This is a genomic window from Paenibacillus endophyticus, from assembly GCF_014192395.1.
Lineage (GTDB): Bacteria > Bacillota > Bacilli > Paenibacillales > Paenibacillaceae > Pristimantibacillus > Pristimantibacillus endophyticus.
The window spans coordinates 138816-196486 of the sequence record NZ_JACHXW010000011.1 but is presented as its reverse complement, the minus strand read 5'-3'; the positions used below and the strand labels follow the sequence as shown (position 1 = coordinate 196486).

The following is a 57671-nucleotide window of genomic DNA, read 5'->3' as shown; positions in this document are numbered from 1 at the left end:
GCAGCAGCTCGAGACAGGCGATGCCAGCCGAGATGGAAGCGGGATTGCCTGCCATCGTACCAGCTTGATAAGCAGGACCGAGCGGAGCAACCTGTTCCATAATTTCGCGGCGTCCGCCGTAAGCGCCGATCGGCAAGCCTCCGCCAATGATTTTGCCAAGTGCAGTCAGGTCCGGCTCGATGGCCTGGTGATCCGGGAAAGCGACGTACGTTTGCGCCGCGCCGTAATGGAAACGGAATGCGCTGATGACCTCATCATAGATGACGAGCGCTCCAGCCTCCCTCGCTAGCTTGCAGAGACCTTCTAGGAAGCCATCATGCGGCATGACCATGCCGAAGTTGCCGACAATCGGTTCAACCATGACAGCGGCAGTCTCGTCGCCCCAGCGCTCTAGAGCTTCTTTCAGCGCGGGCAGATCGTTAAACGGTACCGTGATTACTTCGCTAGCAATGCTGGAAGGAACGCCGGCACTGTCAGGAATGCCGAGAGTAGATGGGCCGGAGCCGGCAGCGACGAGCACAAGATCGGAGTGGCCATGGTAACAGCCGGCAAATTTAATGATTTTGGATTTTTTCGTATATGCGCGCGCCACGCGAATGGTTGTCATGACCGCTTCCGTGCCTGAATTGACGAAGCGGACCTTATCGAGTGAAGGAATGGCTTCCTTCAGCATGCGCGCGAGCTTGATTTCGAGCTCGGTAGGGGTGCCGTACAGGATGCCGTTCTGTGCTGCGCGCACGATTGCTTCCGTAATGTGCGGGTGGGCATGTCCGGTAATAATCGGGCCGTAAGCGGCTAAGTAATCAATGTAGCGGTTGTCATCGACATCCCAAAAATAAGCCCCTTCGCCGCGCTTCATAAAGACGGGTGCGCCGCCGCCTACCGCTTTGTACGATCGAGACGGACTATTTACGCCGCCGACGATATGCTGCAGCGCTTCTTCATAGAGCTTCTCGGAATTTGGTCGTTTCGTGGTCATGGCAATCAGCCTCCAATGTAAGTAATAAATAAACGATGCGGAAACAAAATACACGCAACCTGCTGTCGCCGTTGCGTGTACGTATGGTTATTGCGATTGATTCGTTTCTTCCGCTCCATCTGTAGGCGATGAAGAGTCGGTAGGAGTAGGGACGGTATCGTCTTGCTCCAGCGTCATTTGCACGTAAGAGCGAAGCTCGTCTTCGTCACTGATTCCAATGACGGAAGCGCCGCCGACGCGGTCTTCTGCAATAAGCTCCATTGGCGGGATTTGCGTTGTGCTGGCTACATGGCTTTTGACGCCAAGCTGACCGAGCTTCAGCATATCCATGACGCTAATATTCATGCTGACGTACGGCTGGACGCTCTCCAGAATTTTTTTCATGCGAACGATGTTCCAAGTCGATTGTAGCTCCTTCGATACGGCTTGAAGGAAGTTTCTCTGACGTTCGGTGCGTGTAAAGTCGCTCATGGCATCGTGACGGAACCGAACGTATTGCAGCGCCTTGTCGCCGTCAAGCAGCTGGTAGCCTTTTTTGAGATCAATATCGTATCGGTTGCCATCCGCGTTGTCGGTGTAATGCATATCCTTTTCAACGTCGAAGTAGATGCCGCCGATCGTGTCTATCAATTGCTTAAACCCTTCGAAGTCGGTATAAACATAATATTGAATTTCCAGTCCAAGAAGATCGCCGACCGTTTTCATGGCTAGCGGGTACTCGCCAAGTGCAAGCGCAGTGTTAATGCGGCCTTTACCGTGGCCTTCTATATCCACGTACGTATCGCGGAGCACAGAGAAGAGATGCGCTTTCTTGGTAACGGGATCAAAGGAAGCGACTAATATGGAATCTGAACGGGCGACTTGGCCTTCTTCAACTCCGCGTGCGTCACCGCCTAGCAGCAATATATTGACGCGCTCTTTGCCTTCCCATTCCGGAACCGGAACCGGTGTAGCCTCTGCTTCCTCTAACGGCGCTTTCGTTTCCTTCGGATCGCTAAAGTCGTCCAATGCACCGTATACGCCTACGGACCAGTAAATAAGAAATGCTGCGGCGGCGCCTAGTATGACGGAAAGGCTGATATAAAACCATTTCCATTTCTTTTTCTTGCTCTTATTTTTTTCTTTAGGCACTTCGTTTGTCTCGTTAGACATTTCGCTAGACGTGCTCCTTTCAGATGGGGCGGGATCATTGTAAGCCAAAGTGGGTAAATTTCAATGTAAGCATGCGCTAAGACGGCATAGCGAATGGTCCGCTTCCAAGTATTAAGGTTAGCGGAGCTTGTTACGCCGGAAATATTAAGAACGTATAAGCATAAGCTCATCATTGCTTAAATTTTATCAGCGAACGAATGCTAAAGAGCAATGGGCAGCTTCAGCCGTTTACGCTAGGCGTGAACTAATGTATGATTACATATCATAAAATTATAAAGCTGAACGACATGCATAAGCAAGTTTTATCGTTTTAGGTAAATAAAGATCGGTATTTCCTAGGAAATGTCGAAGCGAGAGGGGCAATAAGATCCACATGCTAGCCATTGATGTGAAGGATTTGCGCAAGCAATTCAGCGTTCAGAAAAATCGGGAAGGCTTATCCGGCGCGCTCAAGGACTTGTTCAAACGCGAGTACAATGAGGTTACGGCGGTTAAAGATATTTCCTTTCAAATTCCGCAAGGCGAAATTTGCGGTTATATTGGAGAGAATGGTGCGGGCAAATCGACTACGATCAAAATGCTTACGGGCATTCTGGTACCGACGTCCGGCGAGCTTAAGGTAAACGGGTATGTGCCGTTCAAGGATCGCGAGAAGTTCGTTAACGGCATCGGTGTCGTATTCGGCCAGCGTTCCCAGCTATGGTGGGATATTGGCGTGATTGAGTCCTTCCAGCTGCTGCGCAAGGTGTACCGGGTATCGGAAGCTGATTTCCGCAAGCGGCTGAATGAGCTGGTGGAGAGACTGCAGCTTGGCGAGTTGCTTAACCGACCTGTACGCAAGCTAAGCCTCGGCCAGCGGATGCGCTGCGAGCTTGTCGCATCGCTGCTCCATAACCCATCGATTCTGTTTCTCGATGAACCGACCATTGGCCTGGATATTGTCGTAAAGACGGAAATTCGCGATTTCTTGATGCAAATGAACAGGGAGCAGGGCACGACGATTCTGCTGACGACACATGATCTGCAGGACATTGAAGCGCTGTGCTCACGCGTAATCATGCTGGACGATGGACGCATCATTTATGACGGCGGGTTGGATGATCTGAAAAACCGCTGGAGCAAAGGGCGTGAGATTCAGTTCCAATTCGCAGGCCATACGCAGCTCGCCAAGCTGCGGCAGCTAACGGAATCGCTTGACGTGACATGGTCGATGGAGAACGAGGTTACGGCCAAAATGTGGCTTCCTCACGCTGTGAACGTATCCGATGCCCTTGCTTGTGTCGTTGGCGGGGTCGAAATTCGCGACATTAAAATCATCGAAACGAATACGGACGATATCGTGCGAAGCATCTACTCCTCCGGCTCAGCGTCAACCGCCAAGGAGACGGTGTAATCATGATGAGCGCGTATATTGATTTTATTCGGATTCGGTTCATTATGATGCTGGCTTACCGCGTTAATTATTATAGCGGCATCATTATTTATGCCATTAACATCGGCGCCTATTACTTTCTATGGCAGGCGATCTATGGGGACAAGGAGTCGCTTGCCGGATTTACGGTTACGCAGATGACGACCTATGTGGCTGTGTCTTGGATGGCGCGGGCCTTTTACTTCAATAATTTGGATCGCGAGATTGCCAATGAGATCAGGGATGGCAGCGTAGCGGTACAGCTTATTAGACCTTATTCCTATTTGTTCGTAAAAATGATGCAGGGCTTCGGCGAAGGTTTATTCCGCATGCTGCTGTTCATGATTCCGGGAATGATTATCGTATGTCTAATATTCCCAGTAACATTGCCGACCGATCCCATGACATGGCTCATCTATTTGGTCATGCTGTTCTTCAGCTTTCTAATTAACTCGCAGATCAATATTTTAACGGGGTTGTTTGCCTTTTTTGTGGAAAACAATGAAGGCATGATGCGCATGAAGCGGGTTATGGTGGATCTGTTCTCCGGCGTTGTCGTGCCGATTGCCTTCTTCCCTGGCTGGCTGTCAGCCGTTATGCAGTGGCTGCCGTTCCAAGCGATCACTTATTTGCCCAGCTCCGTCTTCACGGGAAGAACGCCCAGCGGCGAGGTGCTGCATGTGTTCGGCATTCAAGTGCTCTGGTTCGTAGGCTTGCTGATTCCAATTTGGCTGACATGGCGGGCTGCGCGTAGACGGCTGTTCGTGCAAGGGGGGTAACAGAGATGAGATATGCTTCGTTGTTTTGGGAATATATTAAAAATTACGCAAAAACGCGGCTGACCTATCGGGCCGATTTCTGGATTGAAGTATTATCCGATTTATTGTTTCAAGGGATGAATCTCATCTTTATTCTGATTGTGTTCCAGCATACGCCGTCGCTCGGAGGCTGGTCGGAGGCGGAGGTCGTATTCGTATACGGATTCTTTATGATCCCGTACGGCGTGTTCAGCACGTTCTTCAGCATTTGGAATTTCAGCGAGCGGTATATCGTCAAAGGCGAGATGGACCGCGTGCTTACAAGGCCGGCGCATAGCCTGTATCAAGTGCTGCTCGAAAACGTTGATCCGCCGTCCTTGATCGGCTCCTTCGTCGGCGCGATCATTATGGTGCTCTGCTGGTTTCAGCTCGATCTTCCGTTCCAGCTGCTTGACGTGCTTGTCATGCTGCTGCTCATCTTGGGAGCGGTGCTTATTTATGCAGGTCTATATACGGCGCTTAGTGCGATTTCGTTCTATTCGGATGCGCCGACGGGAATCGTTCCGCTCATGTACAACATTCAGAACTATGGGCGTTACCCGGTAAATATCTATAACAAAATGATCCGATTCGTATTAACATGGCTGCTGCCGTTCGCCTTCGTTGGCGTTATTCCAGCCTCTTATTTCCTTGAGAAAAAAGCAGATGACTTGTCCCAGCTTGCTTTGTTGACGCCGGTTATGGGCATTATCGTTTTCTCTCTTGGCCTATTTCTATGGAATCACGGCGTGAAGCGCTACCGCGGCGCAGGGTCCTAATAGCAAACATGCTTGCTGGTTTTGTTGGAAGGAAATGAAATGAACGCTTATGGAGGTTTAGCAATGACAGAATTTCAAATAGGAGAGATGGCGCCGAATTTTGAATTGCCTGCGTCGAATGGGGAGAATGTTTCATTAAGCGATTACCGCGGCAAGAATGTCGTTCTTTATTTCTACCCGAAGGACATGACTACCGCGTGCATTCAAGAATCCTGCGACTTCCGCGATGCAAACGCAGAGATGCTGCAGCGCAATACGGTCATTTTGGGAATCAGCATCGATACGGTCAAATCGCATCAAAACTTTATTGCGAAGAAGGAGCTGCCATTCCTGCTGCTGGCTGACACTGAGCACGCTGTGTGCGAGCTTTATGGCGTATGGCATTTGAAAAAGCTGTACGGCAGGGAGTATATGGGGCTTGTGCGATCGACCTTCCTCATTGATGCGAACGGCAAGCTGGTCCGCGAATGGCGTAAAATAAGAGTAAAAGGTCATGCCCTGCAAGTGCTTGAAGCGGTTGAGGAGCTTTATGAAGCAGCCAACGGTTAAGCGTCGAATGAGCATAGCATGTTAATGAAAAGCGTATTCAGCTGATGGCTGGGTACGCTTTTTGCTTTCTGCTTATTCAGCAATCGAGTATAAAATTGGGCTTTGGTAACAATAAAGAGATCCTTTGCATGGCAAATGCCGCGTGTTGGCCGGGAATAGGGCGACTGGAAGATTTTATTCGTTGACGGGATGCTGTCACATTTATACAATATGGTTTTGCTTGATGGATAGGGGGTTATGAGACTGATACAGCTTAACGGCATAATAAAATCGTACCGTGCAGGCGGTACCCAGGTTGAGGCTGTCAAGGACGTAAGTCTGACGGTGCAGAAAGGTGAAATATTCGGGATCATCGGTCATTCCGGTGCCGGCAAAAGCACGCTGCTGCGCTGCGTCAACCTACTGGAGAAGCCGACGGCAGGTTCGGTTCACGTAGGAAATGTAGAGCTTACGCGTTTAACGGAGAGGCAGCTGCAGCAGGAGCGCAGGCGCATCGGGATGATTTTTCAGCATTTTAACCTGTTGTCCATGTCGACCGTGAGAGAAAATATCGCCTTCCCGCTAGCCCTTGCAAAACAATCGAAGGCACAGCTGAATAAGCGGGTTGATGAGCTGCTTAAGCTCGTGCAATTGGAGGGACATGCAGACAAATACCCTTCGCAGCTGTCAGGTGGACAGAAGCAGCGCGTGGGCATCGCGAGAGCCCTTGCGAACAACCCGGATGTGCTGCTATGCGACGAGGCGACTTCGGCGCTTGATCCCCAAACGACGAACTCTATTTTATCGCTGCTGCTCGATATCAATGCCAAGCTTGGCATTACGATCCTGTTGATTACGCATGAAATGAATGTCATTCGTGCAATATGCGACCGCGTAGCCGTCATTGACCAAGGTGAAATCGTAGAGATCGGTGACGTGCTGCAGGTTTTCTTGAAGCCCGAGCATCCGGTCACTCGTGAATTTGTCGATCAGATAGCGGAGAACAGCGCTGCCAGGCAGCTGCTGCAGCACCGAAAGGGCCGTTTGCTGCGAATGACCTACATCGGCAGCTTGACGTATGAACCGATTCTATACAATGCAGTGAAGACGACGTCCGTGCAATTTGCGATTCTGCAAGGAACGGTATCCCGTATGAAGCAGACGCCATACGGCCAACTCATCGTGGAGCTGATTGGCGACGATGCGGATATCGAAAGGGTCATCGCTGTTTTACGCAAGGATGGACTGGAGGTAGACGCCATATGATGAGCTTCGAGAATGTCCGCTTGCCGGAAATTTGGGACGCGACGAAGGATACGCTCTATATGCTGTTCGCCTCGCTCGTTTTTACGATTATTTGCGGACTGATTTTGGGCATCATCTTGTTTTTAACGTCACGAAGGCAGCTTCTTGCCCAGCCAGTCGTTTATGGCGCGCTTTCTTTCATCATAAACGTACTGCGCTCTGTTCCATTTGTGATACTTATGATTATGATTATGCCGCTGACCAAGCTGATTACGGGCACTACGCTGGGCGTTGAGGGCTCTATTCCACCGCTTGTCGTAGCAGCAACGCCCTTTTTCGCCAGGCTGGTGGAGACATCCCTGCGCGAGGTGGACCGCGGAGTAATCGAGGCTGCCCAAGCGATGGGTGCTTCCAAATGGGATATTGTACGCCGAGTGCTGCTGCGCGAGTCGAGTCCGAGCTTGCTCGCGGCAGTTACGATTACAGCGGTTACGCTCGTTTCCTATACGGCGATGTCAGGCGTCATTGGAGGCGGCGGGCTAGGAGATTTAGCGCTCCGTTACGGCTACCAGCGATTTCAAACCGATGTGATGCTCGTGACGGTCGTGCTGCTCATCGTGCTCGTGCAGGTACTGCAGACGATTGGAGACGCACTCGTTAGACGCTACAGCAGGAAATAAAGAGGATAACATTCTCGCAGCCTAGATGAACCAACAACATGGGAGGAATCAACATGAAGAAGACAAGCTATATGATATTGACGCTAATGCTGATGTTTGCGCTAACGGCTTGCGGAGCAGACAAAACAGAGGAGAACAATGCAAGTGGTACGGGAACAGGAGTACCCGAGACGGTTAAGCTGAAGGTTGGGGCATCCCCTGTACCGCATGCGGAGCTGTTGGAGCTGGTGAAACCGCTACTCAAGGAGCAGGGCATTGAGCTTGAAATCATTGAGTTCAATGATTACGTTCAACCGAACACGCAGCTGTATGAAAAACAGATCGATGCTAACTTTTTTCAGCATACGCCTTACTTGGAACAATTTAACAAAGACAAAGGCTATGACCTAGTCAACGTTGCGGGCGTGCATATCGAGCCTTTTGGCGCTTATTCCAAAAAAATTCAAAAGATCGAAGAGCTGAAGGACGGCGCTCAGGTTGTTATCCCGAATGACCCCTCCAATGGCGGACGTGCGCTTGCCTTAATGGCTGATAACGGCTTGCTCAAGCTGAAGGATGGCGTTGGCGTTAATGGTACGGTTGCTGATATTACAGATAATCCGAAGAAGCTCGAAATAAGAGAAGTGGAAGCCGCAACCTTGCCGCGCGTGCTTGATGAGGTTGATCTAGCGCTAATCAACACGAACTATGCGCTTGAAGCTGATCTTGTCCCGACAGAGGATGCTTTGTTTATCGAAGGCAAGGATTCCCCATACGTTAACATTCTCGTCTCCCGGCCAGACAATAAGGATTCGGATGCGATCCAGAAGCTGGCAGCTGCGCTTCGTTCGCCGGAAGTGAAGAAATATATCGAGGACAAGTATAAAGGCGCAATTGTTGCCGCATTTTAATCGAATCAAAAAAATCGTCTTTGCCCTGAGGGTAGAGGCGATTTTTTTTTGATTCGGCATTCTCGTTATTCTTGACATAGACCTGCGCAACCTTTCGAGTCCGTCCGGCGAAAAGTCCAATAATTGCGAGCATCAGCCGTTACTGGATTTTTTGCAATCTGCTGATTCCCAATGAAGGTGGGAAGGAGCAGGCATTTACGGAGGCAAAGGCTCATATACTCTATCAAATGGAATGAGAGATTCCAGTCATAGGTAGAGAAGGGTGGCAGAGGGCATGCGACGTATGTTGCGAATTTCAATTTGTGCTTGGATGGTTTGGCTTGGCTTGCTGGGCTTTGAAGGGGGAGCCGCATTCAAGGACAATGCGGCAAGCGAGTTGGAACCATTGCATGCAAGCGTGGCGGGCAACGTCTCCTATTATGAGCCAAAGCCGCTCCTGGCAGCCCATGCGGCATATGCCGCGAAGAAGCAGCTTATCCAAGAAAAGCTTGCGGCCCCAGCCGCCGCTGCCAAGGCTGAAGCGAATCAGAAAACCGTATATTTGACTTTCGACGACGGTCCTAGCAAAAATACAGGGCTTGTGCTGGATATTTTGAAACGCGAAGGCATCACGGCTACTTTTTTTGTGCTTGGCGAGCATGTGCTGAAGCAGCCCTTGCTGGCTAAAAGAATCATAGAAGAAGGCCATTCAATCGGCAATCATACGTTTAATCATAAATATGAGCAGCTATACGGCAGCTTCTCCGCGTTTGCCGGGCAGGTGATGAAAACCGATGATGCGATCTATCAAACCACCGGTGTCAGAACAACGCTGCTTCGCGCGCCGGGCGGTACGTTTACGAACTTTGACCAGGGCTACTTTGATGGGCTGGCAGCAGCAGGCTACGTGGTTCATGATTGGAACGTGGACAGCGGGGATTCGAAGAAGCAGGACGTCCCGTCTTCGGAAATTTTGACAGCTATTAAAGGCTCGAAGCTGGCAAGCAAGCTGAATGTGCTGCTTCATGACAGCGCCGGGCATGCAGAGTCGGTTAAGGCTTTGCCAGCCATTATTCACTATTACAAGAGCAAGGGCTATGCTTTTGCCCCCATTACGGACAAGGTGGAGCCTATTCAATTCAAGGTGGCAAGCAAGCTGAAATGGAATAGGAAGCCGGTAACGACTGGTGAGATAGCAAAGCTCATAACATACGCGGAGCAGCTTGACAGAAATGGAAGTTCGGAGCAAGTAAAGCCTGAGGAGCAGAAGCTTACTTTGCACCGCGGGGAGGATCGTCTCGTGCTTGAAGCGGGCGAATACCGCCTGATCGGAGGTACGATAGAGGTGTCGCTGCGCAAGCTGGCGGAATGGATTGGAGCCAGCTTGGAGCTGGATTCGGAGCAAGGGCAGATGGTTGTGACATACGAAGGCAATCCGGTGCTCACGCTAATAAGCAAGGAAATCAAAGCCTCTGACATGAGTGCGGATCTGATTGTCCCTGTTAGGGCGACGCTGCAAACGTTCGGGATCGGAATAGCGAAGTATGTATACAACGACAATCAGCGTGAAATATGGGTGACAGATTAACAGAATCGCCCTCTAGCAGGTCTAAAGATAGAGAAAGCTGGGGAAACTGAAAAATAGATAGATTTATTTTTCAGGAGGCGAATTATACGATGATTTCCCCCCAATTTTCTGATGATGCGAAAGAGGACCGATACGGTCATTGGCCGGAAGCGCCGCAGGTGCTGCTGCATCGATTGCTAGTTAAGGTAGAGAGCGTGCTGCTCGGCAAGCAGCAGGTCATCCGGAACACGTTAACGGCGCTGCTGGCAGGCGGACATGTTCTGCTTGAGGATGTGCCAGGCGTAGGCAAAACGCTGCTCGCGCAAGCTTTTGCCAGAGCGGTAGGCGGCGATTTCAAAAGAATACAATTCACTTCGGACATGCTGCCGGCAGATATCGTAGGCGGCGTGGTGCTGGACGCCCGCTCGAGCGAGCTTGTCTACCGTCCTGGTCCCATAATGGGCAATGTAGTGCTTGCCGATGAGATCAACCGCACATCACCGCGCACGCAGTCTGCTCTGCTTGAGGCCATGGAGGAGCGGCGCGTGACGGTTGAAGGCAAAACCCGTAAGCTTCCGGTGCCCTTTATGCTGATTGCGACCCAGAATCCGCTCAGCTTCGAAGGCACGAATACGCTGCCGGAGGCGCAGCTGGACCGTTTCATGATGCGGTTGACGATCGGCTATCCCGGTTCATCGGAGGAGAAGCGGATGCTGGAGCAGTATGCGGACGGCAACCGGATTGAGCCGGATCGTCTGCGGCCGGTCATTGCGACAGAGGAATGGCTCCAAATGCAAGCGGAAGCAAGGCAGACGCATATGCATCCAGCGCTGCTTGAATATATGGTGCAGGTTGCAGATGCGACAAGACGGGCGCCCGAGGTGGTGCTGGGATTAAGCCCGCGTGCGCTTCGTGATTGGCTGCGGGCCTCCCAGGCCAATGCCTATATGGAAGGCCGGGGTTATGCGGTGCCTGATGATCTGCTTGCCACGGCCGAAGCCGTACTCCCGCACCGGCTGTCGCTTCGCTTCAGCGCGGCTTCCATGGGAGAGGACGCGGCGACGGTTATTAAACGCATGATTCGCGATTGCCCGATGCCGGCAGCGGCGGGAAGCGGGAAGCGCCGATGAATGCACCGCATCAGGATGACGTATTGCAGATCGTGGATCGACAGATAGACGATGTCGATGGCATTAAGCCGCAAGCGGAAATACAGAAGGAGAAGCTTAAAGGCGATAGGCAGATGCCAAAAGCGCAACAGTCCGCAGCATACCGTACCAGATGGTTTGCCTGGAGCCTCATCGCAGCGGCGTGGGCGGGGAGCATGGCAGCGGTCGTCCTGAGGGGCGGCGCTGTAGAATGGTTTATGACAGCGGTGCTAAGCATGATCATCGTCGTGAGCGGCTTGGCTCCGCTTCTAGCTGCTGCACGCTTGAGCGCCATTCGGGATTTGTCGCAGCAAACGATTCGCGAAGGCGGGCAGCTGGCTATCCGCTTCACGTTAAAGCGAGCGATTCCTGTTCCGTTTGTATGGATAGCCATCCATGAAGAAACCTTGAACGAGAGCTCGGCTTTGAATCGGAAAATCAGCATACATGCGGTGTTCACTCCCGTGTGGAGCAAGGAAACAACCTATCTTTATACGCTTCATCAGCTGAGGCGCGGACGGCATCCCTATCAGCATGCCGTAGTTACGATAGGCGATTGGCTCGGCTTAACGGCAATCAGCAGGCAGCTCGATTGCAGATCGGAATTCATCGTTCTGCCAGGACTTGCACATGCAGCTAGCCCGAATAGGCCGGAGCGCTTGGAGGGCGGGGGGGTGTATGCCGTACCTTCCTCGCTGAGGGGAGAGTCGCAGGATTTACGCGGTGAAGCGGGTAGAGAAGAAATCGAGGCCGCAGTTCGCGCAGCCGGTCTAGGGCCGGACTTCCGCCCATTCCGGCAGGGCGACTCGCTGCGGCATTTGGACTGGCGGAGCGCCGCCAAAGGACGCGGCTTGCAGACTAAGGTGCATTCGCTTGAGCAGCCCGTTCAAACCTGCATTGCGATAGATACGATGGCAGCGGCTTACGATGCAGATGATCGGCTGTTTGACGCATGCGTAGGCTGGGCAGCACTAGCTCTCGCGAATGCAGCTGAACTTGGCAATGGCGTAACGCTCTTGCTCGGAGAAGGTAGCCAGACCATGCGATTGCCGCATCAGAGCGGTACGCAGCAGGGAGTATCCGGCATGCTGCACGCGATGGCCCTTCTCCGAGCGGAAGGAAAGGGCTCGCTAGCGCGAAGCTTGAATCGAAGCTCTCATTTGCTTGCTCGCGGCAGTACAATTCTTGTCTTTACTGCGGATTGGCGCGGCGGACGCAGCTGGGGCGAGCTTGCGGGCTATGCGGCAGAGAAAGGCTGCAGGCTTGAGCTGTTCATCGTGACGAGGAGTAACATCCCAACCTTTGCGATGCGCGAGCAGCATAAATGGCTGGAGAGCGGCGGCGTCAAATTGACGTGGCTGCCTGTCCCTGCGAGTATGTCCGCGCAGCCGTATGCAGCGGAAGGGGGCGATGCGCATGAGTATGCATAAAAGCGGAGTTGCCGAAAGAACGGCTAAGCCGATAAGCGAGGATCGCAAACGAATGCGGCGCGACATGCCGGAGGAATCTTTCGGATTCCGGCTCGTTACAAGCCTGCTGCTGTACGGCTTGTTTGCGGAGTGGCTGCTGCCTTGGGTTAACGCCGGAGAATGGTCAGCTATTTACAATCCGGGTCCGCTGCTGCTCGTAATCGGATTCGCGATGCTGTCCGGTTTGTTCCGTTTGCCGGCTGCGATTACGCTCTCGATGAATGCGATGCTGTGCGTATTGAGTCTAATGTGGCTCTATAAAAGTGCGGATCAAAGCGAGCTGCAATGGCTGCTTGGCTTTCCTGCCATGCTGAAGGAGCATCTGCTGCTGATTGGACAAAGCGGATTATGGGCTATGTCGAGCGAGCTGAGGACATTGCTGCTGTTTATTGGCTGGGCGATGCTGGCCCCCGCGCTGCAGGCGCTGTTATGGATGCGCCAGACAGCGCTGGGTCTTGCCGCTGTTACATTAATCTATTTAATTACGCTCCATGTCTGGCTGGGCTTTGAGGTCATGGGGGGATTGATGCGAGCGGTAGCCGAGGGACTGTTGCTTGGAGCAGTCGTCGCTGTGCCGCGCGTGCAGCGGATAATTGACACAGGCACAAGCAAGCTGAAGGAGCTGGATATGCGCTGGCTGTCCGGGTCGGCTTTTGTCGTATTGATGGTCGTAGGCTTCGGCTTGCTGTTTGCCGGAGGACGCGAGTCGGACATGCCTGCTCCAAGCTGGACGGCTTCACTGAATGAACGCTTGGAAGAAACCGTCCGATCTTTGGGAACCCAGCAAGGCGCGGTAACAACGCTTAGTCAATCGGGCTTAGGCCAATTAGGCGGAGCCTTTACCGGCTACGGCTTCGATGACAGTCAGCTTGGCGCGCCGGTCACGAAGGACGAGCGGGTTGTTTTTATAGGCAGCTCGCCAGCCAAAGCGTATTGGCGCGGGGAGTCCAAGCGCGTATATGACGGCCGGGGCTGGGTGGATAGCGCCGGAAGCCCCGTGCTGCAACCCATAAAGGGAACGGATACGACCGCATCTTCCGAGGCCGCGGCACGAGAGGGCAATAGGCTGCATGGTCCCGTCATTAGGCAATCGGTCGTTTGGATGGAGCCGGCGGCAGGCATGCCGCTGTTCACCTCGGGATTGCAAGGACATGTAACGGAGCTCATCGCAGCCGATCCGCGCCGCAAGCTGGGCAGCTACGTCTACAATGCCGACAACAGCTCCTTGTTTGCGCAATCGGACAAGACAAAGGTAGAGCGCTTTGTGGTGGAAAGCACGCTTACCGTTACAGACGGCAAGCAATTACGTTCGATTGCCCTTGAATCAGATTTGGCATCGGATGAAAGCAGGCTGTTTGCGGAGGGAAATACATCCTTAGAAGAAACGGATTTATCGTCGGAGCTGGAGCCGTATTTGCAGCTGCCGTCATCGCTTCCAAGCCGCGTTTCGGCTTTAGCGGCTGAGATAGCGGGAGGCGGCGTAACGAACCGCTACGACCAAGTGAAAGCGATTGAGGATTTTTTGAAAGCAAGCTACACCTATACGCTTGATGGCGGCTCGCAGCCTCCCGAAGGCAGCGATTTCGTAGACAACTTTTTGTTCGATCAGCGTCAAGGCTATTGCGTGCATTTCTCAACCGCGATGGTCGTGCTGCTGCGTTCGCAAGGGATTCCTGCTAGATGGGTAAAAGGCTTTACGCCCGGAACGGCTGTTTTGAATCGGGATGCCGGATTGGATGGCAATAAGGAGCTTGCAGGAGATGATGCGCTGGATACTTTCGGCGGCAATGCGCAAGCTGATGGAAGCGGGAGTGCCATAGGCGCTGAGCTGGTAGAGTATGAAGTGAAAGGCTCGGATGCGCATGCTTGGGTCGAAGTATATTTCCCTGGCGCAGGCTGGGTGCCTTTTGATCCGACTCCCGGATTCAGCGGCGTCTTGAGCGTAGGCACCGCCGCTTCGGTTGGGGGTGCGCTCGCTGCTCCGGCTATGGGTGCAGCGGGAGCGGCTATGGCGAGCGATGCTGCCGGAATCAGCGAGTCGAGTCTGGCAAGCCTCGCAGCATGGGCTGAGGCAGCGGCCGCAATCGGGGCAGATGCCCTCGCGCAGGCAGCGCACAAAGCAGCGGCGGCATCGCCAGCAGCAGCTGCAGCCGCAGGCGCGGGCGCGCTGGCGCTCGCGGCCGCGGCCATTGCTGCGGCACAGCGCCAGCGGCTTCGCCTTTCGCTGGCGCTGCGCCGCTATGGCGCGGCTTACGCCGGCATCGCGAAGCTCGCCGGCGGAGCCGCGCCCTACCCGTCACATGAACCTGTGACGGGCAGCGCTGCCACGGCGGCGGAGCTTGCGCCGCGGAAGGCCAGGGCGGCGCCGCATGATGCCGATGGGCTCGTGCGCGCCAGCTTTATTAGCGTCGCCGATCACTTGGCGCCGCTGCTGTATCGCCGTTTCGGCGAGCGCGCGCCGGGCCTGACGGCACGCGAATACGCGCTGGCGGCTGAGCCCTCGCTCCCTGCTGAGCAGCAGGATGCGCTCCGCCAGCTGACACGCTGGATGGAGGAAGCGCATTTTGCCGCGCCGGGCCCATGGCTTAGCGCACCTACGCCAGCCGCGCTGCGCACGGTGCTTCGCGTGCTGGACAAGCAGCCGATTCGCAAAACGAAACGTCCAGAGAGCATCAAGGCTCCCAACAAAATCATGTGAACCCATGCGTGGGATGATTCGCTTGCGCGTGGAACGCAGCCGAACGCAGCCGAGAATCATATGATTGCTGAAGAACCTTTCATGCTTCGCATTTGAAACATACAATGCTCACAAAAGAAGCGTCCGATAAACGGAATAGGAATTGGCTGCTGCTTTTAACGACAAGGTCCCGAATGGGGCCTATGTCTGTTTGAAAGGGGTGCATCTGGATAAATCGTTTTTGACGTCACAATTCAATTTGATCGCAAGCGGCTTATCCGTTCAATTCAGGTGGAAAGGCCAAAAGGCTCATGCGTTTAAAAATAATGGCTGCATGTCGCTGTTCGTTCATGAGCAGCGGCATGCCGCATATTTCTGTCAGATTCTAGGCTGTAACTGCGAGGAATCGACTTTTTCTACGAATTGTCACGTTGTTTCGCCTTGACTCGCTTAAACCGCCTTATATATAATTACTACATAATTTGAGGGAGGCTCGGTAATGACTAAGCAAAATGAAATCATTGTTGTTCTCGATTTTGGAGGCCAATACAATCAGCTGATTGCACGCCGTATTCGCGATTTAGGCGTATACAGCGAGCTGCTGCCTTACAACACGTCGGTAGAACGGATCCGTGAATTACAGCCGAAGGGCATTGTATTCTCGGGAGGACCGGCTAGCGTTTATGAAGGAAATTCACCCATGGTGGACCCGGCGATTTATGATTTGAACATCCCGATTTTTGGCATATGCTACGGCATGCAGCTTATGTCGCATCAGCTTGAGGGTAAAGTTGAGCGCGCGGGCAAACGCGAGTATGGCAAAGCTGAGGTTGAATTTATTGACGGTTCCGAAATCGGCTTTGGCCTAGATAAGGTTCAAACGGTATGGATGAGCCACGGCGACCATGTAGTTGAACTTCCTGCAGGATTTGAAGTCGATGCAAGCACGGAGCATGCTCCGGTTGCGGCTATGAGCAATAAAGAACGTCAATTTTATGCGGTTCAATTCCACCCTGAGGTTCGCCACTCGGAGTTCGGCAATGAAATGATCCGTAATTTCCTATACAACATCTGTGATTGCGACGGTACGTGGACGATGGAATCCTTCATAGAGGACGCAATCCGCGATATTCGCAACGAGGTTGGCGACAAGAAGGTGCTTTGCGCGCTCTCCGGCGGCGTAGATTCCTCCGTTGTAGCGATCCTTCTTCACAAAGCGATCGGCGATCAGTTGACTTGCATGTTTATTGACCATGGCATGCTGCGCAAAGGCGAAGCGGAAGGCGTTATGGAAACCTTCGTCGGCAAATTCGACATGAAGGTGCTTAAGATCGATGCGCAGGAGCGTTTCCTCGGCAAGCTTAAAGGCGTAGAGGACCCAGAGCAAAAACGTAAAATTATCGGCAACGAATTTATTTATGTATTCCAAGAAGAGTCGGACAAGCTCGACGACTTTGAATTTTTGGCGCAAGGCACGCTTTATACGGATATCGTGGAGAGCGGCACGGCTACGGCGCAAACGATCAAATCACACCATAATGTCGGCGGCTTGCCGGATGACATTAAGTTCAAGCTGATCGAGCCTCTTAAAGCATTGTTCAAAGACGAGGTTCGCAAAGTCGGCGAAGAGTGCGGCTTGCCTGAAGCAATCGTATGGCGCCAGCCATTCCCGGGTCCAGGTCTTGCGATCCGCGTTCTAGGCGAAGTGACAGAGGACAAGCTTCATATCGTACGTGAATCCGATGCTATTCTGCGTGATGAGATCGCCAAAGCAGGTCTTGACCGTGAAATTTGGCAGTACTTCACTGCGCTTCCGAACATGAAGAGCGTAGGCGTAATGGGCGATGCCCGCACGTACTCGTACACAGTCGGTATCCGCGCGGTTACTTCGATCGACGGCATGACGGCAGACTGGGCGCGTATTCCTTGGGATGTGCTCGAAAAAATATCCGTTCGTATCGTTAACGAAGTCGACAACGTTAACCGGATCGTCTATGACGTTACGTCGAAGCCGCCAGCTACGATCGAGTGGGAATAGGCTGGAATTAATTAATTCCACGTACACCTGCATCAATAGAGTGCAAAAAATTACTCTCTTTTATCTGCGTTGTTTCGCAAATAGAAGGGAGTATTTTTTTGAGCTATAATGAAGTTAGGCTATTTGAAACAGGAGAGTGAACCATGCGCAAAGCGGAAATCATGCCTTGGACGGAAAACTGGAATGAACGATTTCAAACCGAATCACATATCCTTGCAGCGGTACTGGAAAAGGAAATGATCGAAATACACCATATTGGAAGTACATCAGTCAAGCAAATCGGCTTCGCCAAACCAATCATTGATCTGTTAGTTGTCGTAAAAAACATCCATAACCTTGATGCGTACAACAATCAGTTGGAATCGTTCGGTTATACGCCAAGAGGCGAAAACGGGATGACTGGAAGACGCTACTTTATAAAGGGCGGCCAGCAAAGAACACATCATGTCCACTGCCATCAGCTTGGAGACGTACGAATAGATATACATTTGAATTTCAAGCAGTATATGATTAAACATCCAGATGATGCGAAGGCATACGGGGAGCTGAAAGTAAAGCTTGCCGAGCAGTTCCACCATGATGTTCATATGTATCAAGCGGGTAAGGAACAGTTTCTTGATGAAATGATTCTTAAAGCGATGAAATGGGCGAAGAAGGAAGGAAAGCCATTCGCATGATTATAATGATAAATGGAGCATTTGGCGTTGGAAAAACAAGTACGGCTGCCAAGCTGCAAGAAAAAATGCCGAACAGCATGTTGTTTGATCCAGAACAAGTCGGATATATGCTAGGGAGGATATTAACAGACGAAATAAAGAGCGAGCAAGAAAGAACGGATAACTTTCAAGATCTAGACTTATGGAGAGTGCTTGTCGTTCAAGCAGCTCAAGCGATAAAATCGAAGTATCAAAGAACGATGATTGTTCCAATGACGATCTATAACAAGGATTACTTTCACTATATTTATGAGGGCTTCAGGAGGCTTGATAGTCAGACCTACCATTTTTGTTTAATGGCAAGTGAAGAAGTGATCTTTGAGCGCTTAAAAAAACGCGGAGAGGTCGAAGGCAATTGGTGCTTTCAACAAACGAATAGATGCTTGGATGCTTTTCAATCTGCATGCTTCGAACCGTACATTTGGACGGAGAAAATGGAGGTTAGCGAAATAGCTGAGGCTATTATGAAAACCATTAAGCATGGCACAGCTTGACGTTCGTCAAGCTGCGAAGCAATAGATGACGAATGCTGCATGTTAATCTCCCTTTCTTTATCATCCAGCCATACGCATCCGCATAAGAAGGAAAAAAACAGCTGCAAACCATAAATGCCATTACTCATTCCGATCCTGAAGCTGTTTATCGAACCCGAGCAGCAGCGCCTCGAAAGCGGCATGGAAGGTCGGAGAGAGACGCGCCATAATCGAATCCGCGCTTTCTTCTGATTGCGTATAGGTCCCCACGATCCCGCGCAGCATATAGAAGTAAATGCGCGAACAGCTGAGCAGCCCGTCACCATCAGGCACATTTAAATAGGTACCCAAAAGTCGCGAGATGATATGGTGCATGTGCTGCCGAATCCGGTTGATCGCGAGCTCAGGTTCGAATTCATCAACGCGAGCGGATTTGGCCTCGAAAAAAATGCTGTACATGCTTCGGTTGTCCAAGCAGAAACGAATAAACTGCTCGTTAAGCCGGCGAAGCTTCTCGTCCGAGGACAGGAAAGCATCGACTGACAGCATATCCATGCTCGTTTTGAGCAGCTCCAAGGGCTGCGTGGACAAAGCATAAAGCAGAGCCTCTTTATCCTGAAAATAAATATAAATCGTCGTATGCGAGCAGCCGGCTTCTTTGGCAATTTGCCTGATAGTGACCGTTTCGTAGCCTTGCTTACTGAAAAGCTTCTCTGCAGCCGCAATAATAGAATGCTTCGTTTCTTCTGAGCGCTGTTCCTTTTTACTAGTCAGATTAATTCCTCCTACAAGCATATAACCGCTGGTTAGCGACCAATGGTTATACGCTAATCCAGTCGGCATGATGTTGTCAAATGAACGATTATGTTAACTTTTTGTTGCCTATTATATCGTTCGTTAAAGGAGATACCGATGAAGCTATTGCCTTCCATAAGCAAAGACGAGATTGCGCTTCCGCAGGCGTTTCCGATTATCATATCGCAGTCCCAAGGCGTTTCGCCGACCTTTCAGCGGCTCCACTGGCATACAGCGCTTGAAATTAACTATATCGAGCAGGGCAGCGGTTATTATTTGATCAACGGCAGCCGTTATGACTTCCAGCAAGGTGATATCGTGCTTATTCACGCGAATGACCTGCATCGCGCATTCGAGGAAGAAGGGCTGGTCATGGGCATCGTGATGTTCGATCCGTCCCTGCTTGCCTTAGAACAGCGCTATGATGCCGAGCTGCTCATTCCGTTTCGCGATATCGGCCAGCGGTTTGACTATGTGCTTGAGAGAACGCATCAGGCGCACGGGCTGCTCGGAACGATACTAATGGAAATGAAGGCTGAGTTTGAACGCAAGGAGCCGCATTTCGAGGTCGTCGTGAGAGCGAAGCTTATTCAGCTGCTGGCGTTCGTTAACCGGTATTTTGCGAGAAACAACAAAAATGAATTGCAGCATGCGAGAGGAACGGAAACGATCCGTGCCGTGCTGCGTGATATCGAGAGTGATATTGCCTTTCCTTGGACATTAGGGAAGCTGGCTGATGCGGCTCATCTCAGCCCCTCCCGGTTCAGTGCACTATTCGTGCAGGTCGTCGGCACTTCGCCGCTAGACTATCTGATTCAGCTTCGGTTGTCGCAAGCGGCGAATTTGCTGGAATCAACCGATAAGAAGATTATAGAAGTAGCTGCGGAATGCGGTTTTCGCAATTTATCCAATTTCAACCGCTTGTTTAAGCAGCATGTTGGCAAGCTGCCATCTGAGTTTAGAAGTTAAATAACAGTAAGATAGTATCAGAACATCGTTCTTTATCATTAGAAGAGCGATGTTTTTTGATTTACAATGAAGCTATGAACAAAAAAGGAGCGTGGCCGTCATTATTTTCTTAGGTATAGACGCAGGCGGAAGCAAAACCCATGCCTTGCTCGTTGACGATAGAGGCCGGGTGCTTGGCAGAGGGCTTGGCGGGAACGGCAATCACCAGACCGCATTCGAGAAGGCAGGAACGAACATTGAAGACGCTTGCCAGCAGGCTTTGCAGGAAGCCGGCATTGCGAAGGAGCAGGTAACCTATGCTTACTTCGGACTCGCAGGAGCTGACCGTGAGCCGGATTATGAGATATTGCGGCCGATGATTGCTTCACTTGGCTATGAGCACTACGCTATTGCGTGCGATACCATGATCGGTATGCGCGCGGGTACAAACAAATCGTATGGCGGCGTTATTATCAGCGGCACCGGCTTCAATGCCGCAGCGCGCAATGCGCAAGGCGAAGAGCTGCAATACGGAGGTTTCGGCTATTTGTTCGGAGACGGGCAAGGCTCGGGCACCGATCTGGCGGTTCACGCGTTCCGCAGCGCCATCCGTGCTTGGGAAGGAAGAGAGCAGGTGACTTTGCTTAGCGAGCTTGTTCCCGAGAGGCTTGGCTACGCGACCATTCAAGACATGTATGATGATGCGTTATATAACCACAAGCGCCCCGGGCATGGCCTGGCTAAGGTCATGTTCGAAGCTGCGGCGCAGGGGGATGCTGTTGCGATCCGGATTTTGCGGGAAGCCGGAAGCGAGCATGCCAACGCCGTTATGGCTTTGATCAAGCGACTTGGCATGGAGCAGGAACGTTTCGATGTCGTGCTTACGGGCAGCGTGCTGTCGCGCGGAGGCTCCCCCCATATGGTCGACGCGATCAATGAGGAGCTGGCAGCAGCCGCGCCGTATGCCAAGACTGTGCGGTTGACGGTGGACCCTGTCATTGGGGCCGTAATGAGCGCTATGGACAGCAAGGGGATTTCGATTGACGAGACCGTGGATGCGGCTTTGCGGAAAATTACTTTTTAAACATGGGAGGCTCATTCAAATGTCGAAAAAACACTTAAAGGTCGCCGTTATTGGAGGCGGTTCTTCATATACGCCGGAAATCGTTGAAGGCTTCATCAAGAAATACGACGAGATGCCGATTCGCGAGCTGTGGCTCGTGGATATCGAGGAAGGTCGCCATAAGCTGGCGATAGTCGGCGAGCTTGCGAAGCGGATGGTGGAAAAAGCAGGCGTGCCGATTGAAGTGAAGCTTACTCTCAATCGCCGCGAAGCGATTGCAGGCGCTGATTTCGTCACGACGCAAATGCGCGTAGGGCTGCTTGAGGCAAGGAGGCGCGATGAGCATATCCCGATTTCCCATGGGGTCATCGGACAAGAAACGACGGGTCCTGGCGGGATGTTCAAGGCGCTGCGTACGGTACCGGTCATCCTTGATATTTGCAAGGATATTGAGGAGCTGGCGCCTGATGCATGGATGCTGAACTTCACGAATCCCGCGGGTATCGTGACGGAAGCCGTTCAGAAGCACAGCAAGGTCAAAACGGTTGGCCTGTGCAACTCGCCGATTAACTTTCAGAAGTTTCTAGCGAAGGAATATGGCGTAAGCGAAAGCGATGTACTGCCTGAGTTTGTCGGCATTAACCATCTGCACTGGGTTACGGCAGCGTACGTGAATGGCGAGGATAAGCTGCAGGAGATGATCGGCGGCGGCAAGGATTATTCCGCTACAAACGTGACGAAGTTTGACTGGGATGCGGATTTCCTGCGATCGCTGGGCGCTTTGCCAACGTATTACCTGCGTTATTTCTATATGACGGATGCCATGCTTGCCGATATGAAGGAATCGTTTGCCAAGAATGGCACGCGGGCGGAAGTCGTGAGCCGCGTAGAAACCGAACTGTTCGAGCTCTATAAAGATGTTAATCTGAATGAGAAACCGAAGCAGCTTGAGCAGCGCGGCGGTGCGTATTACTCGGAGGCAGCTGTAAATCTCATGCACTCGTTGTACACGGACAAGCGTGATATCCAAACGCTGAATGTGAGAAACGGAAACATCATCGGCTTTCTGCCGGAGGATGCAAGCATCGAGGTCAACTGCGTCGTGACGGCACAGGGTCCTATTCCGCTGCCGTTGCAGCGTGTCCCTGAGCAGATCAAAGGGCTGATGCATGCCGTGAAAACGTATGAATCGCTTACGATCGAGGCTGCTGTTAGCGGAGATCGGGGCCTAGCTCTTCAAGCGCTTGTGCATCATCCGCTCGTTCCGAGCGTCGCGGTTGCCAAGCTGCTGCTTGAAGAGATGCTGGAAGCGAACAAAGACTATTTGCCGAATTTTTTCAAAAACGAAACATTGTAAAGCCTTCTGCGTGGTAGTAGGCGAGGAGGACGGGAGCTTAGCTTCCGTCTTTTTTTGGCGTTCATTCCCATACAAAAGCGGCGACGGAATGAATACAAAAACATGCAATTATTTACATTGACATCTACCGCTATCAATTATATGATAACAAAGGTTCATGAACATGATAATCATTATCACTTTATCGAAAACGATTATCAGTCCAAATGCATAGGCAAAGGGTTTACAAAAATAGGGGGTAAAAGAAAATGAACAAACGTTTGATGAGCTTGATTATGGTAATCGTCGTTATGCTGGTGGCGGCAGGCTGCGGCGCGAACAATGCGGCTAACAACAAGGCTGCTAACGAAGCAGGAAACGAAACGAACAGCAACGCAGCTGCAACGAATGCAGCAAATATGGAAGCAACGGGTCCTATCGTTGTTAAGGATGCAAAAGGCGAAGTAACGCTCGAGAAGCCTGCACAAAAGGTTGTTGTGCTTGAGTGGACGTTCACAGAGGATATTATCGCGCTTGGCATGCAGCCAGTCGGCAATGCGGACAACGAAGGCTATAAGACATGGGTAACGGGAGAAGCTCCGCTTGATGCAGGCGTGACTGACGTTGGTTTCCGCCACGAGCCGAACCTAGAGGCAATCGCAGCATTGAAGCCTGACCTGATCATTGCGAACACAGACAGCCATGAAGCGATCTACGAACAGCTGAAAGGCATTGCGCCAACGGTTATTTTCAGCCTATATCCGGTTGAAGGCCAAGGCGATCAATATACAGAAATGATTAGCATGTTCAAATCCATTGCAGCGGCAGTTGGCAAAACGGCAGAAGGCGACAAAGTGCTTGCCGATCTGGAGCAGCATTATGCAGATGCAAAAACGAAGCTGGAAGCGGCTGGAAAAGAAGGCCTGAACTACGTGCTTACACAAGCGTTCAGCTACCAGAATGCGGCAACCATGCGTCTGTTCATGGATAACTCCCTAGCTGTTCAAACGCTAGACCGTATTGGTCTTAAAAACGATTGGAAACCAGAGCAATTCGAGCTTTACGGCTTTACTACTTCGACAGTAGAAGCACTCCCGGCCGTACAAGATACGAACCTTATCTACATTGTTCAAAAAGATGATGATATTTTCTCAGGTGCGCTGAAAGACAACTCGGTTTATAACGGCCTTAACTTTGTGAAGGAAAAACGCACATATGCCCTAGACAGCACTACATGGGTATTCGGCGGTCCGATTTCCTCCAAGGTTATCGTTGACCAAGTCGTAAATACATTAACGAAATGAGCGAGCTCATGACGAACCGTAAAAACGAAGCCCCACAAGGTATGATTGGGCGAATAATCGTAGTATTCGGGGGCGGCCTTGCCGCCCTTTTCGTTCTGTTTATTCTTAGTCTTTGCTTTGGCGAAGCCCAAATACCGGCGTCAACCGTATTTGACGGCCTTCTGCATAGACAGGATATCATGGAGCATAACCTGCTATGGGATATTCGGATGCCGCGCACCGTAATCGGAATTCTTGCCGGAGCTGCGCTTGCGGCAGCTGGGGCATTGCTGCAAACGATCACGAAAAACCCGCTTGCAGCTTCCGACACGCTCGGGATTAATGCCGGAGCCTATTTTATGGTTGTGCTCGGAATGGTCGCTTTTCCTGCCCTGCAGCATGAGGCTCCTTTTCTATTGGCTGCGGTAGGAGGCTTCCTTGCGGCACTGGCTGCCTATTTCCTTGGCGGAGGCAGGGGAGCAACGCCGGTAAGGCTTGCGCTGTCAGGTATGATCGTTTCGATGGTGCTTGGCGCGTTTACGTCGGCTATTCATATTTTTAAGGAGACGGAAACGCAGTCGCTGTTCCTATGGGGTGGGGGTACGCTCATACAGCTGGATTGGAGCGGCGTTGAGTACGCTTGGCCGTTCGTGGCGGTACTGCTTGCGATCTCGATATTCGCTGGGCGCCAATTCGATGCGCTCGAGCTGGATGAATCGACTGCCCGGTCTTTAGGCCAGAAAGTGGGCTTAACCCGCGCTGGAGGTCTGGCTCTTGCCGTATTTATGGCGGCGATCGTGGTCAGCGTTGTAGGCCCGATCGGATTCGTCGGGCTTGTGGCTCCCCATTTGGTCCGACTCTCCGGCATTCGCAAGCATCGCTTGCTCATTCCGGCGAGCGCGCTGTGGGGCGCGCTGCTCATAACGGCTGCAGATATACTGGCCCGCATGGTGCGCAGCAGCCTCGGCGAGATGCCTGTAGGCGCGGTCATGGCGATCATCGGTTCGCCTTGGCTCATTTGGCTCGTGCTGACTAAGATGAAGAACATTTCCGCGGGCTCTGGACAGTCGTCGATGAGTATCGGAGGCGCTCCGCTGCGTTTGCGTTTCGTGCCGACTGTTATCTCGATGACGGTATTGCTTGCCGTGGTTATACTCGTTAGCTTATCGCTTGGCGGAACACGGATTCCGATTATGGAATTGCTTAGAAGCATTGTAGGGGCTGGCGATGATTCGTACTCCGTGCTTATGAACCTGCGGTTGCCGCGGACTTTAGTTGCGGCAGGCGGCGGCATTGCGCTTGCGATTGGCGGCGTGCTCATTCAGAGCGCGGTTCGCAATCCGCTTGCTGACGCTTCTATTATTGGCGTTACCTCAGGTGCAGGGTTTGGCGCTTTGGTCGTGCTGGTTGCATGGCCTACGCTGCCAATCTTCGCGCTGCCGATCGCAGCGATCGCGGGAGGGGTTATCTCGGCGGCGTTTGTGTTTTTCTTGGCTTGGCGCAAATCGCTTAATCCGTCCGTTCTCATTCTGCTCGGCATCGCGGTATCCGCTATCGGCTCTGCAGGTATACAAGCGATGATCGTAAAGGCAAGCCTTTGGAGCAGCACGGCATTCGTATGGATAACCGGGACGACTTATGGCCGCGGTTGGAACCAGTTTAACAGCATTTTTATTTTCCTTCTTATTCTCGTGCCGGCCGCTTATTATTTGGGCAAGAAATTCGATTTGCTCGCCTTTGGCGATGATAGCTCGACAGGCTTCGGATTGCCGGTAAAGGGTACTCGTCTGTGGGCGATGATCATCGGCGTATTGCTAGCCGCGGGTGCTGTAGCGAGCGTAGGGACGATAGGGTTCCTTGGTCTCATGGCGCCTCATGCGGTGCGGATGATGGTAGGCCACCACACAAGGCGCTCGATTATTTTATCGGGGCTGCTTGGCGGCTTGCTGCTTGTGCTGGCAGATACCCTTGGAAGAACAGTAATGGCGCCGAAGGAGATTCCGTCCGGACTCATCATTATGCTCATTGGAGCGCCATATTTTATGTTCCTCATGTATCGTTCGCTCATTAAGAAAAGATAAGCAGCAGGAAAAGGTTGCTAAAAACGAATGATGAAGATATTTATTGGCATTAATGTTCGTAAAAGTTGTTGACAAAGTGGACATATTCTCTTTAAAATTGAAAACGGAAAACAACAACAGCATATTTTTTCGTATAATCTCAAGAATCGGCTTGAGAGTCTCTACTCGGTCACCGTAAATGATCAGGCTACGAAAATGGCGGAAAAGCTCGCGGCGGTCCAGCGGGTATACTTTTCCCCTTTTTGCAGAGCCTAGGAGAATGCGTTTACTTGCATTTTTTTCTAGGCTTCTTTGTTTGTTCCACCACATTTTTGGGAGGTTTGTAATCAAAATGGAACGTTTCTTTCGCTTAAAGGAACACGGAACAAATGTCAGAACAGAGATTATGGCGGGGCTGACGACTTTCATGACGATGGCATACATATTGGCCGTCAATCCAATCATACTTACGCCGGCAGGCCTTGACTGGACAGCTGTATTTCTAGCTACGGCGCTTGCGGCAGGTATTTTCACCATTGCAATGGGCTTGTTCGTGAACTTCCCGGTTGCGCTTGCGCCAGGGATGGGACTCAATGCGTATTTTGCTTCCGTTGTGATCGCCTCGGCATCCACGGATACGCCGATCTCACCGGCAATGGGCCTGACAGCCGTCTTCATTTCCGGTATTATTTTTATCATTCTGACGCTGACACAAATTCGCCAGATGCTTATAACGGCCGTTCCCGACAGCCTTAAGCATGCGATTACGGTCGGTATCGGCTTGTTCATCACCATTATCGGCTTGAAGAACAGCGGTATCATGACGATCGCAGTGTCAAGCTTCACAGACATCAAGGCAGGCGTATTCACGCCCGTTGGCGGCTCCGAAACCGTTATCCAGCTGGGCAGCTTCCATAATGAAACAGTCGTACTGACAGTTATTGCGCTGCTACTGATCGGCGTGCTGATGGTGCTTCGCGTACCGGGAGCCATTCTGTTCGGAATTCTCGGCACAACCTTGATTGCGATTCTGATCGGTCACGTTGATGTGAAAGCAGCATTCAGCGGTCAGACGTGGGTGCCTGATTTCTCCAAAATGAACTTCTGGCATTTCGACTTTGCAGGCGTGTTCGAGGTTGGACTCGTTACCGTTATCCTAACGTTTACGTTCGTCGAGATGTTCGATACGTTCGGAACGCTGGTTGGTACGGCCAACCGCGCAGGCTACATGAAGGATGCGGAAAAAGGCAAGAAGCGCGTCGGTAAAGCGATGTTTGTTGATGCGATCGGCGTCAGCGGCGGCGCGGTGCTTGGCACGAGCACGGTTACAGCATTCGTAGAGAGCTCCGCAGGCATTGCGCAGGGCGGACGTACGGGCCTAACGGCTGTTACGACAGGCATTTGCTTCTTGCTTGCGATCTTCCTGTCTCCGATTGTAGCGCTCGTTCCGGGCGCGGCAACGGCTGCGGCGCTTATTATTGTAGGCGTGCTGATGATGCAATCCGTTAAGGACATTGATTTCTCGGACATGGTGTATGCCATTCCTTCGTTCCTTACCCTTGCGTTCATGCCGCTTACGTACAACATTGCGAACGGCATTTCGTTTGGTATCGTATCGTACGTGCTGCTTGCATCGGTAGCGAATGCGACCGGCAAAGGCAAGTATAAGGTCCACTGGCTTATGTGGGTGCTGGCGGTGCTCATTATCGGCCGTTATGTGTTTATGGGCGGAGAATAGTTTTATTGGCAGAGAAGCAGCGCTGGACCGGCGCTGCTTCTTTTTGCATTTTGGCCGGATTGCTGAGTTGATAAATGGGGATAGATCGAAGCTGGCGTTTAGTTCATTTAAGCAGACAAATGCTGAAGCTGGGGTTTGGTTCATTTAAGTAGACAAATGCTGAAGCTGCTGTTGAGAATTAAATAAGCAGTCATATGCTTATAGTCGGCGTTGTGAAGGAGGAAGCGGCCTAATGCCCGCTGCCGCCGGATATTTGCTATAATTTGCGGTAAAGAACATGCATCAGCCGAAAGGAAGGTAACCTCATGAAGCGAATTGACCTGAATTGCGATATGGGAGAGGACTTTGGCGTGTACCGAAACAGCTTGGACAGCGAGCTGATGAAATATATTACATCTGCCAACATTGCCTGCGGCTTTCATGCGGGGGACGCCGCGACGATTCGCCGCACGGTGAAGCTCGCGCTTGCGAACGGCGTAGCGATCGGCGCGCATCCGGGATTGCCCGATTTGTCCGGGTTCGGCAGGCGTGCGATGGCGATAACGCCGGAGGAAGCTTACGAGATGACGGTGTATCAGCTGGGCGCCGTTCAGGCGTTTGCGCAATCGGAGGGCGGCGGGCTCGCGCATGTGAAGCCGCATGGCGCGCTTTATAATATGGCGGCAAAGGACAGAAGGCTGGCGGATGCGATAGCCGAGGCCGTATACAGGGTCAACCCGGGTCTCCTGCTGTTCGGCTTGGCGGGCAGTGCGCTTATTCACGCAGGCCATGCGATTGGCTTGCGCACGGTGAATGAAGTGTTCGCGGACCGCGCCTATGAGTCGGATGGGACGCTTGCGCCTCGCGGGTCGGACGGTGCAGTCATTGCGGATGCAGCTCTCGCTGCAGAGCAAGCGATCGGTATGGTCAAGTTTGGCGAGGTGCGGACTCGCCAGAGAGGCAGCATCCCCGTGCAGGCGGATACGGTGTGCGTGCATGGGGATACGCCTGGTGCGCTGCAGCAAGTTAGGCAGCTTCGCGAAGCGCTTGCGGCAGAAGGCATCGCAGTGAGGAAGGCGGGAGAATAGAGATGGAGAAGCAGAAGCAGGCAAAGGCGTGGTCCCTTGAGCTGCTGCCGCTTGGAGACGCAGCGCTTCTTATGCGCGTTGGCAGTGCAATAAGCATAGAGACTCGGCGGCGAGTGCAGATGCTTGCTGCAGCAGTTGAGGCGCAGCCATTTACAGGGTATAGAGAATGCGTGCCTTCTTTTGCCGCGGTAGCTGTTCATTATGACCCGCTGCTCGTTAGGAGGAGCCGCTCAGGAGCTGAGCTGGCGCATGAAACGGTTTTTGAAACGGTTAGTGCAAGGATGCGGGCGTATCTCGAGCAGGAATTGCCGAACGAAGCAGCGCAATCGGCAAGAACCATTGAAATTCCGGTCTGCTATGGCGGCGAATACGGGCCAGATCTTGCTTTTGTGGCCAAGCATAATGGCATTACAGAGCAAGAGGTCGTGGCGATTCATTCAGATGCGGCTTACCTGGTGTATATGCTCGGCTTTGCGCCAGGCTTCCCTTATCTGGGCGGCATGTCGGAGCGGATAGCGGCCCCAAGGCGCCAAACGCCAAGAACGAGCATTCCGCAGGGAAGCGTTGGCATCGCGGGCAAGCAGACAGGCGTGTACTCGGTATCTACGCCAGGTGGCTGGCAACTGATTGGCAGAACGCCGCTTGCCCTATTTCGGCCGCAGGAGCCGATTCCAAGCTTGCTCAGGCCGGGCGATTCGGTGCGATTCAAGCCGATAGCCAGCGAAGAATACATGTCTTACCTAGAAGGTGAACGATGAGCTTATCGATTCTTCGTCCAGGGCTCCTTACAACCGTTCAGGATCTTGGTCGGCATGGCTATCAGAAGTACGGTGTTTTGACTGGCGGTGCCATGGATACGGGGGCGGCGCGCGCAGCCAATCTATTAGTGGGCAATGAGGAGCATGAAGCGGTGCTGGAGCTTACGCTCCACGGGGCAGAGCTGCTTGCCGAAAAAGAGATGCTGCTTGCCATTTGCGGCGCGGATATGTCGGTAACGGCTGACGGGGACAGCTTGCCGCTATGGCGTCCCGTCCTCGTTCGCTCCGGTGTCGTCATCAAGTTCGGAGCATGCCTATCGGGCTGCCGATCCTACCTTGCTGTGGCTGGAGGAATCGATGTCCCTAATGTAATGGGCAGCAGAAGCACTTATCTGCGCGGGGGAATCGGCGGTTTCGAGGGCAGGGCGCTTAAGTCAGGCGATGTGCTGAATACGAAACCTGCTGGATTACTGTCCGAGCGAATGAAATCGCAGTTAAGCGGCGATAGAGCTGAATCCATCGCTGCGCCTCTCTGGCATGCGAGTCATTTTGCAATAGCGGCTAGCTTGGCGGACCCAATCATTCGCGCTATGCCGGGCTCTCATTTTGGGCGATTCACGGAAGGCAGCCAGCAGGCCTTGTTTGGCCAGACGTATCAAATCGCATTGCAGTCCGACCGCATGGGATACAGGCTTGAAGGCGCTCAGAAGCTTGCGCTCACTGCGCCGCAGGAGCTCTTGTCGGAGGCAGTCGCAAACGGTACCGTCCAGCTCCCTGAAGGCGGCAATCCCATCGTGCTATTGGCTGATAGGCAGACGACAGGCGGTTACCCGCGCATCGCGCAGGTCGCCTCGGTCGATATTCCGGTATTCGCTCAGCTGAAGCCTGGCGACCGCTTCCGCTTTGAAGCCATCACGCAGCAGGAAGCAGAGCGGCTATATCTGTACAGCGAGCGCGACATGAGAATGCTGAAAGCAGCAATATCGTTAAAAGTCAACGCAGCTAACTAACTCGGCAAAATTTCCGCTTTGCTTCGAGCTTTGGCTTCTGTATGCAAGCTTCAGGCTAACGATGGTATCTATCGGTTAAGCTCTCCTGGTCGATTTATGGTAGACTACTAATCAGTAGCATAGAAGATCGGAAGTTCTGGCATAAGGAGTGTGGGCAATTGTTTGTGCAGCAGCGGCATCAAATTATTATCCAAAAAATAAATGCGGATAAATCCATTCGCGCATCTGAGCTTATGGAAACGTTCGGCGTATCGTTCGAAACGATACGGCGGGATCTGGAGCATTTGGAGAATGCCGGATATTTGCAGAGGGTCCACGGCGGCGCGATTCTGAAGGAGCTGGATTACAGCACCGAAATTCCATTGCCGATTCGCGAGTCCATCTACTTGACGGAGAAGACGGAATTATCGCAGCTGGCTGTGCGATATGTAACGGAAGGGATGTCCATTGCACTTGACGTCAGCACCACGAACACGCAGATTGCGAAGGCACTCAAGGCAAAATTCGATAAACTGACGATCATTACGAATTCGCTTCCGATCGTGAATGAATTAATCGATATGCCGGGTTATACGCTGGTAATGATCGGAGGCGTGATCCGTCAAGAGGAACAGAGCATTATCGGTGATCTGGCTGAGGAATTCGCATCGCGCTTCCACGCAGACCTTTTTTTTATGAGCATGAGCGGAGTTACGTTGGAAGACGGCATAACCGACAACGCGATTGGCGAGGTGCAGGTGAAAAAAATCATGCAAGCGAAAGCGAAGCGCACAATTGCCCTTGCCGACAGCAGCAAATTTGATCAGGTTTCCCTGCTTAAGGTGTGCGGCTGCGGAGAGGTTGAACGGTTCGTGACGGATTCGAAGATCGACCTGGGCATTGTAGCGAAATACAAACAGAGCGGTATTGAGATCGTTTATGAGTAGGATAGAATAAGCAGAAGGGACTTCGATGTCCGCAAGATTCTTGGGCAATAGCCGAGAGTCTTTTTTTATTTGACAGATGTGTATTTTATATTAAGTTATTGTAAATGTGTGTGTTTGTGTGTTATTGTGTTGGAAAAGGAGAATTAGAGGAGTTGTTGCTTTATTGTTCGTTATCTCTCTTAGTCTTGTGTTGTGTTCGGGCCTAGCTCATGCCGTTTGGAACATGCTGGCGAAGCAAAGCACGGATAAAGCGGTTTTCTTATGGGTGATCTACATGCCCGCGACCCTTCTCTTGCTTCCGGTACTAATAAAAGAATTAGCTAGCTTGTCCTTAGCGCTGCCGTTTTGGCTGTTAATCGGCGCGTCGCTTATGATGCAGAGCATCTATTCGCTGCTGCTTGCCTACACGTATAACGCCGGCGACTTATCGCAGGTGTATCCTGTCATGCGTGGTACGCCAACCCTGCTTATTCCGGCGTTTGGGGTTATCCTGTTTGACGAAGCCTTGCCTTTATGGGGCTGGGTCGGTCTCTGCTTTATGCTGGCCGGGTTCGTCATCATGCTCGGCAGATCCGCGGGCAAGGGACGAATTGCCGTCCTTAAGCCGATGCTGCTGGCTGTAAGCGTCGGGCTATGCATCACCGCGTATACGCTTATCGACAAGGCGAATTTGCAGCATCTCTCACCGCTGGCGCTGCTGGAAGTGACGAACATCGGGTTCATGCTTGGGCTGACGCCTGCGGTTGTTCGTTCCGGGCGTCTGAGACAGGTTATCCGTACACATTCGAATCGGATATGGATAGGCGCTATTTTGTCGCCGGGCTCGTATTTGCTGTTTTTGCTTGCTGCGAGAAATGCCAATGTTTCGACTGTCGCGCCTATGAGGGAGGTCGGCATCGTATTCGGCACGCTGCTTGGCCTTTTCGTGTTGAAGGAGTCGCAAGGAATACGAAGAATTACGGCATCGGTCGCCGTTGTGATGGGTATCGTCATGATTGCAGCTTCCGGACATTGAAGCATTATGATTGCAGCTTCCAGACATTGAAGCACTGAAGTATTATGATTGCAACTTCCAGACATTGAAGCACTGAAGTATTATGATTGCAACTTCCAGAATTAAAGCATGGTGTTCAGCTATTTATTGGAGGGGGAGTAGGATAAGGATGGCGAACGATAGAGAGCTTCGTTTTCGCGAAGACGGCACTTTTACCATCGTCCAATTTACGGATATTCATTGGCAGGACGGGGGGGAGCTGGATCTGCAGTCGAAAGCAGCGATGGAGCTTGTGCTTGATGCTGAACAACCGGATTTCGTTATGTTTACGGGGGATGTCATTTATACGGGCAAGCAATCGGACGGCTCATGCTCCTGCGACGATCCGAGACAAGCGTTACGGGATGCGGTCGCCGCTGTAGAGCAGCGCTGCGTGCCATGGGGGATCGTATTCGGCAATCACGATACGGAGAACGACATTACCCGCGAGGAGCTGATGGACGAGGTGCTGAAGCATGCGCATGCTTTCGCCGAGCCTGGACCGCTGGATATCCATGGTACGGGCAACTACGTGCTTCCTGTCCTTGGAGCAGATCATGACCAGGCGGCTGCCTTGCTCTATTGCCTCGACTCCGGCGCATATTCCAGTCTACCCCGCGTTCCCGGCTACGATTGGATTCAGCATGATCAAGTACAGTGGTACTTGGAGATGTCCCGGAAATGGAAAGCTCGGATGCAGGACGGTGTATTGCCGAGCATCGCTTTTTTTCATATTCCGCTTCCGGAATATAAAGAAGCATGGGATAAGGAAATATGCTATGGCAACAAATACGAAGAGGTTTGCGCCGCACAGACGCAGGCAGGTTTCTTTTCGGCCCTGCTGGTGCAAGGCGATGTAACGGCAACCTTCTGCGGACATGACCATACGAACGATTATTGGGGCGAGATTTACGGGATCCGCCTTTATTACGGACGGGCAACCGGGTACAATACCTATGGCAAGGAAGGTTTTCCGCGCGGCGCCCGCGTGATTCGCTTAACCGAGAACGAGAGAAACGTGGATTCGTGGCTGCGCCTATCTGACGGCACGTCTGTCCGCGATCAACCGGAGCACCGTCCATTGAACGGCTGAGATGCAAGGAACAGCCGATCCTGCTGTCCCTGCAAGAAAAAAGGAATGACAGAAAAAGCTGAAGCCCGCGAAGGCTTCAGCTTTTCGTTTAGAACATATGTTTAAGCACCAGCATGAGGTTGGCGGGCTTCTCCGCAAGACGGCGGGTGAAGTAGGGATACCACATGCTGCCGTACGGAACGTAGCAGCGAACCCGATAGCCTTCCTTGGCAAGCTGAGCCTGCTCATTCATTCGGAGACCATAAAGCATTTGGAATTCAAACGCGGTTTTGGGAATCCGGCGCGAGCGTGCATAAGCTTTTGCCCAGCTGATGATTTCATCGTCATGCGAGGCAATGGCGGTGTAGGCGCGTCTGTCCAAATGCTGCTTGATCATGCTTTTGAAGCTATCCATGACTTCGGCTTTGGTCTGAAAAGCAACCTCAGCACTCTCTTTGTAAGCGCCTTTGACAAGGCGAAGGCTAATTCGCGCTTGCAGCAATTCCCTGACATCCTTCTCCGTTCGGAACAAATAAGCCTGCAGCACCGTTCCTGCGTTCGTGAGTCCTTCGGCATGAAGCCGCTTGACGATATCGATGGTGGACTGGGTATACGGCGTGTTCTCCATGTCGATGCGAACAAAGTTGCGGTGGCGCCGCGCATGCTTCACGACTTCCCGGATATTGGCGTAACAGGCCGCTGGATCCAGCGCGAGTCCCATTTGGGTCGGTTTCAACGATACATTGGAGCTTGCTTTCCGTTCAGCAATGCCCTCGATGAGCGTCAAATATTGCGTTTTGTAGGCTTCCGCCTCGCTAATATCGCGTACGCCTTCCCCAAGATGGTCAAGCGTTGCCATAATACCGAGCTTGCCTAGCTTCTCAATCTCATCCAAAGCTTCGCTTAAGGTTTCACCTGCAATAAACCGGCTGGCAAGCTTCTTTCCGAAGCTGGTAGCAGAAAGCTTCTCTACTAGAGGCATGCCTGTGACCGTCAATAATGATTTGCGATACCATGTCGATCCGATACCCATCCGTGCTGCTCCTTTCCGAAAAACGTTAGTAGGAGTCTGAATCGGGAAGCTCGGTATTAGTATATTCAGAAATCATCATCGAAGCGCCAGGCTAGCCTAATTATTTGAAAAATAGAAAATGCGTCGGCAGCTTGCGAAGCTGTCCGTCCGATGGCTTGTTGATGACGCGGCCGTTAAAAATAAGAGAGGAAGAGCCGCCGCCATCCAAGTTATAGCCGTCCACGGCTCCATAGCGCTGCAGCAAGAGCTGCATTTCGCTAAGCGTAGCGCCCGAGCTTCCTGCTTCGTTGTAGCCGTCTGCTACGATAAACAACAGTTGATCATCCTTATAATTGGCCACCACGGTCCGCGGCGCACGCTTCGGGCTTGTTTGCCATTTCGCGGGAATCGTCTGCGGGGCTCCGTTTCGCATCAGGACGGGCACAAAGGATGCCCCGAATCTTGGGTTTTTGGAATCCAGCTGCTCCTTGCTTGCGAACTTCCCGCCGATCAGCTCATTCTGATCATTAAGGCCGACGAAAAACAAATCCGCATGTGGCGGCTCGAAGCCGGTCGCATAGCTTCCATCTACAATGGTTGTGCTCAGCGGATAGCGTTTGCCGCGTCCATCCGCGAAGCCGCCGGCATTCACGCCAGCGATGGCGCCATGCCGGTTGACGGCAGCAAGCGTGGACTCTGCTTGTCCAAGCTCGTCGCCGCCGAGCGTCATGGTCATTGCATCCTTGCTCTTCAGCTTTACCTTCAATGCATAAGCTGTGAAGTTTTCTGCTTTTATGTAGAAGAGCTGAGCCCTCAGCTTCTCAGATTCGATCGTAGCGGCGGCGTTGCCAAGCCGTCTGGTCACGTTGCGGTCGTAAATTACAAGCGGCCTCATGGCCTGAGAAGAAGCGACTGTTGCGATTTGAGCCATGTCGGCATTCGTCTGCTTGTACAGCTTCAGCTGCCTTTGGATGGATTCCCTCGTTTGGGAAGCGGTTTGCTGAGCGAGGTCCAGGCCTGCTGCAGCATGGGTAATATCGGCTGCGGCTAGCCTCGTTTGCTCCGTTAAAGGCTTTGGAAATGCGTCCGTAGACAGCTGAATGACGATATCGGATAAGAGCAGCCAGATCATAATGCCTAGGAATGGAGCGCAAGCAAGCAGGGCGGTGCGATTCAAAGCTTTGACGGTCAGATTCATTTGAGCACGTCCAAGCTTTTCTTCAGCTCGTTCAGCTGCTTTTTAACCTCATTCAGCTGCGTGTACAGCTTGTTGCTGTTATCCGTCTTTGAGGCTGCATTATCCTTCGTGAAGGTAAGCAGCTCATTCAGCGCATCGACCTTCGCTTTCAGCTCGCCGAGGTCTGCCGTATAGTCGGTTTCGAGCTGCAGCATGCGAGCCTCGTAGGTTTGCTGCATGGCAGCGATCTGACTGGCTGTTTGCCGTTCAAGATCGGCAGATAACGTCTGTTGAATGCGCTCGGTATACCATTTCGCCCCTAATATGCCGGAGCATATAATAATGACCCATATGCACACGAAGAGGAAAAACGTACGGTTTCCTCTTTTTCGGCGTGTCTTTTTGTCGGTTTGGCTGGCAGTGCGTTGTTCCAAAATCAAATCACTCATTCTATTCATTCACCTCTCTTGATAGTCACTTGCACGAAAGATCGGATGAACGAACTGCAAGCTTGGGGTACATTCATTTAGACAGCAATTGCCGCTAAATAGTTGCGAATGTCATCTTATTGTAACAAAGAGAAACGCGGCTGTCCCCTTAAAGGAGTGGAAAATAAATGTAAATTTCAATGTGCAGCGGAACATTCTTGCCACTATGCGCGTCTAACCGTAAGGGATGCAGCAGTCGACGCTGTAAATTTGGAAGGAGAACAGGATGAGCAACTTGAATTGGATGAAACGAATGGCCAAGCGGATTGTAGTAGCCAGCTTGCTGGTTTCGCTTGTAGGGACAGGATTTGGTGCGAAGGAAGAGGCGCAAGCTGCAGAACGCCAGCCGATTAAAGTGGTGTTCGTGCACGGCTCGAAGCAGATGAGTTTGAACGGCAAGACGCAGCAAATGGCTACACCGCTGCCGGTAGTAAAAGGAGTCACGATGATTCCAGTCCGTACGATTGCCACTTCAGTAGGAGCAAGCGTATATAACGATAGCAAGGGAACTCATATCGATACCTATTTCAACAAAGTTACTTTAAATAACAAAATGCGCGGCTCGGTCCGCAACGGCAGCTATGTGCTGCTGCCTACTGCTGCCATGCAAATTAATGGCACGATGCACGTTCCTTTGTCGGCGGTGAAGCTGCTCTGGAATGCGAGCTATGTATTTAATGCGCAGCTCAAACAAATTAGCATTACAATCCAGCCGGAGCCTAATGTTGCGCCGGTAGCGAAGTTCAATGCGCCGCTTCAAGTGAAGCTGGGCGAGAACATTGAGTACGAGGATCTCAGTTATGATCCAGACGGCAAAATCATCAAAACGAATTGGACTGGCCGCAAAAGCACGTATTTCGAGCCTGGAGTATACAGCGTAACTTTAAGCGTCTACGATAATGAAGGACTCGGCAGCGAGACCGTATCGCAGGATATTTACGTATCCGATGAAGTGATGTACACGCCTTATGAATATTACATGCGCTACGGTAACCCCGGAGATAAATTCGTCCTCGACGGGAAGCTGATGAATACGTTCAAAGAAGTGGATACGATTGAATCAAAGAGCGGCCGGACGTTATACATGTCCAATGCTCCTGAGCGGTTCTTCGGAGAAGGACTGCTGTATGAGGATACGCTGGCCGATCCGAGCCGGTTGTTCCTTCATCATCGGAACGGCTCTACGGAGCGGTTGAAGCTTGCTGTTGTCGTCACGAACAAAGGGACGGAGAGCGTTAAGCTGACCGTCGGCAATCGCGGATTGGCTGGACCAAGCGTAAGCGCGCTCCAGTTCGGTTCCGCAGCGGTAAGCAGATACTTCGCTGCATCGCAGCCGCGCGAGATGATTATTGAGCCAGGCATGTCAATCAACCTCATGCCGGAAATGGAGAAAATCATCATGAATCCGGATGAAGGCTTCTCTGGCCTCATCGACGTTGATATGGACGGCGAATTAACCTTCTCCACAATGGCATTGCAGGAATACACCGATGCCGTTAGCGCGGTATTCACGCTTCCTGAGCTTGAGAAGGTTGGGAATCGCGGCAAGTTCTTCGATACGGATCAATATATTGAAGTGAATGAAAAGGTCGGCGTTACCGAAAGCAAGCTTCGTCTAGGCCAACGCGGCCCGGCGATGGCAGGCGTGGATGCGCTGACTGGCGGCATGACGATCAATGGCGGCGAGTACGGTGCCGTAACGACGATCAAGCTCAAGGATGTCGCATATGGAACAAGGATCATTCTGAATCCGCGTGCCGGCGTTTTCCAAGGCGCGGTTACGGTGAACGGCAAAGTCGTTTCTGTTCCGTCCGGCGGACATGTGAAGGTCGGAGAGGGAGCACTCCTTTATACGCAGTTGAAGCCTGATGGAGCTGCTGGACAACAGAAGGCGCCAGAGGTAACGATTCAATATACATCGCCAGGAGCAAGCTCCTTGCCGGTATTATTCGTATTTCTTCCAGCATCTGATTTCGCAAATTAATGATTTGGGCTGTTTCCAAGAGGGTATAAACCTTGCGGAGCAGCCCTTTTTTGTTGTTCACCTGCCTTGTCATGTATAATAGAGGGAGATTCATTATCAATTGAACCATTTAGGAGGATGATCAGCATGGATCAACCAATTACAAATAACGGCGCAAGCCAAACCGAAGCGAAAGCCATGTTTGCTGGAGGCTGCTTCTGGTGCATGGTATCTCCCTTCGAGGAAATGCCGGGCATTATCTCGGTCGTATCCGGATATACGGGCGGCCATACCGTGAATCCGACCTATCAGGAGGTTTGCTCGGAGACGACCGGACATGCGGAAGCGGTACAAATTACGTACGATCCGCAGGTTTTCCCATACGAGAAGCTTCTTAACATCTTCTGGATGCAAATCGATCCGACGGATGCAGGCGGCCAGTTCCATGACCGCGGCGAATCTTACCGGACGGGTATTTATTATTATGATGAGAAGCAGCGCGAGCTGGCTGAGGCTTCCAAGCAGGAGCTGGCCGCAAGCGGCCGATTCGATCGTCCAATCGTGACCGAGATCGAGCCTGCGCAAGCTTTTTATCCGGCAGAGGACTATCATCAGGGCTATCATAAGACGAATGCGTACCGCTACAAAATGTACCGCAAAGGTTCAGGGCGCGATGCGTTTATCTCCCAAAACTGGACGGTGAAGAAGGACAAGGACGAGCTTAAGCAGCGCCTGACTCCGATTCAATACGAAGTGACGCAGAACAGCGGGACAGAGCGTCCGTTCACGGGCGAGTACTGGGATCACACGGAGGACGGCATCTATGTGGATATCGTCTCGGGAGAGCCGCTCTTCAGCTCCCGCGATAAATATGATGCAGGCTGCGGCTGGCCAAGCTTCACGAAGCCGCTGCAGTCTTCTGCGGTGGCCGAGCATACCGATACCTCGCATTATATGGTTAGGGTTGAGGTTCGCAGCAAAGAAGGAGATTCCCATCTTGGCCATGTATTCGATGACGGACCGCAGCCAACCGGGCTCCGCTACTGCATCAATTCAGCGTCGCTGCGATTCGTCGACAAGGATCAACTGGAGCAAGAGGGCTATGGTGAGTACCGCTATTTGTTCGAGTAACCCAATTGGAGTTACCCTTATCAAATTGAACGGAGGCGTTAACTCTTATGAATATTGAAGAAGCGATTCGCACGCGCAGATCCATTGGAAGAGTGAAGAAGGATCCGGTTGACCGCGCGTTGATCGAGAAGCTGTTGGATGCGGCTGTATGGGCGCCGAGCCATCATAATACACAGCCTTGGTCTTTCATTGTCATGACGGGAGAAGGACGGGGCCGTCTTGCTGAGGGCTACGCACGCGTGTCTGCAGCAGCGGTTCCGGAGCTTAGCGGCCAGGCGCTTGAGGACAGGCTCGCAAAGGAGCGGACCAAAGCATACCGCTCACCAGTTGTCATCGCAGCTGTCTGCTCGCCTTCTGAGGACCCGCGTGCCGTACTTGAGGAGGAACTGGCGGCAACGCAAGCTGCCGTACAGAATCTGCTGCTGGCTGCGCATGCGAACGGCTTGGGAGCGATATGGCGCTCAGGCGATCCGATGTACCATCCTTTGATGAGCGATACGTTTGGCCTGGCTGTTCAAGACCAGATTGTCGGCTTTATTTACTTGGGCTATCCGGATATGACTCCGCCGGAGCCTAAACGTGTGCCAGCTACCGCGAAGACGGTTTGGCTTGTATAGTCCATTGAAGCCGTTTACGTTCAATAGGCCGTCTCGTTCGACTTTGTCGAATTAGACGGCCTGTTTTTATGATGAAATGGATTAGATTTGGACATTGCGTGATTTACTCGAGAATTGAAATGATAAATTTGTTAGTTTATGTTTTCTCTTTTCTTAGCAAAGTCATAATACTTAGCATGATCGGGATTATTGCGATCGGAAGCATCGTTGAAAAAGGAGCAATATTAAGGTTATAGAACGTTAAATCAGATAGGCGTAGGAAGCTTTTCTGGGCTGAAATGAAAAACAATAAGCCTATGGGCAAAATAAAAGGCTTCATGTTTTTTATCCGAAACACATGCCGCAGCAGTATTGTAAAAACATATTGAAGGACAACGATTTCGAATAAGGTGAAAATGGTCCAAATTCCGATGATGGTAATTTCGATTCTTTCCAAATATTCACCGAATTTAACCATTTGAATAGATGAGAAAAAGGGAAACGTAGCTGTTCCGGCCAAATGAATTCCAATCGTGCCTAGGGTCAAATAAGCAGAGACTAACAAATATAAGGCTGCAAGTATTAATCCAAAAATGCTGCTCGAAAAAATCTTTTTCATATTTTTAACCCGAGCTAAGAGAAACCCAAAGACAACCAATTTGCCGAAAGGAAAATACAGGCTAAGCAAGCTGCCATACATGACTTCCGAAAACGAATGTTGAAATTGCGGGAGAAACGGATTAGTCTCCACGTCGCGCAATAAAAAAAAACAGATGATTAAAATGCCTACCAAAAAAAAGGGGAGCGTAATTTGGACGGCTCTCACAATCGTGGTAAGCCCAAGATAAGTGGCGTAAGTCGTACATAAAATAATAAGCAGGATCATTTGGTTTGAAGGCATGTTGGGAATAACGACTGTTGTATAGAATGTGGATAACGCACGACAAGCAGCAGCTTGCATTTCAAGCATATATATTAGATAAATCATAAGAACAAGCCTTGATACCCAATGTCCAAACAATTTGTCGGAAATTTCAACCATCGTTAATAGAGGGTGCTTCCATTGGACATAGCACAAAAGCCACAGCATCCCAATGGCTAATGTCATGCCTATGAGATAAGACATCCAGACATCTTGTTTGAGCAATGCTGCTTCGGATAGAAATAATGTTGAGAATCCGGACAAATAACTGAATACGAGGCAACTGAGCTGGCCATGAGTTATTTTGTTCTGAGCGGCCACACGAATTCCTCCTGCGTATCAGATTATTTACGTATTAAATTATTAGAGATCGGTTTATAGACGAAGGTATAAAACGATTCCACGGTAGGTAATGAGGCGCTGTAGAAAGGGTTGCAATAAATCGCAATCATTCCACAAAAGAGAAGTATGACAATGGCATCGCGTTTTTCATTTTGTTTCCGAAAGCTTGAAAATTGTTGAATACCATAACAAATAGACAGTAAGCAAATGATTGTATTAAGCATGTTAATGGTCTCCTAAATATTGATTCAATCCCAGTTTATCTATTTTTACAGTGACATGGGCTTGAACTGGAATCGTTGGGTAAATATCCGACCATTTATGTTTTAATGCGGCCCACTCCTTCGGATAGTGCTGATAAAAAAGGTCAGAAAAGCCTATAACATCAACATTCAGATCCTTTTGAAAATGAGAAAGCGAATGCTTTATTTTATTTTCCAAAAAGGTGGATGCCGCATGCTCGAGCTGAATGATTGTGTCTAGCTTGTCTACCGATAAATAGTGCTCTATCTCGCCTACAGTTGAGGTTAAACTCAAATGAATATCTACTGTAGGACCATCGGTATCCCTACATTGTATCGATTGCTTGTCCAGCTTAAAATGTAAGGTGACGTTGCTATCATGAAATGGAAAGCTTTCGCTAAAAGTGAGATTCTTCCATTTGCTTTTATCTGACAATAAATGAACGACTAGCACATCTTGCTCATCCAACCAGCCAACCCATTTGCCATGGTTAAAAACGGATCCTCCGCTTAAAGATAGGGCATCTTTGGACTTGAAGGAATGCCTGGATTTACTTATTTTCCCTGCAACAAAGCCCCTATAAGGATCAGTATTCCAATTTGCGATATTTTGTATGCTCTGGCTGATACTTCTTCCCCAATCCTTCTCGTTCCTAACTTTCCCCAGCAAATCATTAGAGAGCAGGTCCTCTGTTTCTGTATTCATATGAAGTAAATTTACGGCTCTTCCTTTGCTTACAAAAAGGAAACTCGTAATACGTATTTGACGATTTCTAATCATGAAATCCATAATTTCATAAAAGGAGTAGCGGGCAGCTCCCTCCCCAATAATAATGAACTTATTATGCTGCCATATTAGTGTTTTTCCAACTTGGCTTCGTAATTTTTTTGCGGCATCCAGAATAGAGCTGCCCGATGCGCTTACAACCCAATCGGAAAGTTTTCCGGTATTCGCCGTACTGGTCGTTGTGGGTAATAAACAATAGGAAGTAAATGTATATTTTTTTGTTTTTTTGTCATAGTCGATGCCCGTCGCTGTTACTAAAGCAATATCGCTAATTTCTGTGACATCGGCTGAACAGCCAGCTGTGCATGTTAGCAAACAGATCGATAGAATAATTTTAACGGTATTCATCCTCATCATTGCGATGCAGGAAACCTCCTTTTTTTCGTTGCGGAGCATCTGCACGGCCAGCCTTGACCTGCATTACATTTTCTCTGTATTTGACAGGAAGAAGAATATACTTCATCAATGTGTCCCTTATGCTATTGAAGCTAACCGGTTCAAGAAATGGCACGCCAAACGTTTGCAAGGAACACAAATGCATGATGAGTATAAACATGCTTAAAGAGAGACCAAACACACCGTAACTAGCGGCGATTAGTATAAAAGGAAACCTCAGCATACGTAAGGCGATAGCCGTACTGAAGGATGGGATTGCAAAAGAAGCAATTCCAGTCATGGCCACTACGATAACCATCGGCCGGGACACGATCCCTGATTGTACGGCAGCCTCGCCTATAATAAGTGCTCCTACGATGCTGACGGATTGGCCTACTGCACGTGGCAATCGAAGACTGGCTTCTCTAAGTATCTCAAAAGCGGTCTCCATGAGGATCGCTTCAATGAAGGTTGGAAAAGGAATTCCGGCTTTTGAGGAAATAAAGGCCATCATCAGCGGTGTCGGAATCATTTCGAGATGAAAGGTGGTCAACGAAATATATAAGGCTGGCCCGAATAAAGAGATAAACAGGCATATCAAACGCAGTACTCTTAAAAAGTTAGCAAAATAAAATCTCTCGTATAAATCTTCGCTAGGGTGCAGCATTTCAAAAAAAGAGGTAGGAGCGATTAAGGCAATGGGCGTTCCATCAGTTATAATCGCTGCTTTTCCCCTACCTAATGCAGTAGCAATGCGATCAGGTCTTTCTGTACTGAAAATCTGGGGGAAAGGGGTGAAAATGTTATCCTGAATTAATTCTTCTATTTGAGCATTAACAATTAAAACGTCCAATTGGATGGATTCGATTTTATTTCGTATTTCCGCTAATAGAGTGGGGTCGATTCGGTTTTCAAGATATAAGAGCATAACCTTAGTTTGGCTTTGCTGACCGATCACATAGGAAATGGATTTGAGATCGGGTGTCTTAAGCTTCCTATGCACCATGCTCAAGTTTTGCTGCAGGTCTTCGGTGAAGCTTTCTTTTGGCCCCCGTACGTTAATTTCAATCTTCGGTTCTTCGATCGCTCGTGTCTCATATCCTGGCATCAGGATACCGTAAGCCACGCAGCTTCCTTCGACCATTACGGCAATACCAGCATCGGTAATCAAGCTAACTACAGCTTCGATATGCTTCAGTTCAATAACGGTTCCAAGAGAGTTTAGAGTGTTCAAAGCTAATTCATTCGCCGGGCCTGTTTTTATATACAGATCTTCGTTCAGTTTCCGAACAAGATGTTGATTTAAATATTTTTCATCGACTAAGATGTTCAAGTAAACAAATGAAGCTAGTAAACTGCCATTTTTATTCATTAGGCTGCGTATAACCAAAGACTCGTTATCTGAAAAGATTTGCCGCAGTTTGTTTAAATTCATTTCGTTTGAAGCATGTATAAGATCAGAATGCAAGACCATTGCAAACCCTCCAAAATCGGCCTTTCAGATGAATAGCAACTGTTGCTACTTCAGGTATTATGTATATTACTGCCATTAAGTATGCATATAATGGCCTTATTTTAATAAGCGGGAAAAAGTGATAATGAATATAAGTTTAAAAGGCTGCCTCGGCATGCGACATGTCGCAGCGGTGCAGCCTCTTCGATATTCCTGCAACAATCCCTTTAATAAAACCGTTAAACAAGCTTCTTGATCGTAAAATTCGCCTGAAGCACATACCAATTTTGCGGGAAAAGAACGCCAAGGACCCAGTAGCTGACGCCGCGCAGGTTGTACGCTTTGACCAGATTGAATTTGGCCTGCACGCTGCGCGCATCCTCAAACCAGACAACATGCTCTCGCCCTTCCTTATCATAATAATGATAATAAGGCGATTGTCCTTCATCGTCGTATTGAATGTCAGCGCCGTATAGGCGCGCACGGCTTATCGCCGCTTGCGGACTTATGGTAGGCGCCCACTTCGCGCCCTGTACATAAGGCAGCGTCCAGTCATAGCCGTACAGCGGCATGCCCATGACGATTTTTTGCGGCGGAATGACGCTCAAGGCATAGGTCAGCACCTTGTTCACCTCGTTCAGCGGCGCTACCGCCCTCGGAGGACCGCCGGACCAGCCCCACTCGTAAGTCATCAGAATAACGAAATCCAAGATACGGCCCATAGCCTCGTAATCATGCGCTTCGTACAGTGTACCGGTCTGAGCGGCGCTCGTTTTGGGAGCGAGACAAGCGGACACGAGCAGGTTGTGCGGATGGAGGCTGTCCACAAGCCTTTGCAGAAAGTCGTTGTAAAGCTCGCGGTCAGCGGGAGGGACATATTCAAAATCGACGTTAAGCGCCAGGTAACCCTTCAGCTTCATTGTGGCAAGGATACTCTCGATAACAGACTGCTGAAGCGGAGGGTTGCTTAGTATGGCATGAGCGATGTCAGGGCTGAAGGTGCCGTTCTCGAAATTGGTGATGACCATCATGGGAGCCGTCCGCGTCTTGTAAGCGGCATTGATAATCGCAGAGTCGTCGAGCGGCGTAATGGAGCCGTCCGCTTGCAGCCGATAGCTGAACGGGCTTAAATAAGTGAGGTTTGGACCTATATCTTCAACAATGGCAACGCCGGGAGCACCGAACTTTTCCGTATAGGCATTGACCTCGATGCTCGGCTTTGCGGCTTGCGGAATGACAAGGTTTTGGCCGGGATAAATGAGCGCGGGATTGCTTATGTGGTTAACGGCCGCAAGCTCCTGCAGCGAAACCCCGTACCGACGCGCAATCAGCCAAAGCGTTTCATTGGCGAGCACCTTATGAGCAACCGCATTGGCCGGGATAATGAGCGACTGGCCGATGACCAGCGGATCGGCAGCATTTATACCATTGGCATCCGCAATCTCTTCAACCGAAACATCGAATTGCTGTGCGAGCTTGTAGAGCGTATCGCCTTTTTGCACGACATGAATTTGCACCGTGGCTAGGCCTCCTCTATTTATTTTCTAAGCATCTGTTATAACTGTATTCGGTGAATTCGGTTCTTAGTCGGCAAAAGCATTGTGAAAACGGACGTAAAGGCGGAAGCTTTGCCGTGTAAAGGGAATAATAAGGGGATTCTGCATGAGCAGGCAGCTCGGGACTCGCGATATTTCCGCAGGTGAGTACAATTAAGAGGCGGGTATCAAGCTTACAGGATATCTGAGATGAAGGCGATCCTCCTTTATTTGGGTATTCCGCTCTGAATTATGATGCGTTTTATTCAAAAAAACGAACCTTTATAAAACATTGTCTTTTAATGTTCGTATTTCATTGACAGTGTTAGGGGGATTAGATAAACTAGAATAGGTTTGAGGCGGAGCACTCTGCCGGAATTGAAATTTGTACTTTATTCATTTACATTAATCTCGTATATATTTGGGATAAGGCCTGAATGTTTCTACCCGGAAACCTTAATTTTCGGACTACGAGCAAGATGAGACGATAAGCGGAACTAAAGCAGCTTTGGGACCGCCATACAGCAAGCTCGCAGCAAGCAGATGCCCGATTATTTGGACATAGGTTGCCTCTCTTACGGGGCAGCCTACTGCTGTCTCTATGACAATGCCCCGCAGCTTGAATCGTCATCATTAAAGTGAAGCATGACTGATCGAGGGTTCGCTTGAACACCGGTCGTTCCTTACGCTTCCGCTCAAGTCCTGCGGCACTCCCATTATAATGGTTGCTGACGGGCTATTTCTGTTTTTGAAATATGAGGAAAGTATATCCACAGGCTATACATTCTCTATATTTCTTGGAATGAACCGCGCAGCGCCGCCAAAAGACGGCGATAGCCGTTTCACCTTGAGATATAAGCATTTATGTGTTTTCACATATTCATGTGCTTATATATCTCTTCGAAACGACTGCTTTTGCCACAGAGGACGGCGACAACCGTTTACGCTTGACGTATAGGAAAGGATATGGGTTTGCTCATCCTTTCTCTATACGTTTCGCCGAAACGATGCCGTCTATGGAAAGGACGCCGTCAGGCGTTTCTTCTTACAGCTTTGGTTATTAGAGGCTTTATGAAATATAATCTTATTAATGAAAGTGGGTTTGATCGCATGTCTGCGAAGGTGGGCGTCATCATGGGCAGCAAGTCGGATTGGGACACAATGAAGTTAGCCTGCGACGTTCTGGAGGAATTGCAAATTCCTTATGAGAAAAAGGTCGTTTCGGCGCATCGTACGCCGGATTTGATGTTTGAATACGCGGAGACTGCGGTAGAGCGCGGGCTTAAGGTAATTATTGCCGGAGCCGGCGGAGCTGCGCATTTGCCCGGCATGGTCGCTGCAAAGACGATTCTGCCGGTTATTGGCGTTCCCGTTAAGTCTTCCAACTTGAGCGGGCTGGATTCCTTGCTCTCAATTGTACAAATGCCGGGCGGCATTCCGGTAGCTACGGTAGCGATTGGCAATGCAGGCGGTACGAATGCCGGCCTCTTGGCGGCGCAAATGCTCGGGGCGTTCGATCCTGAGGTGCAAGCGCGCGTTATGGCGCGACGCGAGCGCGTGAAGCAGGAAGTGCTGGAAAGCAGTGAGACGCTATGAGCAGCATCAACGCGGACAAGCAGCAGGTGAAGACACTGCTGCCGGGAAGCACGATTGGGATTCTAGGCGGCGGCCAGCTTGGCCGAATGATGGCAAATGCGGGCAGCGCGATGGGCTACAGATTCATCGCTCTCGATCCGGTTCCGGACAGTCCGGCAGGCCAAGTCGCTGAGCAGATCGTTGCGGCTTATGATGATCGCGAAGCGGCAAGAGAGCTTGCGAAGCGTTCAGACGTTATTACGTACGAATTCGAGAATGTCGATGCCGAAGTAGCGAAGATGCTGATGGATGAATCGCATGTGCCGCAGGGAAGCGAGCTGCTTTATACGACGCAGCATCGTCTTCGGGAGAAGCGCGCGATTCAAGCAGCAGGCGTCAAGGTGGCTCCATACCGCGAGATTAGCAGCGTGGACGAGCTTCGTGAGGGAGTCGGGGCCTTCGGAACGCCATGCGTTTTGAAGACAGCCATGGGCGGCTATGACGGTAAAGGACAATGGGTCATCCGCAGCACGGATGAAATTGAAGAGGCATATGAGACGCTCGCTCGTGCCAAGGTACAGCTCGTGCTGGAGCAATTCATCCGCTTCGACAAGGAAATTTCAGTTATAGCGGCGAGAAGTCCGCAGGGGGAGATTAAGACCTTCCCGGCAGCGGAGAACATACACGTCGATAATATATTGCATTTGTCTATCGTTCCGGCAAGAATCAGCGAGGAGCTGCAGCGCGAGGCTGAGCAGCTTGCTGCTCGAATCGCGGAAGGGCTTGGCGCAGTCGGTCTTATCGCAGTTGAGCTGTTCGTGACGGCTGACGGGGAGCTGTTCGTGAATGAGCTCGCCCCAAGGCCGCATAACAGCGGGCACTATACGATGGAAGCTTGCCGGACGTCACAGTTCGAGCAGCATGTGCGTGCCGTGTGCAACCTGCCTCTTGGGGATACGACACTCATGAGCCCTGTCGTGATGGTCAATGTGCTTGGGCAGCATGTCGAGCCGCTGCTTTCGCTGATGGCAAGCAGCGATGAGTCGGCCGATCGGCTAAAGGTCGCACCTAAGGTGCACTTGTACGGGAAGAAAGACGCGCTTGTGAAACGCAAAATGGGACATGTCAACGTGTTGGCCGATAATATTGAGGCTGCACTTAGCTGGATTGAAGCTACAACTATTTGGAAGGTGTGAATGATTCATGTTAGAGCGTTACAGCAGACCGGAAATGAGAGCGATTTGGACAGAAGAAAACAAATTTAGAGCATGGCTGGAGGTTGAGCTTTGCGCATGCGAGGCTTGGTCCGAGCTGGGCATTATTCCGAAGGAAGACGTTGTTGCGCTTCGCGCGTCCGCTGACTTCGACATTGATCGCATTTACGAAATCGAGCAGGACACTCGCCATGACGTCATCGCGTTTACGCGCGCGGTATCCGAGAAAGCAGGTCCGGAAGGCAAATGGGTTCACTACGGCCTGACTTCGACAGACGTTGTGGATACGGCTATCGGTTACCTTTTGCTGCAAGCCAATGCGATTCTTGTAAAAGATATTGAGCGCTTCATCGAAATTCTGAAGGACAAAGCCCTTCAATATAAAGACACGCCAATGATGGGCCGTACGCACGGCGTTCATGCGCAGCCGACAACTTTCGGTCTCAAGATGGCGCTATGGTACGAGGAAATGAAGCGTAACCTGGAGCGTTTCCACCATGCGGCAGACAACGTGCAGTTTGGTAAAATGTCCGGCGCCGTAGGCACATTCGCTGACATCGATCCGTTCGTGGAAGAATTCGTCTGCAACAAGCTTGGCATTACCGCTGCCCCAATCTCGACTCAAACGCTGCAGCGCGACCGTCATGCTGAATATATGGCAACACTTGCGCTTGTCGCTTCGTCGCTTGATAAATTCGCAACCGAGATTCGCGCTTTGCAGAAGAGCGAATTCCGCGAAGTCGAAGAGCCGTTCGCGAAGGGCCAAAAAGGTTCATCCGCAATGCCACACAAACGCAATCCGATCGGCTGCGAGAACATCTCCGGCTTGTCGCGCGTCATTCGCGGACATATGGTTACAGCTTACGAAAACATTGCGCTTTGGCATGAACGCGATATTAGCCATTCTTCGGTTGAACGGATTATTTTGCCGGATGCGACGATGCTTCTGAACTACATGCTGAACCGCCTCGGCAATATCATCAACAACCTGCAAGTGTTCCCGGAGAACATGAAGCGGAACATGCAAGCAACGTACGGCGTGCCGTTCTCGGGCCGCGTACTGACGAAGCTGATCGACAAAGGCTTCAGCCGCGAGAAAGCATACGATACGGTACAGCCGCGCGCGATGCAAGCATGGGAAACACAGCGCCAATTCCGCGATATCATCGGCGAGACCGAGGAAATTACAAGCGTGTTGTCCACAGAAGAGATTGACGATTGCTTCAACCCGGCTTGGCACTTGAAGCATGTGGATACGATTTTCACACGTTTAGGATTGATCTAAAGGGAGGCTGGCCTGATGAGCGCAACATCGCAAGCATTATCGACGGCTGTCGATTATATAAAAGCTCCGCTTATTTACAAAGGCAAGGTTCGCGAGCTTTACGATCTTGGGGAGCATTTCCTGATCGTCGTGACGGACCGCATCTCGGCCTTCGATTATGTGCTTGACCCGGCCGTTCCGGACAAAGGCAATGTGCTTAACCGCCTATCGGCGTATTGGTTCGAGCAAACGGCTGATATCCAAGTGAATCACGTCGTTCATACCGACGTGGAGAAGCTTGGGGCACTCGTTACGGAACCTGAGCTGCTCAAAAACCGTATCATGGTTACCCGCAAAGCGGAACGCATCGATATCGAATGCGTCGTGCGCGGCTACATCACGGGCGGCGGCTGGAGGCAGTATCAGCAAACGTCTGCAATTAACGGTATCGCCCTTCCTGAGGGCCTTCGCAAAAACGAACGTTTTCCAGCTCCGATCTTTACGCCAGCGGCGAAAAACGATGTTGGTCATGACGAGGACATTCCGTTCGAGAAGATGGCCGAAATGGTAGGTAGCGAGCTTGCAGAAGAGCTTCGCGACCGCAGCATCAAGCTGTTCGAGTTCGCTCACGGCTACTGCGCCGAGCATGGCATCATTCTCGCGGATTGCAAGTTCGAATTCGGGCTGATCGATGGTAAAGTCGTGTTGATCGACGAAATCTTCACGCCGGATTCCTCGCGCTTCTGGGCGGAAGGCAATTATGCGCTCGATATCGAGATCGATAGCATGGACAAAGAGCCGGTGCGCACGTACTTGCTCGGCTCCGATTGGGACCGCGACAGCAAGCCTGCACCTTTGCCGGATGAGGTTGTAGCGGAAACGACAGCCCGTTATCGCGATATTTACCGCCGTTTGACTGGCGTGGAGTTGTAGGGAGTTTTGGGTTAAACTAACGGTAATAATGGCCGTTATCGCACAGCCTGCTGCCTGCAGCAGGTAGTAACTTTTTTAAAAACGTCGAGCGCGAGCGAAGACGCTGATATAGGGGCGCGGAAGCGCATGCCTTCACAGGCAGGCAGCCAGCGAGAGCGCTGCTGCACCCCATACAAAGGCAGCCTGAGTGAAAGCGCAGGGCTGCAGCAATCAATAATGGCCAGCGGAAGCGCAGGTCAATCACACAAGTTCTCGGTAGCCAGAACTTAGTACTTAGCACTTAGCACGTTGGCTCCAAGTGGCCAGCGACAGCGCGGCCACCGCTTAGCACTTAGCACGTAGGTTCCAAGTGGCCAGCGACAGCGCGGCCACCACCATTGCTTCACCGACCACACTCGCAAAGGTTTTTATTGCAGAATGTGGGAGCTCGGAGAGCGGGAAGTTGTTGCCGGAGAGCGACAGCGATCGCTTCTTGAAGACCGGGAAATAACCGCTAAGCGGTGTAATCAGATTTCCCGGCTTCAATAGCGGCGTAGGCAATAACTCCCGCGCCCGAGCGGCCATCACATTTTGACCAATAAATCCGCCGCGAAAAAAACCCACATTTTCAGGAGGCTATTATGAAGGCAACCGTCTACGTCACCATCAAGCAAAACGTTTTGGATCCACAAGGAACCGCTGTACAAGGCGCGCTTCACACACTGGGCTTCTCCGAAGTCGAAAAAGTACGCATCGGCAAATATTTGGAGCTTGAGCTAGATACGGCTGACCGCGCTGAAGCGGAAGTACGCATCAAAGCGATGTGCGAAAAGCTGTTCGCGAACACGGTTGTAGAAGATTTCCGTTTTGAACTGGAGGGTTAAGACGATGAAGTTTGCGGTACTCGTATTTCCTGGCTCCAACTGTGACATCGATTGCTACAAAGCCGTCGAAGACACCATCGGCCAGTCGGTTGACTATGTATGGCATACAGCTACGGACTTGTCCGCGTATGATGCAATTCTAGTGCCGGGAGGCTTCTCCTACGGCGACTACCTGCGCTGCGGCGCAATCGCGCAATTCGCGGCTGTCATGGGCGAAGTGCAAAAAGCGGCCGAAGCAGGCAAGTTTATTTTGGGCATTTGCAACGGGTTCCAAATTTTGACGGAAGCCGGCCTTCTGCCAGGCGCCTTGATCCGCAACAACGGTCTGAAGTTCCGCTGCCATCAAGCTCCTCTTGAAGTGGTAAACAGCAGCACGGCATTCACAAACCAATACTCGCAAGGCGAGATTATTAATATTCCAATCGCACACGGCGAAGGCAATTACTATTGCGACGACGCAACGCTTGCCGAGCTTAAAGCGAATGACCAAATCGTGTTCCGCTACGCAGGCGACACGAACCCGAACGGTTCCGTTGAGAACATCGCGGGAATCAGCAACAAAGCAGGAAACGTAGTAGGAATGATGCCTCACCCAGAGCGCGCGATTGATCAATTGCTCGGCTCGGAAGACGGAAAGCGGATGTTTACATCGATTTTGAATGCATGGAGGGAACAACATGGCGCAGCAGTTAACAGCTAAGGAACCGACAGCGGAGCAAATTGCCGAGCAAAAGATTTACAGCCAGTTTGGCGTATCCGATTATGAGTTTGAGCTGATTTGCGGTTTTCTAGGCCGTCAGCCCAACTACACGGAAATCGGCGTATTCAGCGTCATGTGGTCAGAGCATTGCTCTTACAAAAACTCCAAGCCGATTCTCAAAAAGTTCCCAATCACAGGACCGCGCGTTCTGATGGGACCGGGCGAAGGCGCGGGCATCGTCGATATCGGCGACAACCAAGCGGTCGTATTCAAAATCGAATCGCATAACCATCCATCTGCTGTTGAGCCTTACCAAGGCGCGGCAACGGGCGTTGGCGGCATTATCCGCGACATCTTCTCCATGGGCGCGCGTCCAATCGCATTGCTGAACAGCTTGCGCTTCGGACGTCTAGAGAATGAGCGCGTTAAATATTTGTTCGAGCATGTCGTTAGCGGCATTGCAGGCTACGGCAACTGTATCGGGATCCCGACGGTTGCAGGCGAAGTGATGTTCGACGAGAGCTACGAGGGCAATCCACTCGTTAATGCGATGTGCGTCGGCCTAATCGATCATGATAAAATCCAGCGCGGTGTGGCTAAAGGGGTAGGCAATCCGGTATTCTACGTAGGTCCTGCAACTGGCCGCGACGGTATTCACGGTGCTACGTTCGCATCCGTTGAGCTTTCCGAGGAATCCGAAGAGAAGCGTACGGCGGTACAAGTCGGCGATCCGTTCATGGAGAAGCTGGTTATGGAAGCTACGCTTGAGCTGATCGATTCCGGTATCGTGCTCGGCATTCAAGACATGGGAGCGGCAGGCTTGACATGCTCAAGCGCAGAGATGGCTTCCAAAGCGGGCAACGGCCTTGAGCTTTACCTCGACGAGGTGCCGCAGCGCGAAACGGGCATGACGCCTTATGAAATGATGCTTTCCGAGTCGCAAGAGCGTATGCTCTTCGTCGTAGAGCCACAGCATGAAGCGCAAGCCAAAGAAATTTTTGACCGTTGGGGCATTATTTGCGCCAAAGTAGGTAAAGTAACGGATGACGGGCGTCTTCGTTTGTTTCACCAAGGCCAAGAGGTTGCCGATATGCCGGTAAAAGCGCTCGTTGACGAGTGCCCTGTATACGACAAGCCTTCGAAAGAGCCGGCTTACTACAGCGAAAATGCTGCGGTAGACACTTCGGCTTACGAAGAAGTAACCGACCTTACCGGCGCGCTGGAGAAGGTTCTTGCTTCCCCAACCGTTGCGAGCAAAGAGTGGGTTTACAATCAATATGACTACATGGTTCGTACGTCGACAGCCGTTCAACCGGGCTCCGATGCGGCAGTTGTGACGATTCGCGGCACGCGCAAGGCGCTTGCGATGACGACAGACTGCAACGGACGTTACGTATATCTGGATCCAGAAGTCGGCGGACGCATTGCCGTTGCCGAAGCAGCCCGCAACATCGTTTGCTCGGGCGCTGAGCCGCTTGCCGTTACGGACAACCTGAACTTCGGTAACCCGGAGAAGCCGGAAGTGTTCTGGCAGCTTGAGAAATCGGCTGACGGCATGTCCGAGGCTTGCGTCATCTTGAACACGCCTGTCATCGGCGGCAACGTGAGCTTGTACAACGAGAATGCCAAAGGTGCGATCTTCCCGACACCGGTAATCGGCATGGTTGGCCTCGTGCATGACATTGACCACATTACGACGCAAGGCTTCAAAGCAGAAGGCGACGTCATTATTCTCGTAGGCGAGACGAAAGCGGAACTTGGCGGAAGCGAACTGCAATACGTCCTGCAAGGAGGGGCTGCTGGCCGTCCTCCAGAAATTGATCTGGCAACGGAGAAAAAAGTTTTGGATGCCGTGCTTGGCGCGATCCAAGGCGGTCTAGTCGCTTCGGCGCATGACTTGTCCGAAGGCGGAATCGCAGTTGCTGTAGCGGAATCCTGCATCAGCGGACGCCTTGGCGCGGAAGTCGCTTTGGCATCAGACCTGCGCGCGGATCACCTGTTGTTCAGCGAATCGCAATCCCGCATCCTTCTTTCGGCTAAGCCGGAGAATGCTGCGGCATTGCAAGCGAAGCTGTCGGAGCAAGGCGTTGTTCACACTCAAATCGGTACAGTTAAAGGCAGCAGCCTGACCATAAGCGTAAACGGAAAAGCCGGCATTCAGGCGCCGGTAACACAACTGGAGAAGGTCTGGAAGGATGCGATTCCATGTCTGATGAGCAAATAAGACAGGAGCCTTTGTTATGGACGGGCGACCATTATAACGAAGGCATTGGCCGTGACGATATTTTTGACAAATTGCGTGAAGAATGCGGCGTCTTCGGGGTATTTAATCTCCCTGAAGCGTCCAACCTATCCTATTACGGGCTCCATGCGCTTCAGCACCGCGGCGAGGAAAGCGCGGGGATCTGTACGGTTGATACGAAAAACGGCAACAAGTTCGCGTATCACCGCGGCATGGGTCTTGTTAAAGAAGTATTCAACAAGGACAATCTGGATATTCTTGCAGGTGACCGCTCCATCGGCCATGTCCGTTACTCCACTGCGGGAGAGAGCAAGCTTGCCAATGCGCAGCCACTTATATTCCGCTACCGTGACGGCGACCTAGCGGTTGCTACGAACGGGAATATCGTAAATGCGCCGGAAATTCGCAAAGAGCTTGAAATGTCGGGTTCGATTTTCCAAACATCAAGTGATACCGAAGTTATTGCCCATCTCATCGCCCGTTCCTCGAAGGACTTTGAGACGGCTGCCAAGGAAGCTTTGCAGCGCATTGTCGGCGGTTTCGCATTCCTGATCATGACGAATGACAAGCTGCTTGTCGCGTCTGATCCGCATGGCTTGCGTCCGCTCGTAATGGGCCGAATCGGCGACGGCTACGTGTTCTCATCGGAGTCTTGCGCGTTCGAGACGATCGGTGCAGTGTACGAGCGTGACGTCCAGCCAGGCGAGCTTCTCATACTGGATGCGGATGGCATGCGCGAGACGCGTTATGCCGAGGTTGAACGACGTGCGACCTGTGCGATGGAGTATATTTATTTCGCCCGTCCGGACAGCGATATTAACGGCATTAACATTCATATGGCGCGCAAGCGTATGGGCCGCCAGCTCGCTTCAGAGTCTTTTGTCGATGCGGATATCGTAACGGGCGTGCCCGATTCGAGTATTTCGGCGGCAATCGGCTATGCGGAGCAAACGGGTATTCCATATGAGCTTGGCCTCATCAAAAACAAATATACCGGCCGGACGTTCATCCAGCCTTCCCAAGAGCTTCGCGAGAAGGGTGTCAAAATGAAGCTGTCCGCCGTGCGCAAAGTAGTGGAAGGCAAACGTGTCGTAATGATCGATGATTCGATCGTGCGCGGAACGACATCGCTTCGCATCGTAAACCTGCTTCGTGAAGCAGGTGCGACTGAAGTGCATGTGCGGATTACGTCGCCGCCTTTCAAAAACCCTTGCTATTACGGCATCGATACGCCGGACCGCAAGGAGCTTATCGCTTCTTACCGTACGGTAGAGGAGATTCGCAAGCAGATCAACGCGGATTCATTATCCTTTTTGAGTGATCAGGGCTTTGTTGATTCAGTTGGCGGCAATGACGGAGCATACAATCGCGGCATGTGCCTGGCTTGCTTCGACAATGACTACCCAACGCCGGTTAACGAAGAATCGGACAAGAGCTGCAGCTGTTAATCGCATAAATGTTAAAACCCATGGAGTGTTTATGCTCCTAAATTAGTTAAGGAGTTGACCGAGAGTGTCAGAAGCGTACAAAAAAGCCGGCGTCGATATCGCGGCAGGCAACGAAGCGGTAGAACGGATGAAAAAGCACGTGAAGCGGACATACCGTCCCGAGGTGCTGGCAGAGCTAGGCGGCTTCGGCGGTCTGTTCAGCCTGAACAAGGACAAGTATGATGAGCCTGTGCTAGTGTCTGGAACGGATGGCGTCGGAACGAAGCTGAAGCTTGCTTTTGCCATGGACAAGCATGACACGATCGGCATTGATGCCGTAGCCATGTGCGTGAACGATATTATCGTACAAGGCGCGGAGCCTTTGTTCTTCCTGGATTATCTGGCATGCGACAAAGTCGTGCCTGAGAAAATCGAAGCGATCGTCAAAGGAATCGCGGAAGGCTGCGTGCAAGCGGGCTGTTCCCTGATCGGCGGCGAAACGGCTGAAATGCCAGGCATGTATCAAGGCGGAGAATATGATATCGCAGGCTTCACCGTAGGTATCGTAGACAAGAAAAAAATGATCGACGGCTCGACGATCGCTGCAGGCGACGCGGTAATCGGCTTCGCTTCCAGCGGCATTCACAGCAACGGCTTCTCGCTTGTTCGCCGTTTGCTCCTTGAGGATGCCGGCTATAAGCTGGATCAAGAGCTGGAAGAGCTTGGCGGCGCTAAGCTTGGCGACGTACTGATCGAACCAACCCGCATCTATGTGAAATCGGCGCTTAAGCTGGTGGAGCAGGTAGAAGTGAAAGGCATGGCGCATATTACGGGCGGCGGCTTTATCGAGAACATCCCACGGGTATTGCCGGATGGCGTGAACGTGGACGTAGAATACGGCTCATGGCCGATTCTGCCAATCTTCGACCTGATGCAATCAAAGGGCAGCATTACAAATCGTGATATGTTCACGACTTTTAATATGGGAATCGGCTTGGTTGTCGTTGTGCCGGCTGATCAAGCGAACGAAGCTCTTCGCATTGCGGCTGAGCTTGGCGAGCAGGCTTACCGTATCGGAACGGTTACGGAAGGCAGCCGCATCGTGACTTTCACGGGAGCGGAAGTATAATGGGAGCACTTCGCATCGCTGTGTTCGCTTCGGGACAAGGCTCCAACTTCCAAGCGATCATAGATGCGGTGCAGAATGGGAAGCTCGATGTAACCATCGAGCTTCTTGTTTGTGACAAGCCTGCCGCTCCCGTAGTGGAGCGCGCACGGAAAGCAAGCGTGGACACGTTCCTGTTCGCGCCAAAGGAATATCCGTCTCGCGAGGCGTACGAGGCGGAGATTATCGCCGAGCTCGAGCGCCGCGGCGTCGAGTTGATCGTGCTCGCGGGTTATATGCGCATTATCACGTCGGTACTCGTTGAGCCGTTTTACGGGCGGATGATTAACATCCATCCGGCGCTGCTGCCGGCATTCCCCGGCGTGAACGCCATCCAGCAGGCGCTCGCATACGGCGTTAAGCTGACGGGCGTTACCGTCCACTATGTGGACGGGGGCATGGACAGCGGGCCGATTATCGCGCAGCGTGTAGTTGAAGTAGCGGACGAGGATACGGAAGACTCGCTCGCCGTGCGCATTCATGCAGCCGAGCAGGCGCTGCTGCCGGGCGTCATTCAGCGGATCGCGCAGGGGCGTGTGACGCTGGATGGACGGCATGTGCGAGTGAGCAGCTCATAGGAATATGAAGGTAGACAGCGAGGGCTGGAAATCAGCTCATAGGGATTATGAAGGTAGACAGCGAGGGCTG

General features: G+C 51.5%; 50 protein-coding genes and 2 riboswitches (1 of these 52 only partly in view). Of the genes, 39 read left to right on the top strand and 11 right to left on the bottom strand.

Annotated features, from left to right (window positions below; translation table 11 throughout):
• Together FHS16_RS18630 and FHS16_RS18625 are read right to left on the bottom strand one after the other, a co-directional pair.
• Window positions 1–979, bottom strand: partial view of a glutamate-1-semialdehyde 2,1-aminomutase gene (locus FHS16_RS18630; RefSeq protein WP_183565877.1) — the 5' portion only. Its footprint begins 344 nt before the window's first position; the window shows 979 of its 1323 coding nt (coding positions 1–979); it begins with the start codon at window positions 977–979; its stop codon lies beyond the left edge, outside the window.
• An 87-nt stretch (window positions 980–1066) separates the two neighbouring features.
• Window positions 1067–2131: an LCP family protein gene (locus tag FHS16_RS18625; protein WP_183565874.1), complete on the bottom strand. Its 1065-nt coding sequence runs from the start codon at window positions 2129–2131 to the stop codon at window positions 1067–1069.
• Window positions 2132–2504: 373 nt separating this feature from the next.
• Between FHS16_RS18625 and FHS16_RS18620 the strand changes: the two genes are divergently transcribed.
• The 14 genes from FHS16_RS18620 to FHS16_RS18555 all read left to right on the top strand — a co-directional run bounded on the left by FHS16_RS18620 (window position 2505) and on the right by FHS16_RS18555 (window position 18549).
• Complete coding sequence (locus FHS16_RS18620) at window positions 2505–3524, top strand: ABC transporter ATP-binding protein (protein WP_183565871.1); 1020 nt, start codon at window positions 2505–2507, stop codon at window positions 3522–3524.
• Between the two features lie 2 nt (window positions 3525–3526).
• Window positions 3527–4321: an ABC transporter permease gene (locus tag FHS16_RS18615; RefSeq protein WP_183565868.1), complete on the top strand. Its 795-nt coding sequence runs from the start codon at window positions 3527–3529 to the stop codon at window positions 4319–4321.
• 5 nt (window positions 4322–4326) lie between these two features.
• The gene (locus tag FHS16_RS18610) at window positions 4327–5118 is read left to right on the top strand and encodes an ABC transporter permease (RefSeq protein WP_183565865.1); all 792 of its coding nucleotides are present in this window, start codon (window positions 4327–4329) and stop codon (window positions 5116–5118) included.
• A gap of 63 nt (window positions 5119–5181) precedes the next feature.
• Window positions 5182–5667: a thioredoxin-dependent thiol peroxidase gene (gene bcp / locus FHS16_RS18605; protein WP_183565862.1), complete on the top strand. Its 486-nt coding sequence runs from the start codon at window positions 5182–5184 to the stop codon at window positions 5665–5667.
• 243 nt (window positions 5668–5910) lie between these two features.
• Complete coding sequence (locus FHS16_RS18600) at window positions 5911–6912, top strand: methionine ABC transporter ATP-binding protein (protein WP_183565932.1); 1002 nt, start codon at window positions 5911–5913, stop codon at window positions 6910–6912.
• On the top strand, window positions 6909–7571 hold the full coding sequence (locus FHS16_RS18595; protein ID WP_183565858.1) for a methionine ABC transporter permease: 663 nt from the start codon (window positions 6909–6911) through the stop codon (window positions 7569–7571). The genes FHS16_RS18600 and FHS16_RS18595 overlap by 4 nt, the downstream gene beginning before the upstream one ends.
• 53 nt (window positions 7572–7624) lie before the next feature.
• Window positions 7625–8461 (top strand): MetQ/NlpA family ABC transporter substrate-binding protein, encoded by an 837-nt coding sequence (locus FHS16_RS18590; protein ID WP_183565855.1) that lies wholly within the window; start codon window positions 7625–7627, stop codon window positions 8459–8461.
• Between the two features lie 274 nt (window positions 8462–8735).
• Window positions 8736–10028: a polysaccharide deacetylase family protein gene (locus FHS16_RS18585; protein WP_183565852.1), complete on the top strand. Its 1293-nt coding sequence runs from the start codon at window positions 8736–8738 to the stop codon at window positions 10026–10028.
• An 89-nt stretch (window positions 10029–10117) separates the two neighbouring features.
• Window positions 10118–11137 carry an AAA family ATPase gene (locus FHS16_RS18580; RefSeq protein ID WP_183565849.1) on the top strand — a complete coding sequence of 340 codons (1020 nt, stop codon included), beginning with the start codon at window positions 10118–10120 and terminating at the stop codon, window positions 11135–11137.
• Window positions 11134–12585: a DUF58 domain-containing protein gene (locus FHS16_RS18575; RefSeq protein ID WP_183565846.1), complete on the top strand. Its 1452-nt coding sequence runs from the start codon at window positions 11134–11136 to the stop codon at window positions 12583–12585. Before FHS16_RS18580 ends, FHS16_RS18575 begins: the two co-directional genes overlap by 4 nt.
• Window positions 12572–15322: a DUF4129 domain-containing transglutaminase family protein gene (locus FHS16_RS18570; protein ID WP_183565843.1), complete on the top strand. Its 2751-nt coding sequence runs from the start codon at window positions 12572–12574 to the stop codon at window positions 15320–15322. Before FHS16_RS18575 ends, FHS16_RS18570 begins: the two co-directional genes overlap by 14 nt.
• 478 nt (window positions 15323–15800) lie before the next feature.
• The gene (gene guaA, locus FHS16_RS18565; protein WP_183565840.1) at window positions 15801–17339 is read left to right on the top strand and encodes a glutamine-hydrolyzing GMP synthase; all 1539 of its coding nucleotides are present in this window, start codon (window positions 15801–15803) and stop codon (window positions 17337–17339) included.
• Window positions 17340–17482: 143 nt separating this feature from the next.
• On the top strand, window positions 17483–18016 hold the full coding sequence (locus FHS16_RS18560; RefSeq protein WP_183565837.1) for a GrpB family protein: 534 nt from the start codon (window positions 17483–17485) through the stop codon (window positions 18014–18016).
• A complete protein-coding gene (locus FHS16_RS18555; protein WP_183565834.1) occupies window positions 18013–18549 on the top strand; it encodes an AAA family ATPase in 537 nt (178 codons plus the stop codon). The genes FHS16_RS18560 and FHS16_RS18555 overlap by 4 nt, the downstream gene beginning before the upstream one ends.
• Before the next feature lie 120 nt (window positions 18550–18669).
• Here the strand turns inward: FHS16_RS18555 and FHS16_RS18550 are convergent, their stop codons facing one another.
• Window positions 18670–19371 (bottom strand): TetR/AcrR family transcriptional regulator, encoded by a 702-nt coding sequence (locus FHS16_RS18550; RefSeq protein ID WP_246431822.1) that lies wholly within the window; start codon window positions 19369–19371, stop codon window positions 18670–18672.
• 69 nt (window positions 19372–19440) lie between these two features.
• On the opposite strand from FHS16_RS18550, the gene FHS16_RS18545 reads away from it, so the two are divergent.
• The 12 genes from FHS16_RS18545 to FHS16_RS18490 all read left to right on the top strand — a co-directional run bounded on the left by FHS16_RS18545 (window position 19441) and on the right by FHS16_RS18490 (window position 33638).
• On the top strand, window positions 19441–20292 hold the full coding sequence (locus FHS16_RS18545; protein ID WP_183565829.1) for a helix-turn-helix transcriptional regulator: 852 nt from the start codon (window positions 19441–19443) through the stop codon (window positions 20290–20292).
• A 91-nt stretch (window positions 20293–20383) separates the two neighbouring features.
• Entirely contained in the window at window positions 20384–21355 is a 972-nt protein-coding gene (locus tag FHS16_RS18540) for an N-acetylglucosamine kinase (protein WP_183565825.1), read from the top strand.
• 19 nt (window positions 21356–21374) lie between these two features.
• Window positions 21375–22691, top strand: coding sequence for a 6-phospho-beta-glucosidase (locus FHS16_RS18535; RefSeq protein ID WP_183565822.1), 1317 nt, complete (start codon window positions 21375–21377; stop codon window positions 22689–22691).
• Window positions 22692–22939: 248 nt separating this feature from the next.
• Window positions 22940–23974: an ABC transporter substrate-binding protein gene (locus FHS16_RS18530; protein WP_183565819.1), complete on the top strand. Its 1035-nt coding sequence runs from the start codon at window positions 22940–22942 to the stop codon at window positions 23972–23974.
• Between the two features lie 8 nt (window positions 23975–23982).
• Window positions 23983–26034: an iron ABC transporter permease gene (locus tag FHS16_RS18525; RefSeq protein ID WP_183565816.1), complete on the top strand. Its 2052-nt coding sequence runs from the start codon at window positions 23983–23985 to the stop codon at window positions 26032–26034.
• A 109-nt stretch (window positions 26035–26143) separates the two neighbouring features.
• A riboswitch (purine riboswitch) is annotated at window positions 26144–26244 on the top strand.
• Between the two features lie 121 nt (window positions 26245–26365).
• Entirely contained in the window at window positions 26366–27751 is a 1386-nt protein-coding gene (locus FHS16_RS18520) for an NCS2 family permease (RefSeq protein ID WP_183565813.1), read from the top strand.
• 305 nt (window positions 27752–28056) lie between these two features.
• Entirely contained in the window at window positions 28057–28818 is a 762-nt protein-coding gene (locus FHS16_RS18515) for a 5-oxoprolinase subunit PxpA (protein WP_183565810.1), read from the top strand.
• 2 nt (window positions 28819–28820) lie between these two features.
• On the top strand, window positions 28821–29576 hold the full coding sequence (pxpB, locus tag FHS16_RS18510) for a 5-oxoprolinase subunit PxpB (RefSeq protein ID WP_183565807.1): 756 nt from the start codon (window positions 28821–28823) through the stop codon (window positions 29574–29576).
• A complete protein-coding gene (locus tag FHS16_RS18505) occupies window positions 29573–30586 on the top strand; it encodes a 5-oxoprolinase subunit C family protein (protein WP_183565804.1) in 1014 nt (337 codons plus the stop codon). Before pxpB ends, FHS16_RS18505 begins: the two co-directional genes overlap by 4 nt.
• 164 nt (window positions 30587–30750) lie before the next feature.
• A complete protein-coding gene (locus FHS16_RS18500) occupies window positions 30751–31512 on the top strand; it encodes a DeoR/GlpR family DNA-binding transcription regulator (protein ID WP_312890968.1) in 762 nt (253 codons plus the stop codon).
• Window positions 31513–31675: 163 nt separating this feature from the next.
• A complete protein-coding gene (locus FHS16_RS18495) occupies window positions 31676–32527 on the top strand; it encodes an EamA family transporter (RefSeq protein ID WP_183565798.1) in 852 nt (283 codons plus the stop codon).
• 148 nt (window positions 32528–32675) lie between these two features.
• Window positions 32676–33638: a metallophosphoesterase family protein gene (locus FHS16_RS18490; RefSeq protein ID WP_183565795.1), complete on the top strand. Its 963-nt coding sequence runs from the start codon at window positions 32676–32678 to the stop codon at window positions 33636–33638.
• An 88-nt stretch (window positions 33639–33726) separates the two neighbouring features.
• Here the strand turns inward: FHS16_RS18490 and FHS16_RS18485 are convergent, their stop codons facing one another.
• From FHS16_RS18485 to FHS16_RS18475, 3 genes are all read right to left on the bottom strand, one after another.
• The gene (locus tag FHS16_RS18485; RefSeq protein ID WP_183565792.1) at window positions 33727–34650 is read right to left on the bottom strand and encodes a proline dehydrogenase family protein; all 924 of its coding nucleotides are present in this window, start codon (window positions 34648–34650) and stop codon (window positions 33727–33729) included.
• Window positions 34651–34750: 100 nt separating this feature from the next.
• Window positions 34751–35827: a phosphodiester glycosidase family protein gene (locus FHS16_RS18480; RefSeq protein ID WP_183565789.1), complete on the bottom strand. Its 1077-nt coding sequence runs from the start codon at window positions 35825–35827 to the stop codon at window positions 34751–34753.
• Window positions 35824–36255 carry a hypothetical protein gene (locus FHS16_RS18475; protein WP_183565786.1) on the bottom strand — a complete coding sequence of 144 codons (432 nt, stop codon included), beginning with the start codon at window positions 36253–36255 and terminating at the stop codon, window positions 35824–35826. Before FHS16_RS18475 ends, FHS16_RS18480 begins: the two co-directional genes overlap by 4 nt.
• Before the next feature lie 265 nt (window positions 36256–36520).
• On the opposite strand from FHS16_RS18475, the gene FHS16_RS18470 reads away from it, so the two are divergent.
• The 3 genes from FHS16_RS18470 to FHS16_RS18460 all read left to right on the top strand — a co-directional run bounded on the left by FHS16_RS18470 (window position 36521) and on the right by FHS16_RS18460 (window position 40005).
• The gene (locus FHS16_RS18470) at window positions 36521–38278 is read left to right on the top strand and encodes a stalk domain-containing protein (protein WP_183565783.1); all 1758 of its coding nucleotides are present in this window, start codon (window positions 36521–36523) and stop codon (window positions 38276–38278) included.
• 126 nt (window positions 38279–38404) lie between these two features.
• Window positions 38405–39388 (top strand): peptide-methionine (R)-S-oxide reductase MsrB, encoded by a 984-nt coding sequence (gene msrB / locus FHS16_RS18465; protein ID WP_183565781.1) that lies wholly within the window; start codon window positions 38405–38407, stop codon window positions 39386–39388.
• A gap of 47 nt (window positions 39389–39435) precedes the next feature.
• On the top strand, window positions 39436–40005 hold the full coding sequence (locus FHS16_RS18460; protein ID WP_183565778.1) for a nitroreductase family protein: 570 nt from the start codon (window positions 39436–39438) through the stop codon (window positions 40003–40005).
• A gap of 136 nt (window positions 40006–40141) precedes the next feature.
• Here FHS16_RS18460 and FHS16_RS18455 read toward each other — a convergent pair whose 3' ends face one another.
• From FHS16_RS18455 to FHS16_RS32465, 4 genes are all read right to left on the bottom strand, one after another.
• Window positions 40142–41227, bottom strand: a complete 1086-nt coding sequence (locus tag FHS16_RS18455; protein WP_183565775.1) for a GerAB/ArcD/ProY family transporter — start codon at window positions 41225–41227, stop codon at window positions 40142–40144.
• 246 nt (window positions 41228–41473) lie between these two features.
• On the bottom strand, window positions 41474–42625 hold the full coding sequence (locus FHS16_RS18450) for a Ger(x)C family spore germination protein (protein WP_221226401.1): 1152 nt from the start codon (window positions 42623–42625) through the stop codon (window positions 41474–41476).
• Window positions 42612–44126: a spore germination protein gene (locus tag FHS16_RS18445; protein WP_183565770.1), complete on the bottom strand. Its 1515-nt coding sequence runs from the start codon at window positions 44124–44126 to the stop codon at window positions 42612–42614. The genes FHS16_RS18450 and FHS16_RS18445 overlap by 14 nt, the downstream gene beginning before the upstream one ends.
• A gap of 218 nt (window positions 44127–44344) precedes the next feature.
• Window positions 44345–45622 (bottom strand): glycoside hydrolase family 18 protein, encoded by a 1278-nt coding sequence (locus tag FHS16_RS32465; protein WP_183565767.1) that lies wholly within the window; start codon window positions 45620–45622, stop codon window positions 44345–44347.
• Between the two features lie 409 nt (window positions 45623–46031).
• Window positions 46032–46131: riboswitch (purine riboswitch) on the top strand.
• 619 nt (window positions 46132–46750) lie between these two features.
• Between FHS16_RS32465 and purE the strand changes: the two genes are divergently transcribed.
• The 4 genes from purE to FHS16_RS18420 are packed head-to-tail and all read left to right on the top strand — an operon-like array spanning window position 46751 to window position 50626.
• On the top strand, window positions 46751–47236 hold the full coding sequence (gene purE, locus FHS16_RS18435) for a 5-(carboxyamino)imidazole ribonucleotide mutase (protein WP_183565763.1): 486 nt from the start codon (window positions 46751–46753) through the stop codon (window positions 47234–47236).
• Window positions 47233–48411, top strand: coding sequence for a 5-(carboxyamino)imidazole ribonucleotide synthase (purK, locus tag FHS16_RS18430; RefSeq protein WP_183565760.1), 1179 nt, complete (start codon window positions 47233–47235; stop codon window positions 48409–48411). Before purE ends, purK begins: the two co-directional genes overlap by 4 nt.
• A 7-nt stretch (window positions 48412–48418) precedes the next feature.
• Entirely contained in the window at window positions 48419–49714 is a 1296-nt protein-coding gene (gene purB / locus FHS16_RS18425) for an adenylosuccinate lyase (RefSeq protein ID WP_183565757.1), read from the top strand.
• 15 nt (window positions 49715–49729) lie between these two features.
• A complete protein-coding gene (locus FHS16_RS18420; RefSeq protein ID WP_183565754.1) occupies window positions 49730–50626 on the top strand; it encodes a phosphoribosylaminoimidazolesuccinocarboxamide synthase in 897 nt (298 codons plus the stop codon).
• 324 nt (window positions 50627–50950) lie between these two features.
• Here FHS16_RS18420 and FHS16_RS18415 read toward each other — a convergent pair whose 3' ends face one another.
• Window positions 50951–51166: a hypothetical protein gene (locus tag FHS16_RS18415; protein ID WP_183565751.1), complete on the bottom strand. Its 216-nt coding sequence runs from the start codon at window positions 51164–51166 to the stop codon at window positions 50951–50953.
• Window positions 51167–51243: 77 nt separating this feature from the next.
• On the opposite strand from FHS16_RS18415, the gene purS reads away from it, so the two are divergent.
• The 6 genes from purS to purN all read left to right on the top strand — a co-directional run bounded on the left by purS (window position 51244) and on the right by purN (window position 57601).
• Window positions 51244–51489: a phosphoribosylformylglycinamidine synthase subunit PurS gene (purS, locus tag FHS16_RS18410; RefSeq protein ID WP_183565926.1), complete on the top strand. Its 246-nt coding sequence runs from the start codon at window positions 51244–51246 to the stop codon at window positions 51487–51489.
• A gap of 4 nt (window positions 51490–51493) precedes the next feature.
• The gene (gene purQ / locus FHS16_RS18405; RefSeq protein WP_183565748.1) at window positions 51494–52189 is read left to right on the top strand and encodes a phosphoribosylformylglycinamidine synthase subunit PurQ; all 696 of its coding nucleotides are present in this window, start codon (window positions 51494–51496) and stop codon (window positions 52187–52189) included.
• A complete protein-coding gene (purL, locus tag FHS16_RS18400; RefSeq protein ID WP_183565745.1) occupies window positions 52167–54413 on the top strand; it encodes a phosphoribosylformylglycinamidine synthase subunit PurL in 2247 nt (748 codons plus the stop codon). Before purQ ends, purL begins: the two co-directional genes overlap by 23 nt.
• Entirely contained in the window at window positions 54395–55879 is a 1485-nt protein-coding gene (gene purF, locus FHS16_RS18395) for an amidophosphoribosyltransferase (protein ID WP_183565741.1), read from the top strand. The genes purL and purF overlap by 19 nt, the downstream gene beginning before the upstream one ends.
• A 64-nt stretch (window positions 55880–55943) precedes the next feature.
• Window positions 55944–56987: a phosphoribosylformylglycinamidine cyclo-ligase gene (gene purM / locus FHS16_RS18390; RefSeq protein ID WP_183565739.1), complete on the top strand. Its 1044-nt coding sequence runs from the start codon at window positions 55944–55946 to the stop codon at window positions 56985–56987.
• Entirely contained in the window at window positions 56987–57601 is a 615-nt protein-coding gene (purN, locus tag FHS16_RS18385) for a phosphoribosylglycinamide formyltransferase (protein ID WP_183565736.1), read from the top strand. The genes purM and purN overlap by 1 nt, the downstream gene beginning before the upstream one ends.
• Window positions 57602–57671 lie beyond the last annotated feature (70 nt).

What these genes read in the sequence shown, in the direction of transcription:
- FHS16_RS18590 (WP_183565855.1), top strand. Translation starts at nt 7,625, where the DNA reads ATGAAGAAGACAAGCTATATGATATTGACGCTAATGCTGATGTTTGCG.
- FHS16_RS18570 (WP_183565843.1), top strand. Translation starts at nt 12,572, where the DNA reads ATGAGTATGCATAAAAGCGGAGTTGCCGAAAGAACGGCTAAGCCGATA.
- purK (WP_183565760.1), top strand. Translation starts at nt 47,233, where the DNA reads ATGAGCAGCATCAACGCGGACAAGCAGCAGGTGAAGACACTGCTGCCG.
- FHS16_RS18480 (WP_183565789.1), bottom strand. Translation starts at nt 35,827, where the DNA reads ATGAATCTGACCGTCAAAGCTTTGAATCGCACCGCCCTGCTTGCTTGC.
- FHS16_RS18580 (WP_183565849.1), top strand. Translation starts at nt 10,118, where the DNA reads ATGATTTCCCCCCAATTTTCTGATGATGCGAAAGAGGACCGATACGGT.
- FHS16_RS18470 (WP_183565783.1), top strand. Translation starts at nt 36,521, where the DNA reads ATGAGCAACTTGAATTGGATGAAACGAATGGCCAAGCGGATTGTAGTA.
- purL (WP_183565745.1), top strand. Translation starts at nt 52,167, where the DNA reads ATGGCGCAGCAGTTAACAGCTAAGGAACCGACAGCGGAGCAAATTGCC.
- purB (WP_183565757.1), top strand. Translation starts at nt 48,419, where the DNA reads ATGTTAGAGCGTTACAGCAGACCGGAAATGAGAGCGATTTGGACAGAA.
- FHS16_RS18610 (WP_183565865.1), top strand. Translation starts at nt 4,327, where the DNA reads ATGAGATATGCTTCGTTGTTTTGGGAATATATTAAAAATTACGCAAAA.
- FHS16_RS18535 (WP_183565822.1), top strand. Translation starts at nt 21,375, where the DNA reads ATGTCGAAAAAACACTTAAAGGTCGCCGTTATTGGAGGCGGTTCTTCA.
- purN (WP_183565736.1), top strand. Translation starts at nt 56,987, where the DNA reads ATGGGAGCACTTCGCATCGCTGTGTTCGCTTCGGGACAAGGCTCCAAC.
- purE (WP_183565763.1), top strand. Translation starts at nt 46,751, where the DNA reads ATGTCTGCGAAGGTGGGCGTCATCATGGGCAGCAAGTCGGATTGGGAC.
- FHS16_RS18420 (WP_183565754.1), top strand. Translation starts at nt 49,730, where the DNA reads ATGAGCGCAACATCGCAAGCATTATCGACGGCTGTCGATTATATAAAA.
- FHS16_RS18525 (WP_183565816.1), top strand. Translation starts at nt 23,983, where the DNA reads ATGACGAACCGTAAAAACGAAGCCCCACAAGGTATGATTGGGCGAATA.
- FHS16_RS18575 (WP_183565846.1), top strand. Translation starts at nt 11,134, where the DNA reads ATGAATGCACCGCATCAGGATGACGTATTGCAGATCGTGGATCGACAG.
- FHS16_RS18475 (WP_183565786.1), bottom strand. Translation starts at nt 36,255, where the DNA reads ATGAGTGATTTGATTTTGGAACAACGCACTGCCAGCCAAACCGACAAA.
- FHS16_RS18520 (WP_183565813.1), top strand. Translation starts at nt 26,366, where the DNA reads ATGGAACGTTTCTTTCGCTTAAAGGAACACGGAACAAATGTCAGAACA.
- FHS16_RS18505 (WP_183565804.1), top strand. Translation starts at nt 29,573, where the DNA reads ATGAGCTTATCGATTCTTCGTCCAGGGCTCCTTACAACCGTTCAGGAT.
- FHS16_RS18445 (WP_183565770.1), bottom strand. Translation starts at nt 44,126, where the DNA reads ATGGTCTTGCATTCTGATCTTATACATGCTTCAAACGAAATGAATTTA.
- FHS16_RS18450 (WP_221226401.1), bottom strand. Translation starts at nt 42,625, where the DNA reads ATGAATACCGTTAAAATTATTCTATCGATCTGTTTGCTAACATGCACA.
- FHS16_RS18490 (WP_183565795.1), top strand. Translation starts at nt 32,676, where the DNA reads ATGGCGAACGATAGAGAGCTTCGTTTTCGCGAAGACGGCACTTTTACC.
- guaA (WP_183565840.1), top strand. Translation starts at nt 15,801, where the DNA reads ATGACTAAGCAAAATGAAATCATTGTTGTTCTCGATTTTGGAGGCCAA.
- msrB (WP_183565781.1), top strand. Translation starts at nt 38,405, where the DNA reads ATGGATCAACCAATTACAAATAACGGCGCAAGCCAAACCGAAGCGAAA.
- FHS16_RS18585 (WP_183565852.1), top strand. Translation starts at nt 8,736, where the DNA reads ATGCGACGTATGTTGCGAATTTCAATTTGTGCTTGGATGGTTTGGCTT.
- FHS16_RS18615 (WP_183565868.1), top strand. Translation starts at nt 3,527, where the DNA reads ATGATGAGCGCGTATATTGATTTTATTCGGATTCGGTTCATTATGATG.
- FHS16_RS18545 (WP_183565829.1), top strand. Translation starts at nt 19,441, where the DNA reads ATGAAGCTATTGCCTTCCATAAGCAAAGACGAGATTGCGCTTCCGCAG.
- FHS16_RS18560 (WP_183565837.1), top strand. Translation starts at nt 17,483, where the DNA reads ATGCGCAAAGCGGAAATCATGCCTTGGACGGAAAACTGGAATGAACGA.
- FHS16_RS18555 (WP_183565834.1), top strand. Translation starts at nt 18,013, where the DNA reads ATGATTATAATGATAAATGGAGCATTTGGCGTTGGAAAAACAAGTACG.
- FHS16_RS18620 (WP_183565871.1), top strand. Translation starts at nt 2,505, where the DNA reads ATGCTAGCCATTGATGTGAAGGATTTGCGCAAGCAATTCAGCGTTCAG.
- FHS16_RS18625 (WP_183565874.1), bottom strand. Translation starts at nt 2,131, where the DNA reads ATGTCTAACGAGACAAACGAAGTGCCTAAAGAAAAAAATAAGAGCAAG.
- FHS16_RS18460 (WP_183565778.1), top strand. Translation starts at nt 39,436, where the DNA reads ATGAATATTGAAGAAGCGATTCGCACGCGCAGATCCATTGGAAGAGTG.
- pxpB (WP_183565807.1), top strand. Translation starts at nt 28,821, where the DNA reads ATGGAGAAGCAGAAGCAGGCAAAGGCGTGGTCCCTTGAGCTGCTGCCG.
- FHS16_RS18485 (WP_183565792.1), bottom strand. Translation starts at nt 34,650, where the DNA reads ATGGGTATCGGATCGACATGGTATCGCAAATCATTATTGACGGTCACA.
- FHS16_RS18595 (WP_183565858.1), top strand. Translation starts at nt 6,909, where the DNA reads ATGATGAGCTTCGAGAATGTCCGCTTGCCGGAAATTTGGGACGCGACG.
- FHS16_RS18530 (WP_183565819.1), top strand. Translation starts at nt 22,940, where the DNA reads ATGAACAAACGTTTGATGAGCTTGATTATGGTAATCGTCGTTATGCTG.
- purF (WP_183565741.1), top strand. Translation starts at nt 54,395, where the DNA reads ATGTCTGATGAGCAAATAAGACAGGAGCCTTTGTTATGGACGGGCGAC.
- bcp (WP_183565862.1), top strand. Translation starts at nt 5,182, where the DNA reads ATGACAGAATTTCAAATAGGAGAGATGGCGCCGAATTTTGAATTGCCT.
- purQ (WP_183565748.1), top strand. Translation starts at nt 51,494, where the DNA reads ATGAAGTTTGCGGTACTCGTATTTCCTGGCTCCAACTGTGACATCGAT.
- FHS16_RS18515 (WP_183565810.1), top strand. Translation starts at nt 28,057, where the DNA reads ATGAAGCGAATTGACCTGAATTGCGATATGGGAGAGGACTTTGGCGTG.
- FHS16_RS18550 (WP_246431822.1), bottom strand. Translation starts at nt 19,371, where the DNA reads ATGCCGACTGGATTAGCGTATAACCATTGGTCGCTAACCAGCGGTTAT.